The 47,018-nt window shown below is 59.1% G+C and carries 55 protein-coding genes and 2 pseudogenes; 28 read left to right on the plus strand and 29 right to left on the minus strand.

Annotated elements, in window-relative coordinates:
• Window positions 1-691 precede the first annotated feature (691 nt).
• Together RCF34_RS22135 and RCF34_RS22140 are read right to left on the minus strand one after the other, a co-directional pair.
• Window positions 692-1,219 (minus strand): hypothetical protein, encoded by a 528-nt coding sequence (locus tag RCF34_RS22135; RefSeq protein ID WP_308710108.1) that lies wholly within the window; start codon window positions 1,217-1,219, stop codon window positions 692-694.
• A 50-nt stretch (window positions 1,220-1,269) separates the two neighbouring features.
• Entirely contained in the window at window positions 1,270-1,752 is a 483-nt protein-coding gene (locus tag RCF34_RS22140) for a helix-turn-helix domain-containing protein (RefSeq protein WP_308710109.1), read from the minus strand.
• 490 nt (window positions 1,753-2,242) lie between these two features.
• Between RCF34_RS22140 and RCF34_RS22145 the strand changes: the two genes are divergently transcribed.
• The 3 genes and pseudogenes from RCF34_RS22145 to RCF34_RS22155 all read left to right on the plus strand — a co-directional run.
• On the plus strand, window positions 2,243-2,668 hold the full coding sequence (locus tag RCF34_RS22145) for a S24 family peptidase (RefSeq protein WP_308710110.1): 426 nt from the start codon (window positions 2,243-2,245) through the stop codon (window positions 2,666-2,668).
• Window positions 2,658-2,810 (plus strand): annotated as a pseudogene (locus RCF34_RS22150) (DNA polymerase V subunit UmuC); the annotation flags it as partial. The gene RCF34_RS22145 and the pseudogene RCF34_RS22150, both read left to right, overlap by 11 nt.
• 74 nt (window positions 2,811-2,884) lie before the next feature.
• Window positions 2,885-3,163: pseudogene (locus RCF34_RS22155) on the plus strand (IS3 family transposase); the annotation flags it as partial.
• A 451-nt stretch (window positions 3,164-3,614) separates the two neighbouring features.
• Here the strand turns inward: RCF34_RS22155 and RCF34_RS22160 are convergent.
• The 3 genes from RCF34_RS22160 to RCF34_RS22170 all read right to left on the minus strand — a co-directional run bounded on the left by RCF34_RS22160 (window position 3,615) and on the right by RCF34_RS22170 (window position 4,839).
• Complete coding sequence (locus tag RCF34_RS22160) at window positions 3,615-3,983, minus strand: response regulator (RefSeq protein ID WP_308710111.1); 369 nt, start codon at window positions 3,981-3,983, stop codon at window positions 3,615-3,617.
• A 113-nt stretch (window positions 3,984-4,096) separates the two neighbouring features.
• Window positions 4,097-4,480 carry a response regulator gene (locus RCF34_RS22165; protein WP_308710112.1) on the minus strand — a complete coding sequence of 128 codons (384 nt, stop codon included), beginning with the start codon at window positions 4,478-4,480 and terminating at the stop codon, window positions 4,097-4,099.
• Between the two features lie 110 nt (window positions 4,481-4,590).
• Entirely contained in the window at window positions 4,591-4,839 is a 249-nt protein-coding gene (locus RCF34_RS22170) for a hypothetical protein (protein WP_308710113.1), read from the minus strand.
• Between the two features lie 325 nt (window positions 4,840-5,164).
• Between RCF34_RS22170 and RCF34_RS22175 the strand changes: the two genes are divergently transcribed.
• The 3 genes from RCF34_RS22175 (at window position 5,165) to RCF34_RS22185 (ending at window position 8,984) form a co-directional block, all read left to right on the plus strand.
• A complete protein-coding gene (locus RCF34_RS22175) occupies window positions 5,165-7,207 on the plus strand; it encodes a PAS domain S-box protein (RefSeq protein WP_308710114.1) in 2,043 nt (680 codons plus the stop codon).
• Between the two features lie 51 nt (window positions 7,208-7,258).
• Entirely contained in the window at window positions 7,259-7,651 is a 393-nt protein-coding gene (locus RCF34_RS22180) for a response regulator (RefSeq protein ID WP_308710115.1), read from the plus strand.
• A gap of 181 nt (window positions 7,652-7,832) precedes the next feature.
• Window positions 7,833-8,984, plus strand: a complete 1,152-nt coding sequence (locus tag RCF34_RS22185) for a Y-family DNA polymerase (RefSeq protein WP_308710138.1) — start codon at window positions 7,833-7,835, stop codon at window positions 8,982-8,984.
• A 26-nt stretch (window positions 8,985-9,010) separates the two neighbouring features.
• Here RCF34_RS22185 and RCF34_RS22190 read toward each other — a convergent pair whose 3' ends face one another.
• From RCF34_RS22190 to RCF34_RS22220, 7 genes are all read right to left on the minus strand, one after another.
• On the minus strand, window positions 9,011-10,276 hold the full coding sequence (locus RCF34_RS22190; protein WP_308710116.1) for a DUF1173 family protein: 1,266 nt from the start codon (window positions 10,274-10,276) through the stop codon (window positions 9,011-9,013).
• A 139-nt stretch (window positions 10,277-10,415) separates the two neighbouring features.
• A complete protein-coding gene (locus RCF34_RS22195) occupies window positions 10,416-10,673 on the minus strand; it encodes an antirestriction protein ArdR (protein WP_308710117.1) in 258 nt (85 codons plus the stop codon).
• Window positions 10,674-10,709: 36 nt separating this feature from the next.
• Window positions 10,710-11,264: a hypothetical protein gene (locus tag RCF34_RS22200; RefSeq protein ID WP_308710118.1), complete on the minus strand. Its 555-nt coding sequence runs from the start codon at window positions 11,262-11,264 to the stop codon at window positions 10,710-10,712.
• 454 nt (window positions 11,265-11,718) lie between these two features.
• A complete protein-coding gene (locus RCF34_RS22205; RefSeq protein ID WP_308710119.1) occupies window positions 11,719-12,354 on the minus strand; it encodes a recombinase family protein in 636 nt (211 codons plus the stop codon).
• 161 nt (window positions 12,355-12,515) lie between these two features.
• Complete coding sequence (locus RCF34_RS22210; RefSeq protein WP_064308176.1) at window positions 12,516-12,866, minus strand: TrfB-related DNA-binding protein; 351 nt, start codon at window positions 12,864-12,866, stop codon at window positions 12,516-12,518.
• A complete protein-coding gene (locus RCF34_RS22215; protein WP_074585189.1) occupies window positions 12,863-13,807 on the minus strand; it encodes a ParB/RepB/Spo0J family partition protein in 945 nt (314 codons plus the stop codon). The genes RCF34_RS22210 and RCF34_RS22215 overlap by 4 nt, the downstream gene beginning before the upstream one ends.
• 10 nt (window positions 13,808-13,817) lie before the next feature.
• Window positions 13,818-14,585 carry a ParA family protein gene (locus RCF34_RS22220; RefSeq protein WP_064308178.1) on the minus strand — a complete coding sequence of 256 codons (768 nt, stop codon included), beginning with the start codon at window positions 14,583-14,585 and terminating at the stop codon, window positions 13,818-13,820.
• A 723-nt stretch (window positions 14,586-15,308) separates the two neighbouring features.
• Here RCF34_RS22220 and RCF34_RS22225 point away from each other — a divergent pair.
• From RCF34_RS22225 to RCF34_RS22295, 16 genes are read left to right on the plus strand one after another with little or no spacing between them, the layout of a single operon-like run.
• Window positions 15,309-15,584, plus strand: coding sequence for a hypothetical protein (locus RCF34_RS22225; protein ID WP_064308179.1), 276 nt, complete (start codon window positions 15,309-15,311; stop codon window positions 15,582-15,584).
• Window positions 15,585-15,600: 16 nt separating this feature from the next.
• Window positions 15,601-16,062: a TrbC/VirB2 family protein gene (locus RCF34_RS22230; RefSeq protein WP_082900428.1), complete on the plus strand. Its 462-nt coding sequence runs from the start codon at window positions 15,601-15,603 to the stop codon at window positions 16,060-16,062.
• 1 nt (window position 16,063) lies between these two features.
• The gene (locus tag RCF34_RS23220; RefSeq protein ID WP_074585191.1) at window positions 16,064-16,360 is read left to right on the plus strand and encodes a VirB3 family type IV secretion system protein; all 297 of its coding nucleotides are present in this window, start codon (window positions 16,064-16,066) and stop codon (window positions 16,358-16,360) included.
• Window positions 16,347-19,028 carry a type VI secretion protein gene (locus RCF34_RS22235; protein ID WP_308710120.1) on the plus strand — a complete coding sequence of 894 codons (2,682 nt, stop codon included), beginning with the start codon at window positions 16,347-16,349 and terminating at the stop codon, window positions 19,026-19,028. The genes RCF34_RS23220 and RCF34_RS22235 overlap by 14 nt, the downstream gene beginning before the upstream one ends.
• Window positions 19,028-19,720, plus strand: a complete 693-nt coding sequence (locus RCF34_RS22240) for a type IV secretion system protein (protein ID WP_064308181.1) — start codon at window positions 19,028-19,030, stop codon at window positions 19,718-19,720. Before RCF34_RS22235 ends, RCF34_RS22240 begins: the two co-directional genes overlap by 1 nt.
• Before the next feature lie 28 nt (window positions 19,721-19,748).
• On the plus strand, window positions 19,749-19,961 hold the full coding sequence (locus RCF34_RS22245; RefSeq protein WP_064308182.1) for a hypothetical protein: 213 nt from the start codon (window positions 19,749-19,751) through the stop codon (window positions 19,959-19,961).
• Window positions 19,954-20,358 carry a hypothetical protein gene (locus RCF34_RS22250; protein WP_064308183.1) on the plus strand — a complete coding sequence of 135 codons (405 nt, stop codon included), beginning with the start codon at window positions 19,954-19,956 and terminating at the stop codon, window positions 20,356-20,358. Before RCF34_RS22245 ends, RCF34_RS22250 begins: the two co-directional genes overlap by 8 nt.
• Complete coding sequence (locus tag RCF34_RS22255) at window positions 20,346-21,209, plus strand: type IV secretion system protein (RefSeq protein WP_064308184.1); 864 nt, start codon at window positions 20,346-20,348, stop codon at window positions 21,207-21,209. The genes RCF34_RS22250 and RCF34_RS22255 overlap by 13 nt, the downstream gene beginning before the upstream one ends.
• Entirely contained in the window at window positions 21,209-21,874 is a 666-nt protein-coding gene (locus tag RCF34_RS22260) for a type IV secretion system protein (protein WP_064308185.1), read from the plus strand. Before RCF34_RS22255 ends, RCF34_RS22260 begins: the two co-directional genes overlap by 1 nt.
• Window positions 21,875-21,901: 27 nt before the next feature.
• Window positions 21,902-22,687: a TrbG/VirB9 family P-type conjugative transfer protein gene (locus tag RCF34_RS22265; RefSeq protein WP_308710121.1), complete on the plus strand. Its 786-nt coding sequence runs from the start codon at window positions 21,902-21,904 to the stop codon at window positions 22,685-22,687.
• 2 nt (window positions 22,688-22,689) lie between these two features.
• Window positions 22,690-23,985 carry a TrbI/VirB10 family protein gene (locus RCF34_RS22270; protein ID WP_308710122.1) on the plus strand — a complete coding sequence of 432 codons (1,296 nt, stop codon included), beginning with the start codon at window positions 22,690-22,692 and terminating at the stop codon, window positions 23,983-23,985.
• A 9-nt stretch (window positions 23,986-23,994) separates the two neighbouring features.
• Window positions 23,995-25,023, plus strand: coding sequence for a P-type DNA transfer ATPase VirB11 (gene virB11 / locus RCF34_RS22275; RefSeq protein ID WP_074585195.1), 1,029 nt, complete (start codon window positions 23,995-23,997; stop codon window positions 25,021-25,023).
• Complete coding sequence (locus tag RCF34_RS22280) at window positions 25,007-25,951, plus strand: lytic transglycosylase domain-containing protein (protein ID WP_308710123.1); 945 nt, start codon at window positions 25,007-25,009, stop codon at window positions 25,949-25,951. Before virB11 ends, RCF34_RS22280 begins: the two co-directional genes overlap by 17 nt.
• A 28-nt stretch (window positions 25,952-25,979) precedes the next feature.
• Window positions 25,980-26,309, plus strand: coding sequence for a TrbM/KikA/MpfK family conjugal transfer protein (locus RCF34_RS22285; RefSeq protein ID WP_064308189.1), 330 nt, complete (start codon window positions 25,980-25,982; stop codon window positions 26,307-26,309).
• On the plus strand, window positions 26,299-26,898 hold the full coding sequence (locus RCF34_RS22290; RefSeq protein ID WP_308710124.1) for a phospholipase D family protein: 600 nt from the start codon (window positions 26,299-26,301) through the stop codon (window positions 26,896-26,898). Before RCF34_RS22285 ends, RCF34_RS22290 begins: the two co-directional genes overlap by 11 nt.
• A gap of 11 nt (window positions 26,899-26,909) precedes the next feature.
• Window positions 26,910-27,542 (plus strand): hypothetical protein, encoded by a 633-nt coding sequence (locus RCF34_RS22295; RefSeq protein ID WP_308710125.1) that lies wholly within the window; start codon window positions 26,910-26,912, stop codon window positions 27,540-27,542.
• 68 nt (window positions 27,543-27,610) lie between these two features.
• Here the strand turns inward: RCF34_RS22295 and RCF34_RS22300 are convergent, their stop codons facing one another.
• From RCF34_RS22300 to RCF34_RS22320, 5 genes are all read right to left on the minus strand, one after another.
• Entirely contained in the window at window positions 27,611-28,357 is a 747-nt protein-coding gene (locus RCF34_RS22300) for a hypothetical protein (protein WP_308710126.1), read from the minus strand.
• Between the two features lie 148 nt (window positions 28,358-28,505).
• Window positions 28,506-28,883: a hypothetical protein gene (locus tag RCF34_RS22305; RefSeq protein ID WP_308710127.1), complete on the minus strand. Its 378-nt coding sequence runs from the start codon at window positions 28,881-28,883 to the stop codon at window positions 28,506-28,508.
• Window positions 28,884-28,931: 48 nt separating this feature from the next.
• Window positions 28,932-31,874, minus strand: coding sequence for a MobF family relaxase (gene mobF / locus RCF34_RS22310; protein WP_308710128.1), 2,943 nt, complete (start codon window positions 31,872-31,874; stop codon window positions 28,932-28,934).
• Between the two features lie 12 nt (window positions 31,875-31,886).
• Window positions 31,887-33,440 (minus strand): type IV secretion system DNA-binding domain-containing protein, encoded by a 1,554-nt coding sequence (locus RCF34_RS22315; RefSeq protein ID WP_257706784.1) that lies wholly within the window; start codon window positions 33,438-33,440, stop codon window positions 31,887-31,889.
• Window positions 33,440-33,823 carry a hypothetical protein gene (locus tag RCF34_RS22320; protein ID WP_308710129.1) on the minus strand — a complete coding sequence of 128 codons (384 nt, stop codon included), beginning with the start codon at window positions 33,821-33,823 and terminating at the stop codon, window positions 33,440-33,442. Before RCF34_RS22320 ends, RCF34_RS22315 begins: the two co-directional genes overlap by 1 nt.
• A 433-nt stretch (window positions 33,824-34,256) precedes the next feature.
• Here RCF34_RS22320 and RCF34_RS22325 point away from each other — a divergent pair, with 433 nt between their 5' ends.
• From RCF34_RS22325 to RCF34_RS22340, 4 genes are all read left to right on the plus strand, one after another.
• Window positions 34,257-34,733, plus strand: coding sequence for a hypothetical protein (locus RCF34_RS22325; RefSeq protein ID WP_308710130.1), 477 nt, complete (start codon window positions 34,257-34,259; stop codon window positions 34,731-34,733).
• Window positions 34,730-35,452: a StbB family protein gene (gene stbB / locus RCF34_RS22330; RefSeq protein WP_064308198.1), complete on the plus strand. Its 723-nt coding sequence runs from the start codon at window positions 34,730-34,732 to the stop codon at window positions 35,450-35,452. Before RCF34_RS22325 ends, stbB begins: the two co-directional genes overlap by 4 nt.
• Window positions 35,453-35,455: 3 nt before the next feature.
• Window positions 35,456-35,842: a hypothetical protein gene (locus RCF34_RS22335; RefSeq protein WP_064308199.1), complete on the plus strand. Its 387-nt coding sequence runs from the start codon at window positions 35,456-35,458 to the stop codon at window positions 35,840-35,842.
• Window positions 35,843-35,976: 134 nt separating this feature from the next.
• Window positions 35,977-36,774 (plus strand): SprT-like domain-containing protein, encoded by a 798-nt coding sequence (locus RCF34_RS22340; protein WP_308710131.1) that lies wholly within the window; start codon window positions 35,977-35,979, stop codon window positions 36,772-36,774.
• Window positions 36,775-37,784: 1,010 nt separating this feature from the next.
• Here RCF34_RS22340 and RCF34_RS22345 read toward each other — a convergent pair.
• The 12 genes from RCF34_RS22345 to RCF34_RS22400 form a co-directional block, all read right to left on the minus strand.
• Window positions 37,785-38,177 (minus strand): DUF2513 domain-containing protein, encoded by a 393-nt coding sequence (locus RCF34_RS22345; protein ID WP_308710132.1) that lies wholly within the window; start codon window positions 38,175-38,177, stop codon window positions 37,785-37,787.
• Between the two features lie 12 nt (window positions 38,178-38,189).
• Window positions 38,190-38,501 (minus strand): TrfB-related DNA-binding protein, encoded by a 312-nt coding sequence (locus RCF34_RS22350; RefSeq protein WP_308710133.1) that lies wholly within the window; start codon window positions 38,499-38,501, stop codon window positions 38,190-38,192.
• An 18-nt stretch (window positions 38,502-38,519) separates the two neighbouring features.
• A complete protein-coding gene (locus RCF34_RS22355; RefSeq protein ID WP_064308203.1) occupies window positions 38,520-38,948 on the minus strand; it encodes a hypothetical protein in 429 nt (142 codons plus the stop codon).
• Window positions 38,949-39,004: 56 nt separating this feature from the next.
• On the minus strand, window positions 39,005-39,832 hold the full coding sequence (locus tag RCF34_RS22360; RefSeq protein ID WP_064308204.1) for a DUF932 domain-containing protein: 828 nt from the start codon (window positions 39,830-39,832) through the stop codon (window positions 39,005-39,007).
• 194 nt (window positions 39,833-40,026) lie between these two features.
• Window positions 40,027-40,419: a hypothetical protein gene (locus tag RCF34_RS22365; RefSeq protein ID WP_064308205.1), complete on the minus strand. Its 393-nt coding sequence runs from the start codon at window positions 40,417-40,419 to the stop codon at window positions 40,027-40,029.
• Between the two features lie 897 nt (window positions 40,420-41,316).
• The gene (locus tag RCF34_RS22370; protein ID WP_064308207.1) at window positions 41,317-41,529 is read right to left on the minus strand and encodes a hypothetical protein; all 213 of its coding nucleotides are present in this window, start codon (window positions 41,527-41,529) and stop codon (window positions 41,317-41,319) included.
• Window positions 41,530-41,611: 82 nt separating this feature from the next.
• Entirely contained in the window at window positions 41,612-43,294 is a 1,683-nt protein-coding gene (locus RCF34_RS22375; RefSeq protein WP_308710134.1) for a DNA cytosine methyltransferase, read from the minus strand.
• A gap of 51 nt (window positions 43,295-43,345) precedes the next feature.
• Window positions 43,346-43,588: a hypothetical protein gene (locus RCF34_RS22380; RefSeq protein WP_308710135.1), complete on the minus strand. Its 243-nt coding sequence runs from the start codon at window positions 43,586-43,588 to the stop codon at window positions 43,346-43,348.
• A 142-nt stretch (window positions 43,589-43,730) separates the two neighbouring features.
• Window positions 43,731-44,822: a hypothetical protein gene (locus RCF34_RS22385; RefSeq protein ID WP_308710136.1), complete on the minus strand. Its 1,092-nt coding sequence runs from the start codon at window positions 44,820-44,822 to the stop codon at window positions 43,731-43,733.
• A gap of 59 nt (window positions 44,823-44,881) precedes the next feature.
• On the minus strand, window positions 44,882-45,100 hold the full coding sequence (locus tag RCF34_RS22390) for a hypothetical protein (protein WP_064308220.1): 219 nt from the start codon (window positions 45,098-45,100) through the stop codon (window positions 44,882-44,884).
• A 55-nt stretch (window positions 45,101-45,155) separates the two neighbouring features.
• On the minus strand, window positions 45,156-45,473 hold the full coding sequence (locus RCF34_RS22395) for a theronine dehydrogenase (protein WP_308710137.1): 318 nt from the start codon (window positions 45,471-45,473) through the stop codon (window positions 45,156-45,158).
• Window positions 45,474-45,505: 32 nt separating this feature from the next.
• Window positions 45,506-45,874, minus strand: a complete 369-nt coding sequence (locus tag RCF34_RS22400) for a hypothetical protein (RefSeq protein ID WP_257706795.1) — start codon at window positions 45,872-45,874, stop codon at window positions 45,506-45,508.
• A gap of 197 nt (window positions 45,875-46,071) precedes the next feature.
• Here RCF34_RS22400 and RCF34_RS22405 point away from each other — a divergent pair, with 197 nt between their 5' ends.
• Both RCF34_RS22405 and RCF34_RS22410 read left to right on the plus strand, forming a co-directional pair.
• Complete coding sequence (locus RCF34_RS22405; RefSeq protein WP_064308222.1) at window positions 46,072-46,374, plus strand: type II toxin-antitoxin system RelE/ParE family toxin; 303 nt, start codon at window positions 46,072-46,074, stop codon at window positions 46,372-46,374.
• A complete protein-coding gene (locus RCF34_RS22410; protein WP_064308223.1) occupies window positions 46,371-46,670 on the plus strand; it encodes an addiction module antidote protein in 300 nt (99 codons plus the stop codon). The genes RCF34_RS22405 and RCF34_RS22410 overlap by 4 nt, the downstream gene beginning before the upstream one ends.
• Window positions 46,671-47,018: the final 348 nt, after the last annotated feature.

Genomic DNA, 47,018 nt, shown 5'->3' on the forward strand with positions numbered 1-47,018 from the left:
CGTGCAAGGGGTCGTGGAATACCGCAGGGCGCTCGCGACCGAGGATATGCCGCGAAAGCCCCTTGCAGGCAAGGACTGGCGGCGGATAGGCCATTGGGGCGTCCGCTTCCTACCGATGGCTGCTGAGCCCGCGAAGGGGTAGGCCGGAACGACCGGCAAGCGGAGCGCGCAGGCCAAGGGCCGGAGACGTGAGGATGGAAGCCCGCAGGGCCGAGACCCGGCGCGCTCTTTGCCGGGGCTTGGTTCACGACAGCCGTCCCCCGAAGGGGGCACGCAAAGCCCTGGATCCTCAACGGGTGAGGTGTAGAGCCTGAAACTAGAATGGCTGACCAGGACGCTGAAAAATGCTGGATTGATAGCATTTCGTCGGGAGTAGGGAGGCATCGGCGACTAGGGGGGGGGCAAATATTTGCATTTTTGCCGGGGGGTGCTTACCATGTTCCTCGACTACGCAGACAGCAGAAAATTTGTCGGCGGAGCTGCGAAGGCCTGGCTAGCACAGGTCAAATGAAGGGAAATCGTAAGGCGTTTGGGTTGTTCCGCTTCAGTGCGGGAGACTTGCCTTCGAGGCCGTCCTTCCTCGTAGTCACCTAATTCTCTCAGCTTGGCCTCAGTCGCGTGATAGGCGGTGACTGGGGCCAAGTTCGTTTTGCCCCCCCTATTACGTATCTCAACGACTGGTACGCCGAAGCTATCCCCCGAGCTTTTGCGTCATTCCTCGAATCTTGGAATCATTCGCGTGAAAGGCGGTGACGGGAGCCAGGTACGTTTCGCTCCCTCTGCTGCGTATCTCTACGACCGCTACGGCGCAGTAGCTGCCCTTGCCTACCTTCACCTTCCTCTTGTTGAACATAATCCCCTGTCTGTATTTGGGCTTGTTCGTGCCTACCTCGCTGTGGGCGCAGTACGCATGAGTCAGTATGGCTAGTACCTCTGCCGGGGTGCAGCCGTCCTTGATCCCGCGCGTATCCAGCGGATGAGCGACAGCTTCCAAGTCGATGAGGATCCCTCTGCAGTTTGGCTCAGGCCACTGGTTCTCACGGCAGATCCTCTTGATCCGGTCGAACTGCTTGGGTGTCAGTAAGTAGGTGAATACGGGAGGTTCCGTCACGTGGGCCAAGGCCACGCCTGCCTGCTGCATGTTGATGACTACACTCATCAGTTCGCTAAATGCCTCTACTAGGCTTTCGTCTCCTAGCTGCGATGGGGTTTTACTCATTGTCGTGCTTCCCGCGCTTGGCGAGCGGATTAGTTACCGCCGTCGCCCCTTCACTTGACCAATTCCAACGGCTTCGCCTTTTTGGGCTTGGCCGTGCCATCACCTGCAGCCTTTTGCTTCTCGCGGGCATCCATAATCGCCTTGGCGAAGGGAGCGGCAGCTTTGATAAGGCCCTCGAATGAGTAGCTGTTAGCGAGATTGCCACCTTGCTTTGATTTACGAGCATGCCGTTGGATGTAGCCTCTCTCCTCAAGGCCTGCGATAGCGCGCTGAACCGTACGAGGGGTGCAGCCGATCTTCCCGGCCAGAGTTTCCTTGGTCGGAAAGGGATCGTTTCCAGCGGTCCACCAGAAGCTCGCCAGGTGCACAATGATCAACACATCCAGTTGCTTGAGACCCAACTGTCGGGAGCAGTCGAAAATCACGTTGGGGATAGCTGTCCATCCTGCTGCTACCAGTTCCTTTCCCCACTTTTGCTCGATGGACTTATTGTCCGGTGCCGCAGCCGGTTTTTTTGCCTTAGCTGTAGTCATCGCCTGACCTCTATATGTTCGGATGGCGCGAGTATGCTGGCTCGAAAAATGGCTGACAACGGGAGGGGGGGAGACGCCTGTGTCAGCCCCTTTCATGAGTATGCTGTGTCTCAGTTGACTGGGTGTGATTGAGGATGAGTGTGTATGAAATGGGTATTCTTTGGGAGTCATCAGCGTCGCCGGGATGGAGAAATGCATGTCTCCCGGGATAGGGTCATTGATGACTCCCCCCAGCGACATTAATGTCTCCCTACCACCCGAAAAAAATTTCAAATTCCCTCAAAAAAGTAGCCTTTTCCTGCCGAACGGCTGGAAATGACCAGTTCCACCCTGGATACGACTTTCAAATTCTCGACTAAAAACTCTACCGCGACGTCCTTACGGGTCTGACTTCCTACCCCTCCAAAGCCGCAGCAATTTGCGACGCTTGGCTAGCCGACTGGCCAACCCTGGATTACTGTATATCTAAACAGTCATTCGGCGGTGCCGTATGTACATCCTCAAATTCCGACCCCTCGCTCCATCGGCGCTGACTCTGAAAGTAATGCCAGGCTGCGCAGCTGGTGGATTTCCCAGCCCTGCAGCTGACTACTACGAACCCCCACTGTCACTCGATGAGTTGATGAACATCCGTGCCCCGCACGTATGGCTCGTCGAAGTCGAAGGCGACAGCATGCGCGACGTCGGCATCTTCCACGGCACCCGCCTGGTCGTGGATCGCTCCATCCCATGCTCTGGCCACATCGTGCTGGCCTACGTGGACAACCAGCCGCTGGTGAAGCGGCTGGCCAAGTCCCCTACGGGCTGGTTGCTCGAATCGGAGAATCCCGCCTATCGCACGATCAGGCCCGAGGAATACGGTGCGATAGAGGTGTTCGGCGTCGTCACCTGGGATCTGACCCAACATGCCCAGTGAGTCACGGCCACAGGTCTTCGGCCTGGTGGACGTGAACTCCTTTTACTGCAGCTGCGAGCGCATATTCCGACCCGAGTTGAGGCAGCGGCCTGTCGTCGTCTTGTCCAATTCGGACGGCTGCATTGTGGCTCGTACGACCGATTATGTGGAATGAAAAATGGAGCCAAGATACTGGCCTGCTGTTTCAAGTTCAGTGATCTTTGCGCAAGCACGCGCTTGACACAAAGCATGTCGAGACGTGGCAACTACCTCGACAACGTGGCTATGGAAAGCTTTTTTGCGGTGCTCAAGTCCGAGCTATCTCATTGCAACAGCTTCCGCAGTCCTGAGTAGCTTGCCGCTGCAATCCGTGAGTACGTCGTCTATTACAACCACGCACGAATCAAGCTGTCGCTACGAGGCAGGAGCCCGGTGGCCTATCGGCGCGAATACGAAGCGCGCGGCATGCTCGGGCAACCCCTAGACGGGTTACTGATTGTAAGGTCACACGCATAGTCGAGTGCTGCGTTACCTGAAGCTGGGTTCTGCCCTTCGGTCCCCGACCGATCGCACTGGGCACTGTGTGACTACGGGGATATCATTTAGCCATCACTTTACCGCTGGCCGATTCGGTCACAGGACGCATGGCTTGAAAACGGGATATCCGAGCGCAGGACGCGCACTAGACGTGGGGCTCGATCCTTATCGGGTTGAATGCCGCAGGATCTCGCTCGCCGAATGGCTAGTCTGTATTTACCACCCGCAAGCTGAGCTAAAACTGATGCAGCGAACCCTCACGAGGGATCAGCTTATCAATCCATTTGTGATGAATGCCGTGGTCGCGCGCCTACGCGTGGAGGTCGACGCGCTGAGTGTCTTCGTCGACGTGTCTGAGTCGCCAGCAAGCGAGTCATCACAGCAGTGGGCGTAGGCTTCTAACACAGAGGTCTGCAGGATCGACCGGGGCTTATTGCAACGATTGACGGATCGCGTCTTCCATGGCCTCGATGGACCACGGCTTCTGCAGGTACACAACGCGCGCAGGTAGGCAGTCGCTGATTCCGTACCCATAGCCGGTCGTGACGATAGTGGGCAATTCTGGCCAGCGACTCAGTATCAGCTCTGCCAGATCCGCGCCCTTAAGCTGTCCAGGCACCAGGTGATCCGTAATCAACAAATCGGGCTTGTCCGTTTGAAGCAAACCTAGGAGCGCTTCATCTGCAGACGAATAGCTCACGGTGTTTGCGCCTCGCTCAACCAGCATCTCTTCAATAATGCCACCCAGGAGGACGTCATCTTCAACGATTACGACCTGAAAGCTCGACAGGTTCAGCATGGAGCACTGCTCGCAGATAGAGGTGCGAGACTGTAACAGACAAGCTTCGGGGGGTGAGATAGAGGGGGATCTAGTTTGTTGGTGCAGGCCGGGGCTTCTTGTCGTAAGGACGCTTATCCTTGCGGGGTCGCTGGCAGGTATAGCCTGACCGCCACTTCCATCTGCTGATAGGTCCAAGGCTTACCGATGAAAGAGGTGCCGACAGGCAACTGATGGAACTGTTGGTCGCTAAAGCCCGAGGTAATCAGCACCGGCAGCGCCGGCCAACGCTGAGTAATGAGCGTCGCCAGCTGGTGCCCATTGAGCCTGCCTGGCATCAGAATGTCCGTGATCACTAGGTCCAGCTCAGTCGCGTGCTGCTCGAGATAGTCGAGCGCCTTGTCGGCGCGATCCATGGCGACAACACTATTACCCAGCTCGACAACAAGCTCACAGAGAAGCTCGCGGACCAGGTGCTCATCTTCGATCACCAGGACGAGGGGTTGGGAAGCGTTCATTAGGGCAGCTATTCATTACGCGGGTGTCTTTCATAGAGCGTGATATTGCTTTGATGTTGCTCAGCCACGACGAGTGGGTGGGGCGTTAGGCACCATGGTGGGGATTAGGATCAGAGAAATCCGAGCTTTCCTAACCTTCGGAATTGCTCTTGATACAACCGATCAACGACGAGCGTTACCCCTGTGAGGTCGTCAGCGCCGATCGCTTCGACATCGCTCAAAGCCTTGAGGTAGGCGCCCGCACGGAGGAAATGCGTGTCCAGTTCAGGAAGGCTTTTAGCGCGCTCGATATCGTTGATGTAGGCGGCTATCGACACGTTCACTCTGGGATTGGGGAATGAAGGTGTGTTGTGAGGCATGACCGTTAACTCCTGATCTAAAGCGGGTATACTTTTTCGCTGATTACTTATTGCGATCATCAAAGTGGAGGAAGGTTTCCGCCGAGTTGGGCAGGCATAAATAGCACGCTATCAGCTCGCTGGTACTAAGCATAGCCTGCGGGCTTACGCGTTGTGCTTGCCGCTACCGTCGCAATAGCTGCCAGCGGTCATCCCTGCCGGTTCATCTTGCGCAGCGATGCCCTGATGAGTTCCCCATCACCTCATTCTTTCTTGAGAGACCATTGCTTTGGCCAACTCTACTCCTCCGGCGGATCCTACCGAGCTGCACCAGGCGTATGCCGCGTTGAACATTCGTCTGGCTCAGGTTGAGGCCCGTCAACAGGTACTGCTCGACAGCATCGTGGACTACGCCATCATTTCGGCGGACCCCACGGGACGCATCTTGGACTGGAATAAGGGCGCGGAATCCATCCTGGGTTGGTCGCGCGAGGCCATGCTTGGCCAAACCATGCACATCTTCTTTACCGAGGAGGACCGTGCCAATGGCGTGCTCGAGCGCGAGATAGGAACGGCCATCAGTACCGGCAGCGCGGCCGATAACCGCTGGCATCTCAACGCTGCCGGTGAGCGCTTCTGGGCCAACGGCTCCATGATGCCGCTCTGGCAAGGCGGGCAGTTGCTAGGGGTCGTCAAGATCTTGCGTGACAACACCGAGCAGGTGGTAGCTGAAGAAGAGGAGCGTCTGCGGGTACAGCAGCTGGAGAAGCAATTCCAGCAGGTGGCGGAAAGCATCCCCCAGATGGTGTGGATCACCGATGCGGATGATCAGGAGTTGTACTTCAATCCTCGCTGGCAGACATTTGCAGGAATTCCCGACGACCAGCTCGCAGGACACGGTTGGCACGCCCTTATCCATCCCGACCGTCGTGACGAGGTGGTCAGTAATCGTGCTCAGGCTTTTGCCCAAGCGGACGTCTGGGAGGATCAGTTTCAAATTCGTGGGCATGCAGGCGACTATCGCTCGTTCTTGTGTCGCGCTCTGCCTATACGCGATGCCGACGGCACGATCGTACGCTGGTTCTCGACCTGTACCGATGTGGAAGGGATGCAGCAGGCGGCTGATGCCCTGCGTCAGGATGTACGAAATATCCAGGGCGCAAAGGATGCACAAAGCGAGGTGCTCAGGGTTTCGCAGTTGGACCTGAAGCATGCGACCCGCGGCCAGGCGGCGGCGGAAGATCAGGTCAGGCAGCTGCAAAAGATGGAAGCGGTCGGCCAACTCACTGGCGGTATCGCCCACGACTTCAACAATATGCTCACCGTCATCATGGGCAGCCTCAACATGCTGCAGGTCCGCATGCAGCGAGGGGATCCCAACGTGGAGCACTTCGTGGAGATGGCACTGGATGGCACGGTACGCGCCTCTCACCTGACGCACCGCCTGTTGGCTTTTGCACGGCAGCAGGCACTGTCTCCGGTCGCCGTGGATCTCAACCAGCTCATCACAAGCCTATCTGATCTGCTGCACCGTACCCTGGGTAATGCCTATCGGGTCGAGACCGTACGGCATGCGGGGCTGTGGATCGCTCACGCGGACGTGAGTAGCCTGGAACAAGCCATTCTCAATCTATGTGTCAATGCGCGGGACGCCATGCCAGACGGCGGGCGAATTACCGTTGAGACCGGAAACGTCTACGTTGACGATGCCTATGCCCGACGCGAGCAGATCAACACAGGCGAATACGTGATGATCGCCGTCAGCGATGCCGGCACCGGCATCGATACCGCGACCCTCGAGCGTGTGTTTGAACCGTACTTTACGACCAAGGAGGTCGGTCGTGGTACGGGACTTGGCCTGTCTCAGGTGTATGGCTTCGCCAAGCAGTCTCAAGGACACGTCAAACTGTATTCCGAGCTGGGGCACGGTACGACCGTAAAAATCTACCTGCCGCGGGTCGTAGGCGCTTCAGCGGCTATCGAGCGATTCACGCTGCCGGAAGGTGTTGTGCCGCAGGCGCTGCCGGGTGAAAGCGTGCTGGTCGTTGAAGATGATCCGCGCGTGCGACTGATCAGTGTCGAAGCGCTGCGCGAATTGGGCTATGACGTACACGAGGTCGAAAGTGGTGCTGCTGCGCTGGAAATATTGCCCACACTGCCAGAGCTATCGCTGATCTTCACTGATGTGGTCATGCCGGAGATGACTGGCCGGCAGCTAGTGGATCAAGTGTCGATCGACTTGCCCGCGCTACCGGTGTTGTACACCACGGGCTATACCCGGAACGCCATTGTGCATAACGGCACGTTGGACCACGGCGTAAACCTTCTACCAAAGCCCTTCACCTTGCGCGAGTTGGCCCTGAAGGTTCGTCAGGTCTTGGACGCTTAGCGTTTCGTCTGTTTGATGCAACAAGCGTAACTGGGCTTAGTCCATACCGACATGAATACCTACCGTCCCGACTTAGCCACGCTCAACCATCGCGTTCTCATCATTGAAGATGAATACGTTCTACGCGAGCTGATGTGCGAGCTCGTCGAGGATTTCGGCGCAGAGCCCATTGGCTTGCCTACCGCAGACGAGGGGCTGCGCTACTTAGAGCAGCATGCCACCCAAATCGGTTTGGTAATTACCAATGTGCGCATGCCTGGGCTGCTCGACGGGCATCAGTTGACTCGACTCATCGCGCAACGCTGGCCCGCGCTTCCCGTCGTAGTGACGTCTGGTTATGACGGCGAGCAGACGCGCAGCCTGCCTCAGAACGCCTGCTTTCTTGCGAAGCCTTGGGGAGCTGGGCAATTTACGGCGTTAATCCAGCCTCACTTGCAGCGCTAAAAACTCCTCAAGCGACCCCGCCTATTTGTCACTTTCTACCACACCCCCTTTGTCCAACTTTTTAGGGTCACTTAATCAACCGGTGTTCTTTTTCCCAGGCTCGGAGCCGTTATTTCGAAGACATGAGCGCTTCCCCGAGATGGCCTACGCTACTCCGGCAAAGCACGGCCGTCAGTAGGGCATTCCACGTAACAGAGAGGCGAAAGCCTTGGGGCTGAAAATGGGAGATCCCTATTTCAAGGTGCGCAGGTTCCTGGAGCAGAACGGCGTCGCCGTGTTCAGCAGCAATTACACCCTGTATGGCGAGCTGAGCCACAGAGTCGGCCTGGCTATCGCATCCCTGGTGCCAGAATGGGAGCGGTACTCCATCGATGAGCTGTTCGTGCAGCTGTACGGGCTACCCGAACCGCTGGCCGACGTGGGCCGTGCGATACAGGCCCGGGTGCTGCAGTGGACGGCGCTGCCTGTAGGCGTCGGTATCGGCCACACGAAGACCCTAGCCAAAGCCGCCCAGCATGCCTCCAAGGTCTGGCGAGACCGCACGGGGGGCGTGGTCGATCTACGCAAACCCGAGGCAGTGGAGTGGTTGCTGCGGCGCATGCCGGTCGATGAGGTGTGGGGGATCGGTCGGCGGATGCGGGACAACCTGGCCCGCGATGGCATCGCTACAGCCTGGGACTTGTCCAGGGCGGATCCGCGAGCCATGGGCCGCAAGTACAGCATTGTTCTTGAGCGCACTATCCGGGAGCTGCAGGGCGAATCCTGTCTGGATCTCGAACTGTCGGTACCGGCGAAGCAATCGATCTGTTCCAGCAAGATGTTTGGCCAGCGGGCGCATACCCTCCAGGCCCTGCACGAAGCCCTGGCGACCTATGTGCATCGGGCCGCTGAGAAATTGCGGAAGCAGCGGTCACTCTGCGGAGCCTTGCGGGTGGGTATCCAGACCTCGTTCCATGGCGACGGCCCGAAGTATGCGAACGCGGTGACGTGCGTTCCGGCCTATCCAACTGACGATGTTCGGCAGCTGACCAAGTACGCCCTGCAGGCTGCGCAGGAGATCTTCCGGCCAGGCTTCGCCTACAGCAAGGCCGAGGTGTTGCTGATGGATCTACGCAAGCGAGGTGAGTACACGGAAGACCTGTTCACCCCAAGCCAGCCGGTGCGCACCGACGCGCTGATGGAGGTGATGGACAGGATCAACCGTCGTTGGGGACACGATTGCCTACGAACCGCTGCTGTACCGCTCTCGCCTGACTGGGGCATGCGCAGAGCGCTGCTCAGCCCCAGTTACATGACTAGCTGGGGCCAGCTATGGAAGGTGCAATGCCGCTGATTCTCGCATGCGAGAATCAGCGGTCATTACACTGGAAACGGAGGTATAGCCAGGCCTTGGTAGGCGTCCCAGGACCACCAGCCATTCGGGAAATTTTTGTTGTAGTAGTTAGTTTTCTCAAGCTTGCGGGTTGCGTAAGCAGGCGTGTTCATACCGAAGACTTCCATTGGCATATACCCAGTGGCTATGTCGGTAAGCCAAAAATCTGGGAAGACAAGCTCAGTAGTTGAATCGAACCGCATCGGCTTGATGAATTTCCTGTTCTGAGCCCTCAACAAATCCTCGATTGTCGCTTCGTAGGCTGAGGCAACAGGGATCCACTGCTTTGATACGCGCATTAATGAAATATCGAGCACCTCGGCGCAAAGGTTTCCATTCGTACTGAGATATGGACGGTCCATTTGGACGATGGCGATTAAGTCGGCTTTGTTTCGCCACGCAGCAAGCTCGTCTGAATAACTAGCGCTGATCCTATTCCATAGACCAGAGGTAGGGTACAGGTGAGGGAAGCCTGCAGAGTCCTGTAGGATGAGCTTTTTGCTCAGGCGCGCATCGTCTGCGCAAGCGTAATCGGCAAGCTGGGCTACAGCGATTAGGCGACGATTGGCCGCGATAGCGCTATCCACCTTAGCTAGGTTTGCCTTCCCCTCAGGGGCGGTTTCGTTACCTACTGCTGCAATGATCAGCGAGTCGCTGATGGGTCCATTTGATTTAGTCAATATGCGATTTGAAGCCCTTAGTAAACGGCCATGTCCTGGGCCAATCCAACGCTTCCCGACACCTGGCTCCCATCGGTTGAACCCTGCCTCGCTCCAGAGCAGTTGCAGCAGCCCTCCTAGAGTCATTGCAGACTGCAAAGGCTTCCCTTGGGCATTGACCGAATGTATCTGGCCATCCGCTGCATGATTGAAAGATTCCCGCCTGTTCAGCGATAGCTTGAGCTTGATCTGGAGGCCATCAGCAGTTTCATCCACCACTCCAAGGCTGTAGCTCCCTAACCCAGACTTATCGGCATCCTGGGAGTAGTACTGGCAATTCAGCTGATGCTGGGCCCCTGTATTTGGATAGCGGGCAATGTAGTAGGTACTCGTCACGCTCCTGTGTCGTACGGCCAACCTGCCCGTGCCTGGTGCAGAACAACTACAAAAGACTTTCGCGCCGCTGGTATGAGCGGTTTTCAGAACGGACGCCCAACTGTTGGCAAACCTCTCCTCCGTTTGGAATGCTGCAGAGTAGGATTTCGATTGGCCTTTGCCGTAATCGACCGTGACGCTATAACCTTTGCTGCTCATCGGTACTCCTCTGTGACGCTGTGAAACTGCGAATACCCGCTGTAGAATGAGCTGTGGATTTTTGCTCCTTCGCAGAAACCCTAGAAACCCGCTTGCATTGCCGTGCAGCGGGTTTCGCCTTTTCTGGCCTGATAAATTGCTACGTCGAGGTGCCTGGATCCGTTACTGCGACCCAGCATTTCGCACCGTCGTAGGCATTGCCGCCCTCGGCAATGAACACATGGCCATCCTCATCGATTGCATAGGCCCCTGGTTGCTCATGGTTGGCGTTGCGCAAGCAGTCTTTCCAACCATAGGCCTGGCCCTGCCACACAAGCACGATGCCTCCCTGACGCTCCAGGTTTGTCCTGCGGTAAGTGCGGGCGACCGCTCGCAAGGTACTCAGTAAATAGCCCATGGGATGAACTTCGGTAGGTGATCGCAGCTAACTGCATCAGTTGCTGTGAGGAATCGACGGCATGTCCGGAAGCATGTTGTCGAACGAGTCCTGGGCTGGTGGTTCTTCGCCAGGGCCTGACGGCAGCTGGATATCCCCGTCGTCCATGGTGGGCAGCTGCTTGAGCTTATCCGTCCCAAGATCGGACTGGTCCTCGGTCGAGACCAGAACCCGGGCGCTGAAAAGGGCATACTGCAGATTGTCGCGCTTGTCCGCCCAGGCGATGCGGCTGTTGACCACGTAGGCCAGTGTCCCGCCACGTTGGCCACCGACACTGATCGTCTGGACCCAGTTGTGTTTGGTCAGTACGCTGATCGCCCGTTTCGTGGTGGCTACAGAGGTGTCCATCAGCTTGGCCAACGTCGCCTGGCTGATGATCAAAGCCCCTTGCTTGTCCATGTGCTGCACCAGGATGTGCATGAGCTGGGCAGCCCTGGGTGCCTGAGCTGTGAGCGCGGCCCAAGCTTCGTGCCCGGCACGTTCGGTCTGGACCCAAGTGCCGCGCTGAGCTGGCTGGGCCAGGGCGCGAATGTCGTTCTTGTCGTCGGTCATGAAGACTCCCGCTGGCTGTGCTTCGTGTTCGATATCATGCAAATTTGTTAGATATCTTTCATGAGTGGAATTAGCCTAGCTCATCCTGTGAGCGATAGATAGCTCATCCCTGCTCGATATCTTCCAAGGTTTGCGCGATATCGTTCAGCCATGAGCGAGGGGTAGCTCATGGTGGGGGTAGCTCATGGGGTGAGCTAACCTAGCTCACGGATCGTGAGCGAGGGGTAGGTCATAGATAGTGAGCGACGGTCGCTCACAGAGCATGAGCGAAGGTTGGTTCACGATATGAACCAGGTGCCGGCCTGCAGGCCGCATTACTCAAGGGTTCGCTAGTCGTCCCTCTTATGATCTCCTAACACCTGATGCTTTTACCGTGGCTAGCAGGTCCGCAAAGTCGCCTGCCGGCGGCGGCCGGTCGTGAATACCTGACAGACTACGGCTGCGCCTTCGCTAGTCAGGCATCCCCGACCGGCTTCGATGAAAGCTCATCCCGTATTCGCATCACGGTCGTTGTCGAACAGGTGGCGTGCCTGGCGATAGCACGGATACCCAAGCCGGCATCCAGCAACTCACGGACCCGCTTTCGAAGATCCTCATCAACTGGCCTTCCGCGATAAACCCCAGCAGCCTTCGCCTTGATGATGCCCTGGGCCTGCCGCTCGCGACGTTGCTGGTAATCCTTCCTCGCAATCGCTGCCATCATGTCGATCATCATGTAGTTGATGGCCGACATCATCCGATCGGTGAATTCGTCGCCCGAGGGTAGGGTGATGCCCTGGTGGCTTGTGGGCAGGTCGATGGCGACAATCCGCAGGCCTCGTTGATCAATTGCCGATCTGAGTTCCCTCCAGTCCTGGTCGCTCATCCTCGATAGCCGATCAATGCTCTCGACCAGCAACACGTCCCCACGCCTGGCGTCTTTCAGCAACCGGATCAGTTCGGGGCGATTCACGTGCGTACCGCTGGCGTTTTCTATGTAGCTGGCCGCGATGGCAAGGCCGAAGCCCTGGACGAATGTCTCCAGCTGCTCGCGTGCGCGACTGGCATCCTGATCCGTGGTCGATGCACGAAGGTAGGCTCTGATGAACATAGGGGCCTGTATCAAAATGGGTGTTACTGAATGACTGTATCAAATAGGGTGTACGTTAACTAATCGGTTAGCTCAGCGAGAACGATGGCTTGCCGTATCAATTGACGTATACCCTATTGTTACACGTCAAGCGGTAACGACGCTGATCAATCCGAGGGCTTTCACTCGTCGAGATCCTTCGGCGTCATCGACTGGTTCTGCCAGTACCGCTGGCGTTCTGCCTCGGCCTCCTGAACGAAGCGGTCGATCATTTCGACAGGGCCGCAGATTTGGGCTGTACGCCAGCCTTCGGGTGTCTGTGTGAGATAGGCCGAATAGATCTTGTCGCGAATCGCCAAGGCCCTTTGCTTCGTCAGGCCATGTGCATTGGCGACCGCCACAAGGCCCTTGCCTTCCACCAGTATCTCGAATGCCACGTCCAGGCTCCGTGGGTGCATCTTCGAAGTGCTGCGGATCCGTTCGAATTCCTCTCGCGGTATCCGCATGTCCTGGTCAACGTGCCGGGTACTCATTCGGGTTTCCAGACTTCGGCCAGCTTCTGGCGAGCGGCCTCCAGTTCGGCCTTGAGATAGGCATTCTCAGATTCCAGCGTCTGCACCTGGGCTTCCAGCACCGACTTGCTTTCACGGAGCTTATCCAGCTCGTCATCGAGCAATGCTTGAGGGGCCGGGGCAGGGGAGGCAGGGTTCGTGTCGGTTTTTTTCGACCCGGCTTTGTGGACGCGCAGGGCTTTGGTAGCGCGCAGGGTGGTGCGGACCTCCTGACGCAGGTTGAGATCCGGATTGTCATCGGCACGGTTGATCAGGTCTGCAGCAGCTTGCGGATCTAGGCGCTCAAGACGACCGATGTCGTTCACCGTCGATATGTCAGCTGTCACGCCTCGCGTTACCGCTTCTCGGCTGGCACCGTCGCGACTCACGTTCTCCAGATAAGCCAGGCGCTCGGCCACCCAGTTGAGGCCCTTGTTCCATTCTGCAGCCACCTTTTCCAAGGTGCCCAGCTCGTCTTTGCTCTCCTTGAGTGCCAGGGCTAGGTCGAGCTGAGTAAGGTTCTCACTATGGACATTCTCGGAACGCTGGATACGTCTTGCCTGTGCATCGGTCAGGTCCTTGACCACGGCCATGACCAGCACGCCCGCGATGATGCAAGCGCGATATCGACGTTCGCCGGCGACCATCAGGTATTTGAAACCGGACTCCGGATTCGGGTGAGGCCGCAGCACGCATGGCTCGATCTGCCCATTCTCGAGAATATCCTGGGCCAGCTCATTCAAGGACTCTTCGGAAAACCCCGGATTGTCCTTGCGGCGAATCTGCTTTACGCACTCGATCTCGCCCGGGCTGATCGACTCGATGCGGGACCCGTCGTTGATGGTCGGTCTTTTCTGGAAGTCCGATAGTTTCTTGGCCGTCGCGGTGGCGGCTCGGCCAAAGGCGTTTTTCTTCTCCGTCATGATGCGGTCCTCACGCTGAGTAGATCTTGCTGAGTACAGCCTCGCAGGCCTCTTTCATTTCCTTTCCCGCCGCACGCTGACTGCCACTTCGCGCCTTCCACCAGACCGGGGTGCCGTTGGCCAGCGCCTTGTTGATGCAAGGCCGGTGGGTGATCTGCTGGCTGAACATGGCGTCGCCGTGTTCCTCGCGAAGACTGGGCAGGATCTCCAGTTCCTCGGCGGACCGGCTGTTGATCAGGTTCGGCATGAAACCGAGGAAGCGCAGGTCAGGGTTGTACTGTTCGCGGACCGTTTCGATTGTCGCCATCAGCTTGGGCATGCGGGCCAGGGTGAAGGCACTGATGTTGAAGGGGGTCACGACCGAATCGGACGCTGCCAGGGCCGCGATCATTCGGCGCTGCAGGTTGGGAGGGGTATCAATCAGGCAAAGATCGAACTGGTCAGTGAAGCGGTCCAGAGCCTTGCTGAGGTTGGTCACGACGTCCAGGTCCATGTCATCGACATCGAGCAGCGCGACATCTGCCTCGATAAGCCAGATGTTCTCGGCTACCTGTCGCGGCTCCAGCTGCTGGTGATCGTCGCTGAATAGCTGGCTCGCAACCAGGTAGGGCGAGTCGTCATCTTCCTCCACAGGCGGGAAGAACTGGGAAAGGTCGCTTTCGTCGAGATCGACGACTAGCACGCGCTTGCCTTGCTCGGCCGCATAGCAGGCGAGGTGGGCTTCAAGGGTGGTTTTGCCTACGCCACCTTTCTGGTTCGCAACAGTGGTGCGTTTCATGGTGCCCTTCCTGTGATCTCCGATGGAGCAGTGAGTGGATGTGGCACCATCCTTTCATTGGTAAACCCCTAAGTCAATACCTTTTAGGGGTTTACTTTCTCGCATGCGAGAACCCGTTTTGGGGCTGCTACAATCGGGCTATGCCATTGATTTAGCCGTGGGCCAGTTTCCTTGCGCGTGTCTAGATCAATGGTTAGGGGGTTGGCCGGGGCGGCTCCTGGTCAACCTCCGCACTTCACACAAGGCGCCTATTCGGCGCCCTTTTTGTGACTAATCGGGCATAAATTCGGACTGATATCAAAGTGCCCGCCGTAAAGTGTCTATTAAGTCACGGACACAACTGCTTACATTCAACACCATCCGCACCACATTGAGGCGCCATCAATTGGCCACCTCAGTATCTGGCACCGATGCGTCTAGCACGGGCATTTGAGCGATTTCCACCCTCATCAGGGACCGGAAAAATCCATTCAAGACGGCGATTTAGCAGCACAGCTCACAGAAAGCCAGCCAAGGCGACGTGACTTCTCTCGCACAAAATCGCGATTTCAGAAAACAAAACCTTGATTTCATGAAACGAAAAGCATATTTTGAATTACGAAAAACGGAAAACGCCATTCAAAACCCCAAAGAGGAAGAAAATGCGAGGTGGCATCTAGAAAGAAACCGTCGAGGTCAGCACTATCCGCCCTGTTCTTAGCTACCCGCTACCCAGAGGCACTGATGCAGACCCTAGACAAGAAAGAACTCGCCACTTTTGTGCGAGCACAGCCTGACTACCGTGTGTACCTAAAGGAGACCTGGCTCGACTCCAAGACTCGCAATTGGATCCTCGTTATTGAGATTCCATCCACTGAGCAACTTTTCACGGTAGTTACCACGCAGGGAAAGACTCGACATTTCAAGATGGTTGAAACCGCGATTGATTTCGTCAAAGAGACCTGCCCCAACAACCAAAATAAAGCGGTAATCGTAACGTACGGGGATGCCCCGTCATGACTAAAGAGGATGTAAAATGCAACGCTCTGAACTCAAAGCTGAATGCAACGTAGGTAACAACGACAAACAAAACTGGCGTACTTGGCTCAAGGCCAAAACTGCAACTACCCTGAAAGCTGTATTCGCTCAAAAGACTCCCTCCCATAAAGCCCTGATGCGTGAGGACTGGGTGGCCAAGGCCACCAAGTTCGCGGTGCTGGGCTCGTTCCTCTCCCTCGCGCTCTTTCCTGAATTCGCCAACGCGGCCATGGATTTCAGCGGGCTCAAGAAGCTGGCGAAGGACGTCGTATCCTTCCTGATTTTCGACGTCGGCTACTACCTAGGCATCGCAGCCATCGCGTTCTGCGGCTTCCAGGCCAAGTCGGGCCGCATGTCCTGGGGTCAATTCGGATGGGCCGTCGCTGGCGTGTTCCTGGTCTTCTTCGCGCCGAACCTCGTGGACACCATCAAGGAAGGCGCCCAAACGCAGCTGAAATAACATGGCCGAGAACGACGACCTTGAACAAGGTGAAGTGCTCGTTCTGGCAATGGCCCGACCTTCAATGGTCGGCCCATTTACTCTGTCGAGCATCCTAATAAGTCTGATCGCTCCAGTAATTTGCTCATTACTGATTCGCTCATTGTATCCGTTGGGGCTTATTCCATTACTATTCGCCGTTTCCTACTGGATATGTAGCAAAGACGTATACCTATTCGGTGTATTGCAAGCGGCAAGCAACTTGAGAGCTTCACGGCTACGCAAACTTTGGGGGTATCGCAGTTATGCGCCTCGTTGATACCGCATTCAAAAAGCTGACGAAAAACATGGATCTGTCGCTCGGCGTACAACAACCCGAGGGCGCTGCGCTGGATGACGACGAATTGCTGGTCAGCGCAATGGTCCCGTACGACGTTCACTACGACGACCACACCGTAATGACCAGCGAGGAAGCATTGGTGCAGGTCATCAAGGTGGATGGCCTGCTGTTCGACTCCTTGTCGGCTGAGCAAATCAAGCGCTTCGAGCATCAGCGCAATACTGTGCTGCGTACCGTGGCCAGCAGCGACATGACGATCTATGTGCATGTCGTTCGCCGGAAGACCACTGACTTCCCCGATGGGGTCGGCAGCACTTGGTTCGCGCAGCAGTACAACCAGCGGTTGCGCAAGCGCTATGAAAGCCGGGGCTTTTTCGTCAACGACATCTATATCTCGTTGGTGAGAAAGCGTTTCCGTGCCGGCATGCCTGGTCTGATGGACCGGGCCGTCGCCCTGATGACCGGCACCGAAGCCAGCAAGACAGAAGCCGAGTCGATGGAGGCCATGGCCGACGCGCTGTACAAGGCGTCCAACCTGGTGCTGCGTAGCCTGTCCGACTACGGCCTTCGTCGCTTGCAGATTCAACGGCACCCGCAAGCTACCGACGGGCTGATTGATCGCGAGAGCGCATTCCAAGCTGTCCAGCGGTACAGGCTCAAGTGGGCGACCTTCAAGACCGAGCTGGGCGATCTTGAGGAGTACGACGCAGAGGCGGTGTATGACTTCCTCGGTGAAGAGTTCTGCGAGCTGAGCAGCTTCTTCAACTACCTGATCAACCTGGATGATCGTCGCGTGCCGGTCACTGATCTCAAGATCAATGAGGCGCTGCCCTACGCTCGGCTCAATTTCCGGGTGCTGGCCAATATGTGCGAGGTGCGCGGCAGCACGTCGTCGAAGATTGGCGCCGTGCTGAGCATGGGTGAATGGCCCCGTCGTACGCCCTCCCGCATGTTGGACAAGTTCCTGCAGCAGCCGGTGGAGTACGTAATTACCCAGTCGTTCTCGTTCATCAACCGCATCGAGTCGGAGCAGGGGATGATGGATGAAACCCGGCGCCTGACAGTGGACGACAAGCACAATATCTCCGAGGACGATCAGAAGGAGCTCAAGCAAGGCATCAGCGACCTGCGTAGGGGAAACGCCGTCAACGGCGCGCACCACCTGACGATCTTCGTGCATGTCGATTCGCTGCCGATGACCACCGAGGCCAATCGCGAAATCAATCGCCGCAACCTCGATCACGCGGTCGGCCTGGTCGAAGGATGCTTCGTGGAAATGCTGGTGAAGCCGGTCCGCGAGTGGTTCGCCCTGGAAACGTTCTTCTGGTCCCAGCTGCCTGGTCAGAAGGAAGCGCTCATCGGTCGCGGAAAGATCAAATCCACCAATTTCGCCGGGTTCGCGTCGCTGCACAATTTCGCCCGCGGTCGTCGTGATGGCAACCTGTGGGGACCAGCGATCACCGCGTTCGAGACCGAGAGCAATACCCAGTACAACTTCAATTTCCATCGCGAAATGGAAGGCATGGTCGCCGGCCACACGGCAATGGCAGCCGATACCGGGTCAGGCAAGACAACCCTGCTAGCGGCCCTGATCAGCGAGGCAGATAAGGCACAGCCGCTGGTGTTCTGGTTCGACAACCGCTACGGCGCCAAGGTGTTCATGAAGGCAATGGGCGGGATCCATACCACCCTGTCACCTCATGGCCAAATGCGCTGGAACCCGCTCAAGCTTCCCGATACCCCGGAAAACCGAGCGTACCTGGTGGACTGGCAAGTCCAGATGCGTGAGTGCTACGCGACCACTCCGACCAGTGCCGACGACATCAAGCGGTTCAAGACCGCTGTCGAGGAAAACTATCTGCTGCCCGAGCAGGATCGCCGTCTGCGCAATGTGGTGTGGACCTACGGTCAGGGCGAGCTGGCCGACGTGATGGCCATCTGGCACGGGGCCAAAGGGGTCACAGGGGCGAATGCCGGCGTATTCGACAACGCCGAGGACACTATCGACCTCTCCAAGGCCCGGCACTACTGCTTTGAAATGATGGAATTGCTCAAGGGTGGCGAAGCGCGGCCTGAGCTGCCTGTCGTGATGAGCTACCCGCTGCATCGTATTGAGCAGGCCATGAATGGCCGGCCTTTCATCCTGGTGCTGGAAGAAGGGCAGAACCTGGTCAAGAACGACTTTTGGCGCAAGCGTATCGACAACTTCATCATGCAGATCCGCCGCAAAAACGGGCTGATCATCTTTGTCACGCCCGATGCCAAGTATTTCCGGAGCGAAACCGACTCCATCGACAAGCAGACCGTGACCAAGATTTATCTGGCCGGTGATCAGGTGAAGGATGAGGACCATCAGAACCTGACCGAAGTCGAGCGCGAGTGGCTGCGCAAGCTGAATCAGAAGGATCGCAAGTTCCTGATCCGTCGTGGTCAGGAGTCGATTCGAGCTTGCTTCGATCTGTCCTCCGACAAGCCCGAGGAAGACCTTTCGGACTTCATCCCGGTGCTGTCTTCGAACGACGTGGGTGTAGCGCTGATGGAATCCATCATCGAGCGCCTGGGCACCGACGATCCCGAGGTTTGGGTTCCTGTCTTCATGGCAGAGGCCAAGACCAAAAACACCCACAACTTGAAGGCGGTCCGCTGATGAAAAACCTCAAGAAATTCGGCTTGGCTGCAGCCGTCTCCCTGGCCATTGCTGGTCAAGCTCAAGCGACTGGCGTCCCTGTCGGTGATGCGGGCACCTGGATGGCCCTGGCTCAGAACCTGGCCACTCTCCAGCAGCAGTATCAGACGCTGAAAGACCAGTACGAGACGCAGGGGGGAATCCTGAAAAACCTGCAGGGCACCTATGGTCGCGGCTCCATTGGTCTGGACGATTCGATCAACTCCGCGTCGGTCGTACCCGGATCCTGGCAGGAAGTGGTTTCCCGGCAGAACTCCGGCGCCTACGGGAGCAAGCAGAGCTATTACGAGGAACTGGTCAACACGCTCCCGCAGGAGCTGTTTGCCAATCCAGAAGGCAACCGCGCCCGCGACTACCAGCTGAGTTCGGATTCGGTGGTCGCGGCTCTGTCGGCGGGCGATGCGCTGTACAGCGAAGTACAGGTTCACCTGAACAACCTGGCCACCCTGGGCTCGCAGGTCGATACCACCACGAACGCAAAGGACGCTGCCGATCTCCAGAACCGCATCGCCACTGAGAACGGCATGTTGTCTTCGGCCCAGTCGAAGTTGCAGGCCCTGAACATGAACCTGCAGGCGAACCTGGCCAACCAGGAGAACCAGGCAACCTCGGACAACGAGCAGTTTTTCCGCTGGAAAGACGGCAACAACTGAATTCTCGCGTGCGAGAAAGGAGATCCATATGAAAGCGCTTTGGCTGGTCTTCAAGCTCATCACCTTCCCGATCTGGCTGCCGTTCTGGCTGCTCGGAAAAATGGGCAAGCTGCTGCTGCTGGTGCTGTTCGTCTCGGCTGCATCCGGTTGCGTGACCAACACCGGAAAGCTCGACAAGTCCCCCTGTGCTTGCGAGTTCACCCCCTTTGTCATCGATCACAAGGAGGCGAGCAATGCCTAAGTTCTTCACCCTGACCAATACCATTTGCTTGCTGGTTGGCGGCTTCGTGGTCGGCACCGTCATCTACGTCAACACTACGACCATTCACTTCGGTAGCGACGCGCCGACTGCACCCGCTGATGCCGGAGCCCCAGCTGTCCAGGCGCGCAGTGGCAATCCTCTGCTGAAAGCCACTCAGGCTGATGTCGCGGAGTGGTTCCCGGGCACCTGCTTTGCCGAGATCTACATGCAGGATCCGTCCTACAACGGCGGCCTCGTCGAGGGCTGTATCGAAAAGACGGCACAGGAGATCAAGGCGCAGACGGGCGTTGCCTTGGGTGCTAGCGACTTCCGGACGCCTGAAGTGATCTCCCACTTCAAGAGCGTGTACGGAGCAGAGAACCCATGGCGGATCTGACGCTAAAAGGCCTGGTAGGGGCGACCGATGAGGTGACGAAAAGCTTCGTCGCTCAGGTCTTCCCGAACCTGGCCGGCATGGTCGAGCCGATAGTCTACCTCCTGGCGGTCGGCTATTGGGTCGTACTCGGCCTGCAGATGTACAACGGGCATGTAGCCGTCAAAACCTGGGATATCGTCAAGCGGGCCATGCTGACAGCGCTGGTGTTCAGCACGCTGAACTGGTCAAAGGGCGGCATCCAGCTGTACGACATCTGGGGAGGTTGGACCGAAGGTATCGCCGCCAAGATCATGAATGGTGGGAAAGACACAACCTCCATGCTCGATTCGCTCTACCAGAATGTCGGCAAAGTCTCCGCCACTCTGATGAATGTGAACTGGCGGCAGGTTGCAATGATCGTCATGGGCGCGGGACTGTTTGTTCTGAATTGCATCCTGTTCATTGCTGCAATCCTGAACATGCTGATCGCTAAGTTCGGTGCCGCGATTGTAATGTCGATCTTGCCAATCCTGGTCGGCTTCATTTTCTTCGATGCTGTACGTCAATGGGCAATGAACTGGTTTAGCAAGATGCTGAACTTCTCGCTGATCTACATCCTGTCGATTGCAGTCGTCCGATTTGGATATCAGATATTCGGCGAGGCCATTGATTCTGTTGCAAAGACTGCGACGATCAAAAGTGCAGCCCTGATTACTGCGCAGCAGTGGGGAACATTGGTGATTGTCGAGGGCGTTTTGATCATCTGCATGCTGCAGGTTCGTAGTTGGGCAGCTGCATTGTCATCCGGCGCAACGGTAGGCGGTTCGTCGCTGTTGGTCATGGCACTGCGCTCTGTTGGGATGAAAAGATAATGGACAAACAGTTCACGAAAGAAGAGAAAGCACGCCGCAAGCGTGAGCTTGAAGGCAACAAAACCAAGCAGGAGCGCAACCGTTCCCTGTTGGCCCAAGGGGTACAGGCAGTGGTCATTCTCAGCCTGGGATTCGCAGTTGCCAGCCTTGCCAATTCGAAGACCTACATTCCTGTCGTGACAGTCCTGGGCGCGGATGGCGAGGTGTTGAAGCAGCGCGTCATCGACAAGGACAACGTGGGCAAGGAGGAAGCCGTCACCGAAAAGGTGCTGTTCGACATGATCCGGGCCTGCAACACCTTCGACCTCCGTCGCAAGCAGCAGCTGTCCGATACATGCCACACCTACATGACCCCCGACGTTGCCGCCGAGTACGAGAAAGAACTGAGCCCGGAGAATCCGACCAACCCCTACCTCAGCCTGGGGGAAAAGGACTGGATCGAAGCCCAGCCCTACATGATGAACAAGGTCGGTGATGAATATCAGGTGTCGTTCAACTCCATCAAGCACCGATGGGGTGACAACCAACCCGTAGAACACCGATATCTGGCGACTATTAAAGTCAATCACACCTTGGTCCCGCGTGCGCTGGGCGAGCGCTGGGAAAACCCGTTCGGTACTTTGGCCACTCTGTACCGCAAGAGCGAAGAACTGAGCCGCCGGTAATTCGCTTAATCCACAAGGAAACTTCCAATGAAAAAACAGTTCGTTTTGCCGACAGCTATTGCCCTGAGTTTGGCAATTGGCATATCTAACGCGCAGGCGGCCAAGTTGCCGCAGCCCCTGTCCAGCGATAATCGCGTTCAGCAAGTGCCCTACGATCCCAATCAGGTTTATCAACTTACCGGCACTTACGGATATCAGACTTCCATCGAATTTGAAGCCGATGAAATGGTGAAAGTGGTAGCCCTGGGCGACACCATCGCCTGGCAGAGCATGCCGTTCCGGAATCGGGTCTTTCTCAAGCCGGTGGAAGACAACGCTGAAACGAACATGACCGTTATCACCAGCAAGCGGACTTATTACTTTCAGCTGAATAGCAGCAAGAGAAAGAGCGGCCAGTCGTTCCTGGTGCGCTTCGTCTACCCGAGCACACGCCTTACCTCTTACAACGCCGAGCAGCAGCCGGCTCCCGGCGCTACCCCTGTAGCCATGGCGAGCGCTGCAGGAACGCCGAACATCAACTACGGCTATTCCGGCGACAAGGATGCCATCGGCCTGCAGGCCGTGATGGATGACGGGCAATTCACCAAGTTCCTGATGAAGAAAGGGGCGGATCTCCCACAGTTCTACCGCGTGCTGCCGGACGGCACCGAGGCCATGGTCGATGCCCATCGCGAAGGTGAGTACTGGGTGGTCAAGCGCCTGGCCAGCATGTTCGTGGTACGCAGCGGCAACGCTTACGTCTGCGTCGAGAACCTGGCCAATCCCTACAAGCGCACCGTGACCCGTGGTGCCCGTGACGGCGGAGGTGCATAAGCATGGCCGACGAAAAAAACCCGAACCCGAATCCGGGCCAGAATCCGAGCCAAGCTCAGCAGCCGGAGAAAACCCGCGAAGAAGAGATTCGCGAGTGGAACGAATCCAACTCCATGCTCAAGAGCAGCCCTGGCAATAGCAAGCGCAGCGGGATCGGGATTGCTATTGCGGCTGTTGTTGCCCTGGGCTTCACCTACTGGATCAAGAATGGCGGCTCCGAGGGTGAGAGCAAAAACTCCCTGGGCAGCGATGAGATCGTAGCCTCGGAGCGTCGCACTGTGGCCGATCCGCCGCCGAAGCGTGAGGCTGCCAAGGTACAGCCCGTGTCCAACCAGGGGCTATCCGACGCGCCTTCCGATACGCCGCGTAGCACCGTTGACCGTCAGCAGCAGAGCGGCATGAGCGAAGAGGAACGCCGCCGTCAGCAGCTGGAGTTCCAGGCTGAGGTGGAACGTCAGAAGATGCTGGCAGCGCGGCAGCGCTCTGCCATCTTCGCCACGGCCAAGGAAGAGGGTTTCGCGGAGCAGGGCGGCGGGAAAGAAGGCCAGCAGGGCAGCGGATCCCTCATGGGTGGTGACGGCGGCAACCGCGCCCCTCAGAACGCCAACGATGCGTTTGCCGCGTCCACCTATGGCGAATCGGTACCCATCACCGAGGCCCGCGCACTCGAGAACCTGCAATTCAAGGTGCTGCAGGGCACTGTCATCGAAGCCACCCTTGAGCCTCGCGCTCAAAGCCAGCTCCCTGGGCAAATCTGCGCATCGATTGCCCAAGACGTTTACGCCGCCGAAGGGCGCCGCGTGATGATTCCCTGGGGCTCGAAGGTCTGCGGCAGCTACAACGCGAGCCTGATGCCTGGCCAGGAACGTCTGTTCACCGTCTGGAACATGCTCAGGACGCCACGTCTGCCAGGCCGTGTCCCGATGGAAATTGCTATCAACAGCGCCGGCACCGATCAGCTGGGCAGCGCCGGTCAGGGCGGCGTCGTGAACAACCACTGGGCACAGATTTTCGGGGTGGCCGCTGCCGTTTCGATCATCGGCGCCGGCGCCTCCAACAGCGGCGTTTCCTCTGGCGATGAAGAAAACTCGGCGTCGCGCTACCGCAGCGAAGTGCAGGAGGCGGCAGCGAATTCCTCGCAAACGATCCTGAGCCGCTACGCGAATATCCAGCCGACGATCACCGTTCCTCACGGGTCGCGGGTAGTCATCTACCTCCAGCGCGACCTGGACTTCACCAAGCAATTCGCCAAGCAGGCCGAGCAGGCTGAAAACGGCGGCGTCACGTTCATCAATTGAGGGACCGTCATGTCTGAGATCGCATCCTTTCGGCGCAAACTGGAACCCCTGGTTTCTTTGCTAGACGATCCCGAAGTCTCCGAGATCGCTATCAACGGGCCGGGTAACGTGTGGGCGGGCTATCGCAGCAGCCGGTTCATGCGTCCGGTTGCTTGCGAGGGCGTGACGCTGCCACTGATCAAGTCGCTGGCCGATCTGATCGCCGCGCATACCGATCAGGAGGTCAGCGCCTATACGCCGATCCTCTCTGGTCGGATCCCCATCAATCTCGACGATGGGGTATCGGAAAATGAGCGCGGCGACTATCGCGTCCAGGTCGTACTCGCCCCGGCTGTAGAACAGCACATTGGCGGGATCGTCTGTATCCGGAAGCCAGGTCGCAAGCAGATATCGCTGGATGAATACGAGGCCATGGGGGCGTTCGATTTCATCAACCAGCCGCGTCAGCCCGCCGAGTACGGCGACGATCACCTGGTAGAGCTCTACCGGGCCAAGCGCTGGAAAGAGTTCTTCAAGGGCATCGTAAAGGCTCGCAAGAACATCATGATCTCGGCGGGTACCAATGCCGGCAAATCCACGTTCCTGAACGAGCTGCTGCAGCACGTAGACCTTAGCGAGCGGCTGGTAACCATTGAGGACACGCGGGAGATCAAGGCTCCAGGTGAAAACGTCGTCCACCTGATCTATTCACGCGGTGGCCAGGGCAAGGCGAGGGTGACGCCGTTCGATCACCTCGAATCCATTCTTCGCCTCACGCCCGACCGGGCAATCATGGGGGAGCTTCGCGGAGGCGAAGCCTTCCCGTTCCTCGAACTGCTGAACACCGGCCACAGCGGCTCGATGTCCACCATCCACTCCGACTCCCCGGACCTGATGTTCGACCGCCTTGCGTCGATGGCATCCCGTGGCGGTGCCGACATGAGCAAGAGCCAACTCATCGAGTTCTCCCGTCAGCTCATCGACGTGGTTATCCAGTGGGAATACGGCTTCGATGGCCGCCGCATCATCACCGAGGTGCAATATGCAAAAGCTGCCTAAATTGACCCTGGCGATGCTGTTCGCTGCGGGCCTGCCTGCCCTGGCCTCAGCCGATGAAGGCCAACCAATGCGCTTTTCCGAACTGGCGGCCAAATGCGCGCCTTCGGTGCACCCTTCGACCCTGAAAGCGCTGGTCGGCAATGAATCGACCTTCAACCCCTATGCCATCGGCGTTGTGGGTACGCACCTGGCACGTCAGCCGCAATCGCTGGGTGAAGCCATAGCAACCGCCCAGCAGCTAGAACGCCAGGGCAAACGCTTCTCGATGGGCCTTGGCCAGCTACTGGTCACCAACATGCGAGCGAAGGGGCTGGACTACCCGGCAGTCTTCGAACCTTGCCGTAACCTGCAAGCCATCAGCGAACACCTAGCAGCTGACTACAAGAAGGCGCTGGCCACCAGCAGCAGCGAGCAAGAGGCGCTGCGCAAGGCCTTTTCCATGTACTACAGCGGCAACGAACTGCGAGGGTTCAAGCCGGATCATCCGGGTGAACCTTCCTATGTCGAGAAAGTGGTCACTCGGGCTCTAAACCCCTCGGCAGATGATCCGATTGTGCCTGCCGTAGAGGGCGCAGAAGCGGCAGAACCCATTTCCGCGGTAGCGGAGCAGGCCCCAGCTCGAACAGCTCCCCAGCGCGCTCGTAGGGCCGCTGAGCAGCAGGAGGGGCCATGGCTCACCTTTACGGACGACAACGGCCAGGCTCTGGCTGCTAGTCAGCAGCAAGCTCCCCAGCCCCAGCCCCAACAAGCCGAACAACCGCAGATCCAGGTCCAGCTGAATACCGACGCTGATCCAGTCGATGCGCCGCGTGAATTCCAGCGCTTCCAGCCTACCGCGCCGGCTCCCGTCCAGCGCGAGGTCCAGGCTGCCCAAACCGTGGCAGAGCAGCGCCCGGCTACCCCGTCCTTCATTCAAATCGTCAACTGACTTCTCGCATGCGAGAAATGGAGCGTCTATGAGCATCAAGACCGCGATCCTCGCCGCAGCACTGATCCTGGCCAGCAGCGCCTATGCCGATCAGCCGACCTCTCCGGATTACAGCTACGGATCCAAAAGCGACTCGGACGCTTGCGGCGCGACGCTGTGCCTGTTGGGCATGTCCCGCGATGGTGACTGCGACAAGTACGTCACCCGCTATTTCAGCATCGTTCGTACGAAGCATGGGAAATTCAGCCCCTCTCGCACCTCCGAGGCGCGGGGGGACTTCCTGGCCCAATGCGTCGAAGACAAAGCCAGCGGCAAGCAGGCAAACGACAAATGGGGAGGCTCCAAAGGTGGGTTCTAAGCTAGCAGCCATCAAGTCCCTTGCCCTGATCGCATTCCTGGCCACGGGCATGCCGTATGCGCTCGCTGATCAGCAGCCAGCGGAAAGCAAGGCCCCGGTTCTGATCGATGGGGCTCGCCGGATCGAGGTTGGATTTTCTCCGGAAGGATCGGCCCTTGCCCTGGTGCTGCGCTCGATCAGCGCAGCGACCAATTCGATACGCCTATCCGCCTACATGCTGACCAGTCCCGATGTGGCCAAGGCCTTGATCGAGGCCAAACAGCGCGGCGTGGACGTGGCGATTGTGGCCGACCACGACGGCAATCTCGAAGGCGGCGCCGCCCGAGCTGGCCAACATGCGCTAACGCTGCTGGCACGCGCCGGCATCCCCACACGTACCGTTAAGGTGTACCCGATTCACCACGACAAATTCATGGTGCTCGACGGAAAGGCGGTCGAGACGGGCAGCTTCAACTACACGGCTGCAGCAGCAAAGAGCAACAGCGAGAATGCCCTGGTGGTCTGGAACGATGCCGATCTCGCTGAGCAGTATCTTCGCCACTGGCAAAGCCGGTGGGACAAGGGACAACCGTTCAAACCCAGCTATTGAGAGGTATGCGTATGGACAAGCAAAGCAGCGAGCCAACCACCTTCCAGCTCTTTCAGAAGGGCAAGGATCCGCAGGCATTCACGGATCCTCGCCAAGCAGGCGCAGCCTGGTTCAAGGCTGAAATGTCCGACAAGTCGGTTATCACGGTGCAGAAAGGTAACGGGCCAGCGCGGGTATACGCACAGGTGGGCAAGGAGGGCGCCCAGTACGTCAAGGATCTGCCATTCGACAACATGCCAGGCGCTGCCGACTTCAAGGCCTCTTTCAAAGACGCCCTAGAGCGACACAGGACTGAGCGAGCTGGGGCAGCTGCCGGCAAGGCGACAGATTCACAGAGTCTGTCCAAGCCGATGGACATGCCGGTAATTCGAGCCGCTGAGCGTGGCCACACCTATGAGGGGAAGATCGTCGGGTTCCAGAACAACAAGGTCATTCAAGCCGTCAGCGAAGGCCAGAAGACCTATCACGTTGCCCATGATCGAACGGCGCTGAGCAGCGCGAAAGCGGGCCTCCTGCATACCGGAAAGGATCTCTCCATCCGGTATCCTTTCGCGGGTGTCGGCATCGTCCAGGAACGCCAGCTGGAACGCGAGCGGAAGGCCCCGGCCCTGCAGCCCAAGTCACTTGGAGGCAAGGGCTTCTGACGCTGCTAACCCTCCAAAAAAGCCCCGCAGATGCGGGGTTTTTTTCATACACGACGCCGCGAGTGCCGTTAATAAGTCCGGTGACGTGTAGCCCCCTGGGATTTTTGGGAACGCTCCACATGGAGCTCTCGACTCTTGGCGGCATTGTCCAGCGACCTTTCTAAACGCGCTGTCAGCGGGCCCCATGATTCATACGGCGGCTGAAAGCTCCCCTCAAGGTCAAACCTCTGAACACAAATCATGCCCAGTCGAATGCTTTTCTCAGCAGCATGCATGATTCCATTGAACACATTGACGGCGAGCTGCCCCTCACGCTGCCACCAGTCGTTCACATAATTGGAAAGCTCATTCAACGAGTCGTAGTAGCGGATAAGTGCAATGGCCTTGTCGCCCGACAGGTCACGCATTAGCGGCGTGTTTGGATAGAGGGTCGGCAAATAAGGCCGGAAGTCCGCCTGCTGATCGTTAGGAAAAGCACCATCCGCACACGATTCGGATACGAAATTAACAGTCGCCCGATCCAAAATGTACTGGGCCCGCTCGATTGTGCGCATCAACTCCGGAGCGAGCGCAGCTGATGCGTCAGTTTGCTTTTTCGCCTTTTCCTCTGAGTCAGTACGACGTTTATTGAACTCGGTGACCCAGGTGCCCAGAAGCGCTCCCCCAGCTCCAAACAAGGAGCCCGCGAGCGGCGCGACGTTCGACCACAAGGCAAGGCCACCACCTCCAAACAGGAGGACAGAGACAATCAGATGTGGGTTCTGCTTGATGATTAGCAAATCGGTGATTCCTTGATCTAAGACCAGCAGATTCATGCAGGTACTATCGCTGGTCCAAAGGTGATAGTCCCTGACTCACTCAAGCTCTCGCTTGGCCGCCGCTTACGCCATCCAGGCCCGTCCGCCGCTTGCGTTCCAGTCCAGTGAGCCGAGCTTCTACCAGTATTCCGGATTGCTTAGCTGCTCAAGAACTGAGTTGATGCAGCATCCTGCGTATCTCTCCGGCATCGATCTCACAGCGCATACCCTCAAAAAGGTCAACCACACCTTGCCCCTGCAGGGCCTGGTATACCTCCTCGCCAAAATCAGTGCGCTGCTTACAGTTCACCATCGCTCTGCTTGGCTCCGTTTTAGCTGCGTTCTCGATCAACCCGATATCTTCCAGCTCTATCGAAATAGAATTTGCAAATTCAGCCGCCTCTTTCCACGGCGGCCCCACGACAAGACCGGCAGCTTTGTTCTCACGGTAATATTCGGTGACCACAATCTCGGGGATAAAACTCTGCCGATTGGATGCGCTGCCCAACAGACGCTTGATCAATTCCCACATCTTAAAATCCATCTGATTTCTCCTATCAGTTAGCTGCACGATTTCCAGCATCGCGCCCGTTTAGGTTCTCGCTTGGCCACCGCTTACGCCATCCAGGCCCGTCCGCCGCTTGCGTTCCAATCCCGCCTGGCCGTCTGCCACTGTGCGAGGTTGTAGGGGTTCACGTCTTTGCTTTTCCCGATCCTGCTGCAGGGACAACGCCGTGGATTTGTCGTAGCGTTTGGCGATCGCAGCGGGTAGCCCACTGATCGAATCAGCGTAAACGCGGGCTTCGAGTCGAGCCCGGCTGATGGCGACATACCAGAGGTTTTGCGAGGTCGTCCGGCTCTTGGTATTCAGCGAGATCATGACCCGATCATTCGTCAGGCCCTGGGCGCTGTGCACCGTTGCCGAATAGGCATGCTCCAGGTGCAAGGGCCTATTGGTCGGAAGGCTGACCGTCCGCTCGGGTTGGCCGTTCACCTCCTTGATCGATGCCAACTGCACCACGCCATTCTCGATGCTCGTCACGCGCATACGTTCGCCGTTGGTGAGATCAAGCTTCGGATCCTGACGGTTGATCCGAATGAGGTCGCCGACCGACAGCTCGGGCTTTTCCAGCTTGTACACGCTGAGCTTGGTGGCCTTGCGGGGATTGAACTCGTAGCGATTGCCGCTGCGGTCTTTGACCACCAGCACGTTACCTGGCAGCGCCTGGTCTACCACGTACAGCTCGCCCCGGGTCAGGCCAGCGGCCTTGTAGTCCTTCTCGGGCTGGATGACCATTCCCTGCTTGTAGCTAGGGGCATACCGACGCTCTGCTTCGGTGGAATCAACCCGGTTGAGGGTCTCGAACTCCTTGCCTTTGCCCGACAGGCCGAGCGCCTTGCGGGCCATCTGGTTGATCTCCTTTCGATCCTTGTTGGTGCCGGCGACGATCAGCACCTCTTTCCGCTGCTCCGGGGTCAGGGCGATGTAGTCGCGCACGATTGCCTGGTGCCGGTCCGAGGCTTGCCGCAGTTCTTCGACGTGCTGCAGGTGCTGCAGCGCCTGGGCGGGCTTGCCATCCGCCGCGTACTGGACGGCCCGCTTCAATTCTGGATCCTTCTGCCGCTGGATCTCCTTGATTCGGGCCGTCTCCATGCCGTTGTGCTGCAGCTGCGCGAAGGGCTTGCCGGCTTCAATGGCTTCGGTCTGCTTGGTGTCGCCCAGCTGGATCAGGCGCGCACCCGTTTGCTCGACCTCTCGCATGAGCCGTTCCATCTGGCGGGCACCGACGACACCGGCCTCATCGAGAATGACGATGGTCTTGTCATCGAGGGTCTTGTTCTTGGTGTTGAAGAAGCTGGCCAGGGTATGGGCATCCAATCCCTCGTTCTTCAAGGCGGTGACCTGGTTGCCATAGGGTGCCAGCGCGACGACGCGATAGCCCGTCAGCTGCTGCGGGTCGCGGGTACTCATCGCCGTGTTCACAGAGTCGATCAGCTGCACGGCCCGCTCGACCGAATAGGTCTTGCCCGTGCCGGCGTCACCCTGGATTCCAACGAATCGATTGTTTGTCCCGACGATCACCTCCACGGCCTGGTACTGGCCAGCGGATAGGGTGGACCCTTGGAGCGCGCTCGCAACCTGCTCCTTGGTCATCAGGGGGGCGACCTGGCCACGTCCAGCGCGCTCGATGGCAAGTATCGCCTTTTCCCGCTTCAACGCTCTCTGTGTGGTGTACCGCTTGCCGGTCACCTCCAAGGAACCTCGCTTGATGGCCATGTCCACGTATTGACGGGACTGCTTCTCCGACCAGCCTTTCAGCTCCTGCAGGTGAGCGCGCCATCCTGCAGGCGAGAGTGCCGGCGAGTCGGCATCGCCGCTGGCCATCCGGTAGGTGGGGGCAGATTCGATCAAGGTCCCCTGCTTGACCAGCCGGCGTATCTCGTCATCGACCTGATCCGGCGTCGCAAGGCCGATGGCCCGGCGCAACGCGACAGTCCGCAAGTCGTGATCGCTTACCACTTGCTCACGCTCGGTCAGATGGTTGATCGCGTACTGGACCACGGCCTGGCCGGGGGTGATGCCTTCCGGCAGGCTGTATTCCGCCTGGCCCTTGGCGGATCTGGCCGCGTACTCGCGATTGTCGAGGTGACTGCGCGAACCAAAGTCGATGCCTAGCTCTCGCGCCTTGGTAACCCAATATTCCTTGACCAGGTGCCGGTCGCGCTCGTCCTTTCGCGGACGGGTCGCCATGGCGATGATCTGCTTCTCAAGCGGTGTAGCATCAAGCCGGGTTTTTCCGTCCTTGGCGAGGGCTTCCTCGATCACCTTCGAGCGGCTGGAGAACGCTTCGATCTGCTCGCGGGAGATATGGGCCAGCTCGAAGTTGCCCTGGTTGTCCAGAACCCGAATCCCATAGCCCAGCGCTCGCAACTCCTGGGCGAGGATGCCCTTGTACATGGCATCGATCTGCGGCTGGATCTTGTAGATGTCGTCGTTCCGCAACGCCCGCCATTTGCCATCGGATCGCCGCGTCATGTTCATGACCACAGCATGCGTGTGCAGCTGCGGATCCTTGGCCCTGCTCATTTCATGGCGAAACTTGCCCACGACAAGGTTTCCGGAGCGCTCCACCATCGACTTGCCGTCCACCTTCTTGCGGGTCTGAGCCAGGCGCTCGACTTCCTGCATGCTGCGGGTCACAGCGCGGTCGTGCGCGGCGATCACATCCTTGTCGCCGGCAATCAGGGACTGCATGGATACCGATTTTGGAGCCGAGAACGTCAGGTCCAGGCCCATGCGACGGGTGCCGGTTTCCTTGTCGAAGGTCTTGGCCATCCGCTCGCCGTTCGGCAGCTTGCCGTCGAGCAGCCGTGCAAGCTCCTTCTGGTCGATTGCACCCTCTAGGCCCAGCAGGTCAGCCCCGATGCCCTGCCATTCGCCTGGGGCCTCCTTGGCGTAGTAGTCGTCAGCGCTGGAGAAATACCCTGCAGCTGCATACTGGTTATCGCCTTTGATCAGCGTCACGTTGAACATCGGGGCACCTCGTCAGGCAGCAGCCTGGCCTAGAACAATGGCCGGCGCGCGCTCTTTGTAGTCAACGTGGGGTGATTTGATCTTGGTGATCGGGTAGTCCTCGGCGAATTTGACGTACGCCTCAAGGTCGTTGAGGTTGGAGATTTCCGAGTCCATCACCACCGGCTCCGACTTGATTTCCTCGGCCCTGGTCTGCTTGCCGGCAGACCACGATCTGCGGAAACGCTTGACCTCGTGGTTGCCCAGGATCTCCCGGGCCTGGTCGGCGTTCTTCGCGTTCGCCGCCGCCAAGATGACGTAGTTTCGGAAGCACGAAAGCAGGGTTTCCGCATCGTCCCGGCCATAGCTCGCATTCAATTGCGACCAGTCCTGCAGGCTGCCAACCATGCGCAATCCATGTTTCCGGCCCTTGGTCGCGGCAGGAACGAAGCTCTCCAGCTTGCCCAGCGATTGCAGCTCATCGAGGAACAGCCATAGGCGTTTGCCTGTCATGGGCTCCGAACTCAGGATCGTCGCGCAGATGGTGTCGATCCAGGTGGCCACCAGCGGGCGCATGGTGTCGCGCATGTCTTCCCGCCAGGTGATGAAGAGATTGCCGGCGTCCGGATCGTGAACCCACTGATAGAGCGAGAACGCGCCCTTGGTCATGTAGCGCAGTGGGCGGACGTACTTGTTGATCATGAACTGGATGCTGGCAATCGCCTTTTCCGCGTTGTCGCGGAAATAGCCCTCCGAATCGGTGTTGGCCAGGAACGCCCGGACGGTCTCTCCGTCTTCGCGAACCAGCAGGTTCACCAGCGTCTCCTGGTCGGGGTTGTTGGTCTCCATCAGCTTGCGCATGGTGTCGGCGATGACGTTCCGTGCGTACTCGCACCATTCCTCGCTGCTCGGGTCGATCTGCGGAGGCACGATGGACTTGGCCATGCGGTTGAAGTCATGGACGCCACGGATCTCGTTGAAGATCGACCAACCGACTGATCGGGCATCGAAGGGGTTGAGCACGTAATCCCCTTTGAAGCTGAATTTGGACAGGAACGTGCCGTTCGGGTCCACGACCGCCATGCGGTCGCCGCGCTTGAGCGCGGAGGCCATCATTCCCTCCATCGTCACGGATTTACCGGCGCCGATGGACGCGCAAATCATGGTGTTGCGGTCTTCCAGGTGCAGCGGCATCGGGAGTTTGCCGATCATGATCGGCTCAAGCTTCTCCAACCCCTTCTTGCGACGTTCCCTGTTGGTCTTAGCGTTCCGCGCATTGACCTTGCTTTTGACGTGGTGCCAGTTGCGGATGCGAGATCCGCGCAACCACATCTGGAAGCGTTCCCCCCTGAATCCGTCGTCGCAATACTCGTACAGGTAGTAACAGAGGCCCGCGGCTGCCACGGAGGTTGCAATGGTCGCGCCGGTGACGACTGGGTTGTGCCAGCCGTTGTGCAGCGTCTCTCTGAATGCCGCAGGGAACGGGGTCAAAGGCAGCCCCGCGAAGTGAATGCCTCCCAGCCAGCCCGCCAGCGGCAGACCAAATCCGGCTGTCATGACGGCGGAATCGACCTCTTGTTTGTGCATCAGTCTTCTCCAGTCAGTCGCTCGATATCGTTGGCCAGCTCCGGCAGCAAGACCGCCAGGGCATCCTCGGCACCGTCCAGGTGCTGCAGCTGGGCACGCAACTCGTTCACTTTTCCCTGGGTCACGTTTTGCCGAATCAGGTAGATGGCCACCGTGAGAATTGCCCGGTTGCGGGTCTGCTCCTGGGCGATGCTTTCCAGCAATCCGAGCATCCGTTGCTGCTCGGCCCAGTCCTCAACGCCTGGCCTGTGTGCCCCCTTGTCCGTGGCCAACACGCGGTCGCGGATGTATGCCGAGAGGTGCTTGTAGCCAGCCAGTGCGGCGGCTTCTTCTACCCGGGCCAGCTGCTCGGTATTGAATCTGATGGGTACTGTCCGGCCCACGCTGCTCCCTCAATTAGCTGTGAAAAAAATGGCGATTTTCAGAGGTAAAGGTACAGGACAGCGTATGTAATGCAAGTGTGATACACATAAACCCTTTATTTATGCTAGTTGCGTGCTATTTTGTAATACAGCTGTATCACAGTGATTTTCGGGTCTACTGGTCTGCAAGCCGCAGCCTACGCGGCTTTCACCTCCCGACCGGGAGGTGCGTGTTGTGTATTGAGACTTTGACCCTGTTAAGGGTTGAAGTTGATGCTCTTGTTAAGGGCGTTTTCAGTACCTAGGCCGAAGGCCGTAGAGCCAGAAGGGGAGGGGAGTGCAAAAGGGGTGCAGATGAGACGCAGGTAGAAGGCAGAAGAGGTGCAGATTGACTACAATAGGGAGACAAGTAGCATGCAATAGAGATGCAACAAGGGTGCAGGTAGGGTGCAAAATGGCAGGCAAGGACATTGAGGCAGCATTGATGGCTGTCGAACCAGAGACCAAGGCAGCAAAAATACGCCAGGTCATGCCGGTGATTGAAAGGCAGTTGAAGGCAGGGGTGACACGCAAGGCGATCCTGGAAGTGCTCAAAGCGCAGGGGATCGAGGTGAGCATGGACACGCTCAAGAGCTACCTATATCGGCACCGGAAAGCACAACGGGCGGATGCTGATCAGAAGCCAGCATTACCAGTTGGCCAACCTGAAAGCCAAGCGAAGCCAGTAGCCTCAGCACTAACAGACAGCTGCAGGGAATCAGAAGAGACGGGAGCTGTATCGTACGATACAGATGCAAAAACCGAGGCAGCTCCACAGGGCCATTTTGGACCTGCAGAACTCAGCAAGCTCATGAATCCCGGGGACGATCAGAACGCCCTGGATCTGGACAAATACGAAAGCGCAGCACGTAGCTCAAGGAAACGCAGATGAGTAAAACAGTCATCGTCAACTTCACCGGAAACTCCGGCAAAACCACGCTATCGGACAACCTAATCTGGCCGCGGAATGGCGGACTACGGTTCGCAGTCGAGACCATCAACGCGGGCGCGGCTGATACTGCAGCCGAGATCGAGCGCTTGAAGGGCAAGCAGTTCGGCGAACTGTCGGAGGTGCTGCTGACCGAGGAAAACGTGGTGGTCGATGTGGGGGCATCGAACGTCGAAGACTTCTTCAAATTCATGGGCCAATACGACGGCTCCCACGAAGACATCGATTACTTCGTGATCCCAGCCGTACCGGAAAAGAAGCAGCAGGTGGACACGATCAACACGATCAAGACGCTCTCTGCCCTGGGCGTGCCGGCAAAGAAGATCCTGGTCGTCTTCAACAAGGTCCAGATCGAGGACGCCGACGATGTTCCGCAGACGTTCTCGGCGCTGTTCGGCTTCCATGAGGTGGAAAAGAAATTCACCCTCAAGCGGGATGCCGTGGTGTTCTCGAACGAGGTATTCGAGCGGCTGCGCGGGTTGAAAATGAACGTAGGCGAGGTGCTGGCCGATACGACCGACTACCGCGAGAGCCTGCGCGCTGCGACCGATGAGGCCGACAAGGAGCATGCCAAGCGCATGATCTCGGCCCAGCGGCTGGCCAAGTCGGCCTGGCGCAACCTGGATCAGGTCTACGCGACCCTCTTCGGCAAGGGGAAGTAGCCCATGGCCAAGGATCCGACCACGGCCCGGGAGGCGATGCTCGGGCAGATGATGGATGACTTCGATGTCATCGTGCGTCGGCTTGAGGAAGTCGATGCCGCGTTGGCAGAGAAGATCAGCCAGGCTGTTCGAGACGCCGCCGGCAAGGCCCTTTTGCAGTCGCAGATGAACTTCGAGTCGATGATGAGCGAGCAGCGCAATGCCCTGGTACAGGCCGGGCGCGAGGCGGCGGCAAGGATCGGCAACGAGATCAACCGCAGCACGGCTAGCCTGGTCACGGCACAGGCCGAGCGCCGCGCCGTTGGCTTCTCGGCGCTGTTGCTGGCCGTAGGCGCAGCGCTGGGCGCGGCCCTGATGTTCATTGCCGTGCGTGGCGGATACTTGGGTTGAAGTAGGGGGATCCACCCCCTTTTTTCGTGTGTGTCTGTATCGTACGATACAGACACCAAACTGTATCGTTCACCCTACCTCCCGCGCATGAGTATTCAACCCGGGTGGTTCTCGCATGCGAGAAAGGAGGCCCCATGGCCGGCACGGCAAGTCAGCTGCTGTACGACGAAATCGAAGCGGCCTATGACTGGTTCAATGAGCGGCTGTATGACGGAAAGCTGCCAGGCTGCATCTTCACGCTGCAGCGCAAGGCGAACACATTCGGGTACTACTCGGAATCTCGCTTTCTGCGCCGAAACGGCACCGGCAAGAGCGATGAGATCGCGCTCAACTGCGCGTATTTCGCCCATCGCAGCATCAAGAAAACGCTCTCCACACTGGTGCATGAGCAAGTTCACCAGTGGCAGGCCCACTTCGGTAAACGCTCTCGCGGCGGATATCACAATGCCGAGTGGGCGGACAAAATGGAGTCCATCGGGCTCATGCCGTCCGACACGGGTGAACCTGGTGGTCGCCGTTGCGGCCAGCAGATGACGCACTACATCATCGAGGGCGGCCCCTTCGATTTGGCCTGTGATGAGCTGATTGAAAGCGGGGCGATGCTGTCGTGGATCGATGTCGTCACCCAGCGCGTCCCCATGTCGGCAACCCAGCTCTTTGGTCCAGGCGGCGAGCCTGTGCCCCAGCCAGAAGACCCGACGATTGATATTCCGGCGCTCACGACTGCCGGCCTGATCCAACCGTCTTCCAGGCCCGAGGATCCGAAGAACAAGCGCAAATACACCTGCCCGAGCTGCCACCTGAATGTGTGGGGAAAACCGGGACTGAGTGGGAAGCTGCAGTGTGTCGAATGCGAAGTCCGGTTTGTCGAACCCAGCGAGTTGGTTGAAGTGCCCCTCGACGATGACGATCAGCCGGACGCGGACGACTGAAACGCGCGTCCGCCGTCAGAATCTTTCGCCGTGCGGATCCAAGGGTGCAGCCCTTGGTCGCCGAAGGCTTCTTCTCCGCTGCAGCGGCTCCACGGAAAAAATCGGCCAGTGAGCGAGGCCCCAGCAAGGGCCAGTAGCGAGCGGTGCCGTTGTCCACGGGCCAGGCGCGCTCCATCGCCTGGGCGGTGGGCAACGGCAGGGCGATTTCCTCGGCCAGGCCTCGATGCTCGATTGGAGCCGCTGCAGCGACTGGCCCGCCAGGGGTAGCCGCTATCGCACTTGATTACTCGGGAATGCGAGAGAGTCGATCCGGCCGTGAGGCCGGAAAATGGATGATTTCCTGTGCCGTACGATAGAAAACGCCCAAGTCGAGTGAGATCCGAGCCCCTGGGCGAGGCTGGCCACCCTCGATCTTGCGCAGCGGCGCTGATCTGCCCGGGCCTGGTCAGCAGCTGCTGGCCAGCCTGGCGCGCAGCGTGAGATCCGAGCCCCTGGGCGAGGCTGGCCATCCTCGATTTCGCGCAGCGGCGCCTATCTGCCCGGGCCTGGTCAGCAGCAGCTGGCCAGCCCGGCGCGCAGCGTGAGATCCGAGCCCTGGGCGAGGCTGGCCACCCTCGATCTCGCGCAGCGGCGCCGATCTGCCCGGGCCTGGTCAGCGGCAGCTGGTCAGGCCGGCGCGCAGCGTGAGATCCGAGCCCCTGGGCGAGGCTGGCCACCCTCGATTTCACGCAGCGGCGCCGATCTGCCCGGGCCAACTGGTGGCGTCACCTGGTATCCCTGGTGGTGAGGTGGATCATCCTGCAAACAACGGATTCCGTGTGCCGTACGATAGAAAGCAAGCGGAGCGCGCAGGCCGAAGGCCGGAGGCGTGAGGATGGAAGCCCGAAGGGCCAAGACCCGGCGCGCTCTTTGCCGGGGCTTGGTTCACGACAGCCGACCCCCGAAGGGGGCACGCCCGGAAGCGGGGCCAGGATCGCAGGCGTTGCAACGTGATTGCTGGCGTTGAAGCCTTACAGCTCAATGCCGGTGTGTTTTTCGATCTGCTTCTTCGCGAAACCCTTCGCCAACTGACCCAAAAGCTCCAGTGTGAAGGCACCAGCTTTTTTCGCGCCGTCTCGGGTCATTGCCCATACCTCCTCGTCTCTGACCGAATCAACGAAATCGTGGCCTTCGCCGGTGAGAGCGCGGAAGTAAAAAAATCCGAACGTGGGGCGGGATCCTCCGGTATCAATCCATCGATTTTCGACAATCAGCATGTAGTGATACTCGACTTGCTCAGGCGTATAGCCTTCGATTGGAAAGTCTTCCCCGATGTGAGGCGAGCTGATTATGGCGCCGGGGGATTTGTCCCAATCCTCCAGTTTCAACATGATCACGCGAATCAAATCCATATCTCTGCGCATGGTCAGATCCTCCTAGACGTTCGGCGCCTTGGGCTGCGGGTAGGGCTTGGCCATCTCCCTGACCTGCTCGGCCAGCTCGGGGGGCAGCCACACCAGAACCGGAATGAGTTCGCTCGCGCCCTGCTCTTCCAGGATCGAGCGCACCCGCTTGACGGCGGCATGCGCGTTTTGCCGGGAAATGCCACGGGCGGTGGCCACGTCCTGAATCCGCTGGCCGTCCACCAGCACGGCTTTGGCTATCTCGACGGTCGCGATGGCCAGGCGCCGGGACGCGAAAACGGGCGCGATCTCCTTCCACTGCTCTTCGGTGTAAATCGGCTGCATTCAGTCGGTTCCTTGGGGTCAGTTATCGATCAGCCGCGGCTGATCTCGCCGTATACGTTGCCATATCTCGGCATGGGTGATGGTGGGCAAGGCAAGAAACGACCAGTATTGCCCTTTTGCACGGGCGTACACGCGCACCAGGTCGCCGATTTCTCGGCCCTGCAGGATGAAACTGTCGCCGGCGTCGCCGGCGTGGAAGTCGAGCACTTGGCCCCGGCTGAGCGCGTAGTCGTAGCGCGATTCGGTGACACGCTGCGGTCGCGTTCCGTGGGCGTTCTCCTGGGCCTGCAGGAACTCCGCTTCGTCGCCCAGTACCGCGCCTGGGTGCCTCACTCGGATCTCCTGCAGCATGAGCCAGCTGCAACGTGCGGCCCACGCATTCGGCGCGATTTCGCGGGCGTAGTCGATGATGGCGGTCTGTCCGGGTACATAGAAAACTTTTTGCATGGCGGCGCTCTCCCTACATGAGGAAGACCGGGCGCACTGCGCCCGGTCGGTTGCGATTACGCGGCTTGGCGCAGGTGCTGGGCCAGTACCCACAGGGCGCGGTTGAGCTTCACGTCCTGATCAATGCCGGTGACGGCGCGGGTAGTGGCGCGGCGGCCTTGCTTGGTGCGACCTCGCAGCCCGCCCTTGATGGTGTTTTCCTGTACGCGGTTGAAGGTGGACCAAAGGTCGCTGGCTGCATCCTCGCGGCGACGCGGGGCCAGCAGCTGGCTGGCAGTGACCGGCGCCGGTCCCTCGGCGGGATCGTAGCGGTAGGCCAGGGCCGCTTCGGCGAAGGCGTGCTGCAGGTCGCCGCCCAGCTGGACCTCCTTCATGGTCTCGCGCTGATCCTCGATCAGTGCGAACTGATTCAGCACTTCATAGGCGCCTTCGATGACCTCGCCGATGACGTTATGGCGCCCGCTGTGACGGACCTTCTGATCCATCGCCGCATCGCCCAGTACCAGGCCATTCGCGCAGACGAAGCGGAAGCAGCCGCCCATCATCTGATAGCTGCTGGTGCCGTCGTGGCTGTTCAGCAGAATGATTTCGTTCGCCTCCTTGGCCACGATGGTGTTTGCGTGGCGCAGGCGGATCATGTGCTTGGTGTGCTCGCGCTTGCCGCTGTTGCGGACGCGGGTCTGGCAAGCCATGAACGGCATGAACCCTTCGCCGCGGAGCGCTTCGAGTACGTCAACGGTGGGAATGTAGCGGTAGCGATCGGAGCGGCTTTCGTGCGCTTCCTCGGCAAAGATCGAGGGGGCCACGGTGGCGATTTCCTCATTCGAGAGCGGACGATCACCACGGATCATGCAGGGGTTACGGAAGTTGCTGGATAGACGCATTGTGAATCTCCTTCGCGATGTGCCCGGAGCGGTTGCCGCCGCTGGTTCCAGGCTGTCGAGCGGGATTGCTTCGACGGGATTAGTATCGCAAAAGGACGCGCCTAAGTCAACTATTAGTCAAATCCAATTTTACCATTTATCAGATATAGAAAGACCCGGTTTCCCGGGCCTCGTCTGACTGGGTTTCGACTGCCTTAGTCGAGATCGCCGCAACCACGCGGGCAGCAATCGAAGTCCAGGCCGTGGCAGCAAATGCCCACAGCGGCGTTTTCCTGCAGTAGTTCTTCAACCTCCCTGGGAGACATATAGCCGTATGCCTCGCGGGCATACTCGAACGCGGGTGCCACCCCGTCCGCATGTTCGTCTGTGCCGAACTCGTCGTTCATGCTGGAGCAAAAGGCTTGGTGAACCATCCCGTCATAGGTAGGGAAACGCTCGCAAGCTGCGCCGTACAGAGCCTCTACTCTGCGCTCCAGCGCCTCAATGCCGCTGACTCCTGGCCAGATTTTCCGGGCGAATCCCAAGAGATCGCCGGCAGTGAGCCAGTTGCTGACGCTGCTGATTGGAGCCTGGGCAGTGATAGTCATGTGAATCTCCTTCGCGATTTGCCCGGAGCGGTTGCCGCCGCTGGTTCCAGGCTGTCGAGCGGGATTGCTTCGACAGACTCAGTATCGCAAAGGGCTGATTCTGTGTCAACTATTAGTCAAATCCGATTGTACTAATTATGTTTCTCGCACGCGAGAATTTGGACTCCAAGGTTGCAGCTTGCGCGCTCTGCCGATCTGCTTTAATGCCGAGGTTTGGGCGCGGGAAACAAACGCTTTTCAGCAGCGACCGCGTAGCGGTTGCCTCCTTGCTCTTGGGAATGGAGTCACCCCCCTGCTCGGAGGATCTGCTCGGCAGCCATCGGTAGGACGCGGTAAGCCCGGACTATCCAGAGACAGGCCGCGTGCAAGGGGTCGTGGAATACCGCAGGGCGCTCGCGACCGAGGATATGCCGCGAAAGCCCCTTGCAGGCAAGGACTGGCGGCGGATAGGCCATTGGGGCGTCCGCTTCCTGCCGATGGCAGCTGAGCCCGCACAGGGGTAGGCCGGAACGACCGGCAAGCGGAGCGCGCAGGCCAGGGGCCGGAGACGTGAGGATGGAAGCCCGCAGGGCCGAGACCCGGCGCGCTCTTTGCCGGGGCTTGGTTCACGACAGCCGTCCCCCGGAGGGGGCACGCAAAGCCCTGGATCCTCCACGGCTGAGGTGCCACAGATTGAAGGCTGATTCAGGCCGAGCGCAGCTTCGGAAACTCGTTGGCCAGCGTCGGGCGGTCCGACCTCATCATGCTCCGGATGCCCCTTTCGAGATCATCCCGGCTAAGGCCCCACGATATCGCCAAGGCCCCTCGGATCTCCTCAACGGTAGCCGTCCGCAGCCAGGCCAAAACGTCTTGGTAGGGCTGGCCGCGTCCCTCGTTTCTGTCGTCCATGTCGAATCCTTAAATGTCCTTATCGTCGTCGTCCCCGCACAGCGAGCGGCACTGCTCTGCGCGGCGTAGCAAGTCGTCGCCATCCTCGGCGCAGAGGGAGGCAGCACCCTCGTACAACTCTGCTGCTGAATACCATTCTTTGCGTTGCTCGGCCAACCGTGCAGCTTCGTGAAGGGCCAGGCTAGAGCGTTGGGCTTTACTCAAGGTGAGGTCGCGGAACATGGTCGTTCTCCTTCGCGTGCCCGGGGACGGTTGCCGCCGTCGGGTCCCGGTTGGTGGTGTGCCCCGCACGGGGGCACGGTCGTCAAGCTACGTTTTCATGGGCGCTGGCCAGCGAGAGGCTGACAGCGATAGGGCGCACCCATACGGGCGTGCTGCTGAGCAGGAAGGTCTCCCCTTGCTTGGCCAGCAAAAGGGTTTGTGCCATGACTCCGGCGATAGCCTCGGCAGCTTTCGGCGGGACGGCGTTACCGATCCGCTCGCACCATGCCTGATCGCTCAGGCCATCCAGTTCGAGTTGTTCTTCCGGATCGACCAGGCTTTGCAGCGCTGCCTTCTCCAGCGTGGTGAACGGTCGGTGCCAGGTGCCATCGAGGCTTCTGATAACGCAGGTCAGTCGATCACTGGCCGCCGGCATGCGCGGATCGGCAACGCTCCAGCGTCCGTTGTCGAGGCGCGCCCTGGCGGAGACGGCTCCGGCTGTCTTATCCCACGGCACGACGCCGTAGTGGCCGCCTGTGAGGTAGGCGTCGCCCTTCACGCGGCGCAGGCCGGTGCGCGGATCCTGAACAGCGAAAGCGCCCTGCCCTGTCGTGCTGCCGGCGATCACTGTCCGGGCCGAGCCGGTCCAGCGGGTCACGTTGTACTTCCCGTGGCCACCAGCTGCGCCGCGAGGATCTGCGACGCTAAAGGTGCCCTGCCCTGGCGACTTGATGCCGATGATGGCGCCGGTCGGATCGGACCAGCGCCGTACGCCATATTGCTGGTACTGGGCGGCGCTCGCGGGACTGCGTGGATCCGCGACAGAGAATGCACCGTTGGTGGGGCCTGTCTGGCCAGCGATGGTGCCCACGGAATCCTCCCAGCCGCGCACACCGAGATAACCCGAATAGGCTTCCGGCACGATCACGAAATCACGCAGATGGCCATCTTCGACGGCCAACTGGTCGAGGCTCCGCCAATCCTTGCCTGCCTCTACCAGGGCGAGCCTGACCCATGTTTTCCATTGGAGCGCGGGAATACGGTGCATGGGACCGGCGCGCTCGATGTCGCCAGGCAATGGCATGCGGCCCAGCAGCGAGCCGACAGATTGCAGCGTTCGCTTTTCGGGTTCGTAGAGGAACGGCGGCACCTTCTCGACGTGGCGAGCCACCAGCAGGAAGCGTTTACGGTGCTGGGCCAGGCCGCCCAGCTCGCCGCAGTCGTGGGTGGTCTCGTTCACGGCGTAGCCGAAGAAACTCAGTACCTGGGCGATCTGGTCAAGCAGGTGACGACCTCGGGTGGCCAGGCGCGGCACGTTCTCGAACACGATCAAGCTGACCGGGTTGTGTTGCCAGGCTTCGCACATGAGCCACACACAGCGCAGCGTCAGTTCGTTGAGCGCCTGATACTTCGGCGTCTGGCTCAGGGTCTCGGACAATAGACCGGAGGCACCTTTGCAGGGGCTGCTGATGAACACCACATCAGGATCTTGGAAGCCCGCTGCGCGCCGAATGTCTGCCGGTGTCGCCTCCCGCCATTCGGCAGGAGGTTCCTTGCCGTGAAAGTCGGTGTATTGCTCGCGGGTGAAGAGGTCCATTTGGGTGCCAGGCACGCCGGCAATGCGGCCGAAGTCGCGCAGCGCGCCGGGGTTCACGTCCACCCCGCCGATGCAACGCCAATCGGCCTGGAGGTGGCCGACCACTTCCCTGTTCTGGTTGAAGCCTTTGGCGCCACCTCCGATGCCACAGCAGAAGTGAAAGTGCTTGAGCACATATCTTGTGAGCATGATCGTCTTCCGTCACGGGTGCCCGGACGCAGGGTCCGGGCAGGCTGTGGGTCACAGGGCGCGGGCGGTTGCCTTGGCCATGTCGCGGAAAATCTCGGCGTGCAGCTCCAGCGGGAACTCGGCCAGGACTTCGCGCTGTCCGGTCGTGTTGCGCAGCGCGACGACGGTGTAGAGGGTCACGGAAGACGGGATTTGCCCTGGGCGGGTCTGAAAGGAGGGTTCAACGGCGAAGCCGTTGAATTCGCGAAGCTGCGCGGCTTCGCTGAAATAGATCAGGTGGGTTTCGGTAGCCATGGTGGATCTCCTTCGCAATGTGCCCGGAGCGGTTGCCGCCGCTGGTTCCAGGCTGTCGAAGCGGAATTGCTTCGACGGATTCAGTATCGCAAAGGCTTGAACAAAAGTCAACTATAAGTCAAATCCGTTTTGACTAATAATCTTAAGCCCATAGTTCCAGTTGCTCGACCTCGATGCTCACAGTGGGGATCACCTGCGACCGGGAGTCCAGCGCGTTGTCCGGATCTCGCAGGGTGTCGGACAGCCTGGCGAACCGTGCTCGATCCCCCTCCCCGCGCTTCACGTTGAATGCTTCATCCACCACGCCATTGATCCTGGCCCACTGATTCCAGGCGAAGCTACGGCCCAGCCCTACCGTTGTCGTCGTGCTGGGAAAGCTGTCGGCATTTCGCACCAGGTCTTCCCATGAGGCGCCGAACTCCACCGCGTCGAATCGGCTGTGCTTGCCGGTGAGTGCCTGCCGCTCCAGAAGCAAGGCCCGCTCCAGCAATTGGGGATGATGGGCGGCCAGCCAGTACAGCTCCCAATGCTTGGACGCGGGACAGAAGAAGCACGCCGACTTGATCGGCACCCGGTCGGCGCCGAGGGCCTGGGTGATGGCTCGCACGCAATGGCGGCGAGCCCAACGGATCAGTTGCAGCGGATAGACATAATCGAAGTCGGCATCCGCTGGCTTGAGGCACTGCGAGCGTCGCAGGTCAGCCCTTCCGCAGTCGTAGCCGATCAGCTTGACGATCCGTTGGCCGGTTGCTGTCGCCTGCTGCCAGAGCGGGTGCGGGGCTCGTGCGTTCGGCCCGGAGCGAGCGCCTTTGATGAACTGGTCCTGTGGCACCTGCTTCCACTTCACCGAACAGGATTTCATGCCAAAGGCGAGGCTGGGCAAGGTCTCGTTGGCCATACAGTTGCCGTAGAGATCCTGGTAACCCGTCGTCGGCTTGGGCACCTTCCGGCAGACGCTGACGGTCGGCCATCCCCAGCCACGCAGCACAGTATTCATCGCCTCGACATGGGCCAGGGTTTCCGGCTTCTCGGCGCCGGTGTCGGCAAAGGTGATGAGGTCGGGCCGCAGGCCCGCTGCGTGCAAGGCAACGAGCATGGCGGTCGAATCCACACCGGATCCGAAGCATACGGCCAGGAGCCGGCCAGCCAGCGCCGTGTGCAGGGTTTCGATTTGGTCCAGGGACAATACGGGCTGAGCGCCGTCCACCGGACAGCCGCGGCTAATCGCGTTCATGGATGCTCCTTCGCGGTGCCCGGGCGGTTGCCGCCGCTGATCCGGGCACTGGGGGTGGTTTACTGGGTGTCGTCGCCTTCGAGTTCACTCAGGCTGGGTGCCAGGTCGATGACCGCAGGTCCATCGGCAGGGCCTGTCACCTCGAATACGCAGGCGCTTCCAGGCTGACCCGCTGCGATCTCCGATTTGAAGTAGGCCAGGGCGCAGGCCTCGGCGGCGGCCAGGTGGTCGCCGTCCACGTCGATGTCAATTTCCCAGACCACGCGGTAATGGGGCATTCGGGGGATCTCCTTCGCTAGGCCGGGCGGTTGCCGCCGCTGATCCGGCTTGTGGTTATTCGCCTTTGAAGTACCCGGCGCGCTGCTCCAGCTCGCGGGCAATCAGCTCATCCGCGAAGAGCGGTGCCTGCTTGTCTATGCGCCGCGCTAGGTTTTTTCGCCTTACTCGCGCTTTGGCTTCCACGCTCCAGCGCTTGCCGGTTTCGGTGCCGGGAAAATCGAGACAGACGCCGTAACCCACTGGGCGAGACTCCCACGCGGCGCGCATCGCTTCTGGCATTCGCTCGCCGGCTGGGGCCTCGATCACCAGCAGCTCAAATTCCCCCGGACACGGAACGTGCCGCAGGCACCACCGCAACGAGTAGCGCCACATCAGCGGCGCTATCGGCTGGGCTGGGGACGCCATCAATCGAGATCCCACTTCGCCTGGTCGTATCCCGCGAGCTTGCTCATGGCCGAAAGGCGAAGGCCATGCAGCGTGAGGAAGGCGCTGGTGGTGTAGTAATCAGGATTCTGCTCGGACTGGTACTCAAGGCAGCTCATCAGCTTGAGGACTTCCACCGCCGAAGGCTTGCGGACCGTTTCGTCCAGCTCGAACCGTTCGGCTTGGAGCGTTTCACGCGGGTAACGGTGCTGCACGGAGCGGATGTTCTCGTCCAGCAGCTGCTGGCCCTGGCTGGTGAGGATCTGGCGAGTGGCGTCGTCCGGCTTGCCGACGCAAGCAAACATGACGATGGCGGAAATGTGGCTTTGGCTGACGACGTAGGCGCTCATGAAATTCTCCTTCGCGATCTGCCCGGAGCGGTTGCCGCCGCTGGTTCCAGGCTGCCGAGGCGGTATTGCTTCGACGGATTCAGTATCGCAAATGGGCACCCGCATGTCAACTATTAGTAAAATCCGAATAGACATTTATTTTACTTCTCGCATGCGAGAATCTTGCTAGATTGTGATTTATAAGCTACAATTGTCTCATGAAAACGATTAAACAAACCGCCACTTTCAGGAACTGGGAACGTAAGCTGAAAGACAAGCAGGCGAAAGCAATCATCGCTGCGCGGGTCTTTCGGGTTGCGAACGGATTGCTCGGTGATGTCCAGCCAGTCGGCCAGGGCATCAGCGAACTCCGCATTCATCATGGTCCCGGCTATCGTGTGTATTTTCAGCAGCGCGGGGACCAGCTGGTCCTGTTGTTGTGTGGTGGAGACAAAAGCAGCCAAGCGCGGGACATCGAGACCGCCAAAGCACTGGCCAGCCAGTGGAGTGATGACGAATGAAAGAGAAAATTTTCGACTACGATCCCGCCGATGCCCTCACGGACCCGGCGTCCATCGCTGTCTTCCTGGAAGACGCTTTCGAGACTGGCGACGCCGCCTACATCGCCAAGGCCCTGGGCGTTGTCGCCCGTGCCAAAGGGATGGGTGAGATTGCCAAGGAATCGGGCTTGTCCCGTGAAAACCTGTACCGCTCGTTTTCAGAAAACGGCAATCCGACCCTGAAAACCATGTTGGCCGTCATGCAGGCTGTCGGCCTGGATCTGACCGCCCGCGTCCATATCACTCCAGCACACTAACGGGCGGCCTGACGCGCAGAAAATCGAGACACCGACGCGCTTGGCCCTTGCCGTTTGCTGCTCTTGCCGATCTGCTTTAATGCCGAGGTTTGGGCGCGGGAAACAAACGCTTTTCAGCAGCGGCCGCGTAGCGGTTGCCTCCTTGCTCTTGGGAATGGAGTCACCCCCCTGCTCGGAGGATCTGCTCGGCAGCCTTCGGTAGGACGCGGTAAGCCCGGACTATCCAGAGACAGGCCGCGTGCAAGGGGTCGTGGAATACCGCAGGGCGCTCGCGACCGAGGATATGCCGCGAAAGCCCCTTGCAGGCAAGGACTGGCGGCGGATAGGCCATTGGGGCGTCCGCTTCCT

This window comes from Pseudomonas sp. 102515, assembly GCF_031085165.1.
Taxonomy (GTDB): Bacteria; Pseudomonadota; Gammaproteobacteria; order Pseudomonadales; family Pseudomonadaceae; genus Chryseomonas.

Bases quoted from the DNA above. Each gene is read 5' to 3' on its own strand.
- RCF34_RS22135 (WP_308710108.1), bottom strand. From the start codon at position 1,219: ATGAGTAAAACCCCATCGCAGCTAGGAGACGAAAGCCTAGTAGAGGCA.
- RCF34_RS22140 (WP_308710109.1), bottom strand. From the start codon at position 1,752: ATGACTACAGCTAAGGCAAAAAAACCGGCTGCGGCACCGGACAATAAG.
- RCF34_RS22145 (WP_308710110.1), top strand. From the start codon at position 2,243: ATGTACATCCTCAAATTCCGACCCCTCGCTCCATCGGCGCTGACTCTG.
- RCF34_RS22160 (WP_308710111.1), bottom strand. From the start codon at position 3,983: ATGCTGAACCTGTCGAGCTTTCAGGTCGTAATCGTTGAAGATGACGTC.
- RCF34_RS22165 (WP_308710112.1), bottom strand. From the start codon at position 4,480: ATGAACGCTTCCCAACCCCTCGTCCTGGTGATCGAAGATGAGCACCTG.
- RCF34_RS22170 (WP_308710113.1), bottom strand. From the start codon at position 4,839: ATGCCTCACAACACACCTTCATTCCCCAATCCCAGAGTGAACGTGTCG.
- RCF34_RS22180 (WP_308710115.1), top strand. From the start codon at position 7,259: ATGAATACCTACCGTCCCGACTTAGCCACGCTCAACCATCGCGTTCTC.
- RCF34_RS22190 (WP_308710116.1), bottom strand. From the start codon at position 10,276: ATGAGCAGCAAAGGTTATAGCGTCACGGTCGATTACGGCAAAGGCCAA.
- RCF34_RS22195 (WP_308710117.1), bottom strand. From the start codon at position 10,673: ATGGGCTATTTACTGAGTACCTTGCGAGCGGTCGCCCGCACTTACCGC.
- RCF34_RS22200 (WP_308710118.1), bottom strand. From the start codon at position 11,264: ATGACCGACGACAAGAACGACATTCGCGCCCTGGCCCAGCCAGCTCAG.
- RCF34_RS22205 (WP_308710119.1), bottom strand. From the start codon at position 12,354: ATGTTCATCAGAGCCTACCTTCGTGCATCGACCACGGATCAGGATGCC.
- RCF34_RS22210 (WP_064308176.1), bottom strand. From the start codon at position 12,866: ATGAGTACCCGGCACGTTGACCAGGACATGCGGATACCGCGAGAGGAA.
- RCF34_RS22215 (WP_074585189.1), bottom strand. From the start codon at position 13,807: ATGACGGAGAAGAAAAACGCCTTTGGCCGAGCCGCCACCGCGACGGCC.
- RCF34_RS22220 (WP_064308178.1), bottom strand. From the start codon at position 14,585: ATGAAACGCACCACTGTTGCGAACCAGAAAGGTGGCGTAGGCAAAACC.
- RCF34_RS22225 (WP_064308179.1), top strand. From the start codon at position 15,309: ATGCAGACCCTAGACAAGAAAGAACTCGCCACTTTTGTGCGAGCACAG.
- RCF34_RS22230 (WP_082900428.1), top strand. From the start codon at position 15,601: ATGCAACGCTCTGAACTCAAAGCTGAATGCAACGTAGGTAACAACGAC.
- RCF34_RS23220 (WP_074585191.1), top strand. From the start codon at position 16,064: ATGGCCGAGAACGACGACCTTGAACAAGGTGAAGTGCTCGTTCTGGCA.
- RCF34_RS22235 (WP_308710120.1), top strand. From the start codon at position 16,347: ATGCGCCTCGTTGATACCGCATTCAAAAAGCTGACGAAAAACATGGAT.
- RCF34_RS22240 (WP_064308181.1), top strand. From the start codon at position 19,028: ATGAAAAACCTCAAGAAATTCGGCTTGGCTGCAGCCGTCTCCCTGGCC.
- RCF34_RS22245 (WP_064308182.1), top strand. From the start codon at position 19,749: ATGAAAGCGCTTTGGCTGGTCTTCAAGCTCATCACCTTCCCGATCTGG.
- RCF34_RS22250 (WP_064308183.1), top strand. From the start codon at position 19,954: ATGCCTAAGTTCTTCACCCTGACCAATACCATTTGCTTGCTGGTTGGC.
- RCF34_RS22255 (WP_064308184.1), top strand. From the start codon at position 20,346: ATGGCGGATCTGACGCTAAAAGGCCTGGTAGGGGCGACCGATGAGGTG.
- RCF34_RS22260 (WP_064308185.1), top strand. From the start codon at position 21,209: ATGGACAAACAGTTCACGAAAGAAGAGAAAGCACGCCGCAAGCGTGAG.
- RCF34_RS22265 (WP_308710121.1), top strand. From the start codon at position 21,902: ATGAAAAAACAGTTCGTTTTGCCGACAGCTATTGCCCTGAGTTTGGCA.
- RCF34_RS22270 (WP_308710122.1), top strand. From the start codon at position 22,690: ATGGCCGACGAAAAAAACCCGAACCCGAATCCGGGCCAGAATCCGAGC.
- virB11 (WP_074585195.1), top strand. From the start codon at position 23,995: ATGTCTGAGATCGCATCCTTTCGGCGCAAACTGGAACCCCTGGTTTCT.
- RCF34_RS22280 (WP_308710123.1), top strand. From the start codon at position 25,007: ATGCAAAAGCTGCCTAAATTGACCCTGGCGATGCTGTTCGCTGCGGGC.
- RCF34_RS22285 (WP_064308189.1), top strand. From the start codon at position 25,980: ATGAGCATCAAGACCGCGATCCTCGCCGCAGCACTGATCCTGGCCAGC.
- RCF34_RS22295 (WP_308710125.1), top strand. From the start codon at position 26,910: ATGGACAAGCAAAGCAGCGAGCCAACCACCTTCCAGCTCTTTCAGAAG.
- RCF34_RS22300 (WP_308710126.1), bottom strand. From the start codon at position 28,357: ATGAATCTGCTGGTCTTAGATCAAGGAATCACCGATTTGCTAATCATC.
- RCF34_RS22305 (WP_308710127.1), bottom strand. From the start codon at position 28,883: ATGGATTTTAAGATGTGGGAATTGATCAAGCGTCTGTTGGGCAGCGCA.
- mobF (WP_308710128.1), bottom strand. From the start codon at position 31,874: ATGTTCAACGTGACGCTGATCAAAGGCGATAACCAGTATGCAGCTGCA.
- RCF34_RS22315 (WP_257706784.1), bottom strand. From the start codon at position 33,440: ATGCACAAACAAGAGGTCGATTCCGCCGTCATGACAGCCGGATTTGGT.
- RCF34_RS22325 (WP_308710130.1), top strand. From the start codon at position 34,257: ATGGCAGGCAAGGACATTGAGGCAGCATTGATGGCTGTCGAACCAGAG.
- stbB (WP_064308198.1), top strand. From the start codon at position 34,730: ATGAGTAAAACAGTCATCGTCAACTTCACCGGAAACTCCGGCAAAACC.
- RCF34_RS22335 (WP_064308199.1), top strand. From the start codon at position 35,456: ATGGCCAAGGATCCGACCACGGCCCGGGAGGCGATGCTCGGGCAGATG.
- RCF34_RS22340 (WP_308710131.1), top strand. From the start codon at position 35,977: ATGGCCGGCACGGCAAGTCAGCTGCTGTACGACGAAATCGAAGCGGCC.
- RCF34_RS22345 (WP_308710132.1), bottom strand. From the start codon at position 38,177: ATGCGCAGAGATATGGATTTGATTCGCGTGATCATGTTGAAACTGGAG.
- RCF34_RS22350 (WP_308710133.1), bottom strand. From the start codon at position 38,501: ATGCAGCCGATTTACACCGAAGAGCAGTGGAAGGAGATCGCGCCCGTT.
- RCF34_RS22355 (WP_064308203.1), bottom strand. From the start codon at position 38,948: ATGCAAAAAGTTTTCTATGTACCCGGACAGACCGCCATCATCGACTAC.
- RCF34_RS22360 (WP_064308204.1), bottom strand. From the start codon at position 39,832: ATGCGTCTATCCAGCAACTTCCGTAACCCCTGCATGATCCGTGGTGAT.
- RCF34_RS22365 (WP_064308205.1), bottom strand. From the start codon at position 40,419: ATGACTATCACTGCCCAGGCTCCAATCAGCAGCGTCAGCAACTGGCTC.
- RCF34_RS22370 (WP_064308207.1), bottom strand. From the start codon at position 41,529: ATGTTCCGCGACCTCACCTTGAGTAAAGCCCAACGCTCTAGCCTGGCC.
- RCF34_RS22375 (WP_308710134.1), bottom strand. From the start codon at position 43,294: ATGCTCACAAGATATGTGCTCAAGCACTTTCACTTCTGCTGTGGCATC.
- RCF34_RS22380 (WP_308710135.1), bottom strand. From the start codon at position 43,588: ATGGCTACCGAAACCCACCTGATCTATTTCAGCGAAGCCGCGCAGCTT.
- RCF34_RS22385 (WP_308710136.1), bottom strand. From the start codon at position 44,822: ATGAACGCGATTAGCCGCGGCTGTCCGGTGGACGGCGCTCAGCCCGTA.
- RCF34_RS22390 (WP_064308220.1), bottom strand. From the start codon at position 45,100: ATGCCCCATTACCGCGTGGTCTGGGAAATTGACATCGACGTGGACGGC.
- RCF34_RS22395 (WP_308710137.1), bottom strand. From the start codon at position 45,473: ATGTGGCGCTACTCGTTGCGGTGGTGCCTGCGGCACGTTCCGTGTCCG.
- RCF34_RS22400 (WP_257706795.1), bottom strand. From the start codon at position 45,874: ATGAGCGCCTACGTCGTCAGCCAAAGCCACATTTCCGCCATCGTCATG.
- RCF34_RS22405 (WP_064308222.1), top strand. From the start codon at position 46,072: ATGAAAACGATTAAACAAACCGCCACTTTCAGGAACTGGGAACGTAAG.
- RCF34_RS22410 (WP_064308223.1), top strand. From the start codon at position 46,371: ATGAAAGAGAAAATTTTCGACTACGATCCCGCCGATGCCCTCACGGAC.